General features: G+C 45.2%; 58 protein-coding genes and 1 other annotated feature (1 of these 59 only partly in view). Of the genes, 8 read left to right on the top strand and 50 right to left on the bottom strand.

What is annotated here, in order from left to right; all coding sequences use genetic code 11:
• The 9 genes from mprF to yfmF all read right to left on the bottom strand — a co-directional run.
• Positions 1–1301 carry the 5' portion of a bifunctional lysylphosphatidylglycerol flippase/synthetase MprF gene (gene mprF / locus A5868_RS00860; RefSeq protein ID WP_086305902.1) on the bottom strand. The gene continues 1261 nt to the left of window position 1, outside the view, so the window shows 1301 of its 2562 coding nt (coding positions 1–1301); its start codon is at positions 1299–1301; its stop codon lies off the left edge, out of view.
• 220 nt (positions 1302–1521) lie between these two features.
• Complete coding sequence (gene rny, locus A5868_RS00855; protein WP_010782097.1) at positions 1522–3078, bottom strand: ribonuclease Y; 1557 nt, start codon at positions 3076–3078, stop codon at positions 1522–1524.
• 256 nt (positions 3079–3334) lie between these two features.
• Entirely contained in the window at positions 3335–4381 is a 1047-nt protein-coding gene (gene recA, locus A5868_RS00850; RefSeq protein WP_086305903.1) for a recombinase RecA, read from the bottom strand.
• A 261-nt stretch (positions 4382–4642) separates the two neighbouring features.
• A complete protein-coding gene (locus A5868_RS00845; RefSeq protein ID WP_086305904.1) occupies positions 4643–5890 on the bottom strand; it encodes a competence/damage-inducible protein A in 1248 nt (415 codons plus the stop codon).
• Positions 5891–5986: 96 nt separating this feature from the next.
• A complete protein-coding gene (pgsA, locus tag A5868_RS00840) occupies positions 5987–6568 on the bottom strand; it encodes a CDP-diacylglycerol--glycerol-3-phosphate 3-phosphatidyltransferase (protein WP_010782100.1) in 582 nt (193 codons plus the stop codon).
• Positions 6569–6602: 34 nt separating this feature from the next.
• The gene (locus tag A5868_RS00835) at positions 6603–7469 is read right to left on the bottom strand and encodes a RodZ domain-containing protein (protein WP_010782101.1); all 867 of its coding nucleotides are present in this window, start codon (positions 7467–7469) and stop codon (positions 6603–6605) included.
• Between the two features lie 152 nt (positions 7470–7621).
• Positions 7622–8347 (bottom strand): elongation factor P 5-aminopentanone reductase, encoded by a 726-nt coding sequence (gene ymfI / locus A5868_RS00830; RefSeq protein ID WP_086305905.1) that lies wholly within the window; start codon positions 8345–8347, stop codon positions 7622–7624.
• A 1-nt stretch (position 8348) separates the two neighbouring features.
• Positions 8349–9641, bottom strand: a complete 1293-nt coding sequence (yfmH, locus tag A5868_RS00825; protein WP_086305906.1) for an EF-P 5-aminopentanol modification-associated protein YfmH — start codon at positions 9639–9641, stop codon at positions 8349–8351.
• Complete coding sequence (yfmF, locus tag A5868_RS00820) at positions 9634–10896, bottom strand: EF-P 5-aminopentanol modification-associated protein YfmF (RefSeq protein WP_086305907.1); 1263 nt, start codon at positions 10894–10896, stop codon at positions 9634–9636. Before yfmF ends, yfmH begins: the two co-directional genes overlap by 8 nt.
• A 445-nt stretch (positions 10897–11341) precedes the next feature.
• Between yfmF and mscL the strand changes: the two genes are divergently transcribed.
• Entirely contained in the window at positions 11342–11794 is a 453-nt protein-coding gene (mscL, locus tag A5868_RS00815) for a large conductance mechanosensitive channel protein MscL (RefSeq protein WP_086305908.1), read from the top strand.
• A gap of 28 nt (positions 11795–11822) precedes the next feature.
• Here mscL and A5868_RS00810 read toward each other — a convergent pair whose 3' ends face one another.
• From A5868_RS00810 to A5868_RS00740, 15 genes are all read right to left on the bottom strand, one after another.
• A complete protein-coding gene (locus tag A5868_RS00810; RefSeq protein WP_010782106.1) occupies positions 11823–12068 on the bottom strand; it encodes a Veg family protein in 246 nt (81 codons plus the stop codon).
• A 110-nt stretch (positions 12069–12178) separates the two neighbouring features.
• Complete coding sequence (locus tag A5868_RS00805) at positions 12179–12709, bottom strand: sigma-70 family RNA polymerase sigma factor (protein ID WP_086305909.1); 531 nt, start codon at positions 12707–12709, stop codon at positions 12179–12181.
• 71 nt (positions 12710–12780) lie between these two features.
• Entirely contained in the window at positions 12781–13308 is a 528-nt protein-coding gene (locus A5868_RS00800; RefSeq protein WP_010782108.1) for an NYN domain-containing protein, read from the bottom strand.
• Positions 13305–14141 carry a 23S rRNA (guanosine(2251)-2'-O)-methyltransferase RlmB gene (rlmB, locus tag A5868_RS00795; RefSeq protein WP_086305910.1) on the bottom strand — a complete coding sequence of 279 codons (837 nt, stop codon included), beginning with the start codon at positions 14139–14141 and terminating at the stop codon, positions 13305–13307. Before rlmB ends, A5868_RS00800 begins: the two co-directional genes overlap by 4 nt.
• Positions 14131–14529, bottom strand: a complete 399-nt coding sequence (locus A5868_RS00790) for a Mini-ribonuclease 3 (RefSeq protein ID WP_010782110.1) — start codon at positions 14527–14529, stop codon at positions 14131–14133. Before A5868_RS00790 ends, rlmB begins: the two co-directional genes overlap by 11 nt.
• Complete coding sequence (gene cysS, locus A5868_RS00785) at positions 14529–15938, bottom strand: cysteine--tRNA ligase (RefSeq protein WP_086305911.1); 1410 nt, start codon at positions 15936–15938, stop codon at positions 14529–14531. Before cysS ends, A5868_RS00790 begins: the two co-directional genes overlap by 1 nt.
• Positions 15931–16464, bottom strand: a complete 534-nt coding sequence (epsC, locus tag A5868_RS00780) for a serine O-acetyltransferase EpsC (protein WP_010782112.1) — start codon at positions 16462–16464, stop codon at positions 15931–15933. The genes cysS and epsC overlap by 8 nt, the downstream gene beginning before the upstream one ends.
• A 542-nt stretch (positions 16465–17006) precedes the next feature.
• Positions 17007–17205, bottom strand: a binding site (T-box leader).
• Positions 17202–18659: a glutamate--tRNA ligase gene (gene gltX / locus A5868_RS00775; protein ID WP_086305912.1), complete on the bottom strand. Its 1458-nt coding sequence runs from the start codon at positions 18657–18659 to the stop codon at positions 17202–17204. Its footprint overlaps the feature before it by 4 nt.
• A gap of 97 nt (positions 18660–18756) precedes the next feature.
• Entirely contained in the window at positions 18757–19911 is a 1155-nt protein-coding gene (locus A5868_RS00770; protein ID WP_010782114.1) for a PIN/TRAM domain-containing protein, read from the bottom strand.
• 85 nt (positions 19912–19996) lie between these two features.
• Positions 19997–21370, bottom strand: coding sequence for a DNA repair protein RadA (gene radA / locus A5868_RS00765; protein WP_010782115.1), 1374 nt, complete (start codon positions 21368–21370; stop codon positions 19997–19999).
• Between the two features lie 27 nt (positions 21371–21397).
• Entirely contained in the window at positions 21398–21904 is a 507-nt protein-coding gene (locus tag A5868_RS00760; protein WP_010782116.1) for a dUTP diphosphatase, read from the bottom strand.
• Positions 21905–22152: 248 nt separating this feature from the next.
• On the bottom strand, positions 22153–23952 hold the full coding sequence (locus tag A5868_RS00755; RefSeq protein ID WP_086305913.1) for a glycerophosphoryl diester phosphodiesterase membrane domain-containing protein: 1800 nt from the start codon (positions 23950–23952) through the stop codon (positions 22153–22155).
• An 81-nt stretch (positions 23953–24033) separates the two neighbouring features.
• Positions 24034–24990, bottom strand: coding sequence for a cation diffusion facilitator family transporter (locus A5868_RS00750; RefSeq protein ID WP_010782118.1), 957 nt, complete (start codon positions 24988–24990; stop codon positions 24034–24036).
• Positions 24991–25166: 176 nt separating this feature from the next.
• On the bottom strand, positions 25167–25913 hold the full coding sequence (locus tag A5868_RS00745; RefSeq protein ID WP_086305914.1) for a TIGR03915 family putative DNA repair protein: 747 nt from the start codon (positions 25911–25913) through the stop codon (positions 25167–25169).
• Positions 25914–25918: 5 nt separating this feature from the next.
• The gene (locus A5868_RS00740; RefSeq protein ID WP_086305915.1) at positions 25919–27214 is read right to left on the bottom strand and encodes a putative DNA modification/repair radical SAM protein; all 1296 of its coding nucleotides are present in this window, start codon (positions 27212–27214) and stop codon (positions 25919–25921) included.
• A gap of 293 nt (positions 27215–27507) precedes the next feature.
• On the opposite strand from A5868_RS00740, the gene A5868_RS00735 reads away from it, so the two are divergent.
• A complete protein-coding gene (locus A5868_RS00735; protein WP_010782121.1) occupies positions 27508–27723 on the top strand; it encodes a zinc ribbon domain-containing protein in 216 nt (71 codons plus the stop codon).
• A 44-nt stretch (positions 27724–27767) separates the two neighbouring features.
• On the opposite strand, the gene A5868_RS00730 is transcribed toward A5868_RS00735, so the two are convergent.
• The 3 genes from A5868_RS00730 to A5868_RS00720 form a co-directional block, all read right to left on the bottom strand.
• On the bottom strand, positions 27768–29093 hold the full coding sequence (locus A5868_RS00730; protein ID WP_086305916.1) for a C39 family peptidase: 1326 nt from the start codon (positions 29091–29093) through the stop codon (positions 27768–27770).
• A 187-nt stretch (positions 29094–29280) separates the two neighbouring features.
• Positions 29281–30588 carry a glycosyltransferase family 2 protein gene (locus A5868_RS00725; RefSeq protein ID WP_086305917.1) on the bottom strand — a complete coding sequence of 436 codons (1308 nt, stop codon included), beginning with the start codon at positions 30586–30588 and terminating at the stop codon, positions 29281–29283.
• A gap of 1 nt (position 30589) precedes the next feature.
• Complete coding sequence (locus tag A5868_RS00720) at positions 30590–31090, bottom strand: hypothetical protein (RefSeq protein WP_086305918.1); 501 nt, start codon at positions 31088–31090, stop codon at positions 30590–30592.
• Between the two features lie 182 nt (positions 31091–31272).
• On the opposite strand from A5868_RS00720, the gene A5868_RS00715 reads away from it, so the two are divergent.
• The 3 genes from A5868_RS00715 to A5868_RS00705 are packed head-to-tail and all read left to right on the top strand — an operon-like array spanning position 31273 to position 33120.
• Positions 31273–31740 carry a helix-turn-helix domain-containing protein gene (locus tag A5868_RS00715; protein WP_086305919.1) on the top strand — a complete coding sequence of 156 codons (468 nt, stop codon included), beginning with the start codon at positions 31273–31275 and terminating at the stop codon, positions 31738–31740.
• Entirely contained in the window at positions 31737–32486 is a 750-nt protein-coding gene (locus tag A5868_RS00710) for an ABC transporter ATP-binding protein (protein ID WP_441316147.1), read from the top strand. Before A5868_RS00715 ends, A5868_RS00710 begins: the two co-directional genes overlap by 4 nt.
• Positions 32476–33120, top strand: coding sequence for an ABC-2 transporter permease (locus tag A5868_RS00705; protein ID WP_086305921.1), 645 nt, complete (start codon positions 32476–32478; stop codon positions 33118–33120). Before A5868_RS00710 ends, A5868_RS00705 begins: the two co-directional genes overlap by 11 nt.
• Positions 33121–33159: 39 nt before the next feature.
• Here A5868_RS00705 and A5868_RS00700 read toward each other — a convergent pair whose 3' ends face one another.
• Both A5868_RS00700 and A5868_RS00695 read right to left on the bottom strand, forming a co-directional pair.
• The gene (locus A5868_RS00700; protein ID WP_010782128.1) at positions 33160–33471 is read right to left on the bottom strand and encodes a hypothetical protein; all 312 of its coding nucleotides are present in this window, start codon (positions 33469–33471) and stop codon (positions 33160–33162) included.
• A gap of 160 nt (positions 33472–33631) precedes the next feature.
• A complete protein-coding gene (locus A5868_RS00695) occupies positions 33632–34471 on the bottom strand; it encodes an aldo/keto reductase (RefSeq protein WP_086305922.1) in 840 nt (279 codons plus the stop codon).
• 194 nt (positions 34472–34665) lie between these two features.
• Here A5868_RS00695 and A5868_RS00690 point away from each other — a divergent pair, with 194 nt between their 5' ends.
• A complete protein-coding gene (locus A5868_RS00690; RefSeq protein ID WP_010782130.1) occupies positions 34666–34959 on the top strand; it encodes a hypothetical protein in 294 nt (97 codons plus the stop codon).
• A gap of 17 nt (positions 34960–34976) precedes the next feature.
• Here A5868_RS00690 and A5868_RS00685 read toward each other — a convergent pair whose 3' ends face one another.
• The 5 genes from A5868_RS00685 to A5868_RS00665 all read right to left on the bottom strand — a co-directional run bounded on the left by A5868_RS00685 (position 34977) and on the right by A5868_RS00665 (position 39329).
• Positions 34977–35360, bottom strand: a complete 384-nt coding sequence (locus A5868_RS00685) for an MmcQ/YjbR family DNA-binding protein (RefSeq protein ID WP_086305923.1) — start codon at positions 35358–35360, stop codon at positions 34977–34979.
• A gap of 261 nt (positions 35361–35621) precedes the next feature.
• Positions 35622–35744 carry a hypothetical protein gene (locus tag A5868_RS19270; RefSeq protein WP_254908388.1) on the bottom strand — a complete coding sequence of 41 codons (123 nt, stop codon included), beginning with the start codon at positions 35742–35744 and terminating at the stop codon, positions 35622–35624.
• Between the two features lie 435 nt (positions 35745–36179).
• Entirely contained in the window at positions 36180–37226 is a 1047-nt protein-coding gene (locus tag A5868_RS00675) for a hypothetical protein (protein ID WP_086305924.1), read from the bottom strand.
• A 226-nt stretch (positions 37227–37452) separates the two neighbouring features.
• On the bottom strand, positions 37453–38829 hold the full coding sequence (locus A5868_RS00670) for an MATE family efflux transporter (RefSeq protein ID WP_086305925.1): 1377 nt from the start codon (positions 38827–38829) through the stop codon (positions 37453–37455).
• Between the two features lie 80 nt (positions 38830–38909).
• Positions 38910–39329, bottom strand: coding sequence for a MarR family winged helix-turn-helix transcriptional regulator (locus A5868_RS00665; RefSeq protein ID WP_086305926.1), 420 nt, complete (start codon positions 39327–39329; stop codon positions 38910–38912).
• Positions 39330–39680: 351 nt separating this feature from the next.
• On the opposite strand from A5868_RS00665, the gene A5868_RS00660 reads away from it, so the two are divergent.
• Positions 39681–40325, top strand: coding sequence for a hypothetical protein (locus A5868_RS00660; RefSeq protein ID WP_086305927.1), 645 nt, complete (start codon positions 39681–39683; stop codon positions 40323–40325).
• A gap of 117 nt (positions 40326–40442) precedes the next feature.
• Here A5868_RS00660 and A5868_RS00655 read toward each other — a convergent pair whose 3' ends face one another.
• From A5868_RS00655 to A5868_RS00615, 9 genes are all read right to left on the bottom strand, one after another.
• Positions 40443–41774, bottom strand: a complete 1332-nt coding sequence (locus tag A5868_RS00655) for a DUF438 domain-containing protein (protein ID WP_086305928.1) — start codon at positions 41772–41774, stop codon at positions 40443–40445.
• Positions 41774–42004 (bottom strand): DUF1858 domain-containing protein, encoded by a 231-nt coding sequence (locus A5868_RS00650; protein WP_010782140.1) that lies wholly within the window; start codon positions 42002–42004, stop codon positions 41774–41776. Before A5868_RS00650 ends, A5868_RS00655 begins: the two co-directional genes overlap by 1 nt.
• 81 nt (positions 42005–42085) lie before the next feature.
• Complete coding sequence (locus tag A5868_RS00645) at positions 42086–42748, bottom strand: HI_0552 family protein (RefSeq protein WP_086305929.1); 663 nt, start codon at positions 42746–42748, stop codon at positions 42086–42088.
• A gap of 172 nt (positions 42749–42920) precedes the next feature.
• Complete coding sequence (locus A5868_RS00640; protein WP_086305930.1) at positions 42921–44477, bottom strand: WD40/YVTN/BNR-like repeat-containing protein; 1557 nt, start codon at positions 44475–44477, stop codon at positions 42921–42923.
• Positions 44478–44578: 101 nt separating this feature from the next.
• The gene (locus A5868_RS00635) at positions 44579–45469 is read right to left on the bottom strand and encodes a sulfite exporter TauE/SafE family protein (RefSeq protein ID WP_086305931.1); all 891 of its coding nucleotides are present in this window, start codon (positions 45467–45469) and stop codon (positions 44579–44581) included.
• A gap of 189 nt (positions 45470–45658) precedes the next feature.
• On the bottom strand, positions 45659–46024 hold the full coding sequence (locus tag A5868_RS00630) for a VOC family protein (protein WP_086305932.1): 366 nt from the start codon (positions 46022–46024) through the stop codon (positions 45659–45661).
• A complete protein-coding gene (locus A5868_RS00625; protein ID WP_086305933.1) occupies positions 46017–46367 on the bottom strand; it encodes an iron chaperone in 351 nt (116 codons plus the stop codon). Before A5868_RS00625 ends, A5868_RS00630 begins: the two co-directional genes overlap by 8 nt.
• Positions 46368–46433: 66 nt before the next feature.
• On the bottom strand, positions 46434–46742 hold the full coding sequence (locus A5868_RS00620) for a hypothetical protein (protein WP_086305934.1): 309 nt from the start codon (positions 46740–46742) through the stop codon (positions 46434–46436).
• Positions 46709–47695: a helix-turn-helix domain-containing protein gene (locus tag A5868_RS00615; protein ID WP_086305935.1), complete on the bottom strand. Its 987-nt coding sequence runs from the start codon at positions 47693–47695 to the stop codon at positions 46709–46711. The genes A5868_RS00620 and A5868_RS00615 overlap by 34 nt, the downstream gene beginning before the upstream one ends.
• 146 nt (positions 47696–47841) lie before the next feature.
• Between A5868_RS00615 and proC the strand changes: the two genes are divergently transcribed.
• Positions 47842–48654 carry a pyrroline-5-carboxylate reductase gene (proC, locus tag A5868_RS00610; protein ID WP_081633635.1) on the top strand — a complete coding sequence of 271 codons (813 nt, stop codon included), beginning with the start codon at positions 47842–47844 and terminating at the stop codon, positions 48652–48654.
• A 44-nt stretch (positions 48655–48698) separates the two neighbouring features.
• Here the strand turns inward: proC and lpdA are convergent, their stop codons facing one another.
• From lpdA to A5868_RS00575, 7 genes are all read right to left on the bottom strand, one after another.
• A complete protein-coding gene (gene lpdA / locus A5868_RS00605; RefSeq protein WP_086305936.1) occupies positions 48699–50090 on the bottom strand; it encodes a dihydrolipoyl dehydrogenase in 1392 nt (463 codons plus the stop codon).
• 13 nt (positions 50091–50103) lie between these two features.
• Entirely contained in the window at positions 50104–51321 is a 1218-nt protein-coding gene (locus tag A5868_RS00600; RefSeq protein WP_086305937.1) for a dihydrolipoamide acetyltransferase family protein, read from the bottom strand.
• Between the two features lie 14 nt (positions 51322–51335).
• The gene (locus A5868_RS00595) at positions 51336–52313 is read right to left on the bottom strand and encodes an alpha-ketoacid dehydrogenase subunit beta (protein WP_086305938.1); all 978 of its coding nucleotides are present in this window, start codon (positions 52311–52313) and stop codon (positions 51336–51338) included.
• Between the two features lie 126 nt (positions 52314–52439).
• Positions 52440–53444 (bottom strand): thiamine pyrophosphate-dependent dehydrogenase E1 component subunit alpha, encoded by a 1005-nt coding sequence (locus A5868_RS00590; protein ID WP_086305939.1) that lies wholly within the window; start codon positions 53442–53444, stop codon positions 52440–52442.
• Between the two features lie 15 nt (positions 53445–53459).
• On the bottom strand, positions 53460–54416 hold the full coding sequence (locus A5868_RS00585; protein WP_086305940.1) for a sugar-binding transcriptional regulator: 957 nt from the start codon (positions 54414–54416) through the stop codon (positions 53460–53462).
• Between the two features lie 266 nt (positions 54417–54682).
• A complete protein-coding gene (locus A5868_RS00580; protein ID WP_010782163.1) occupies positions 54683–56401 on the bottom strand; it encodes an ABC transporter permease/substrate binding protein in 1719 nt (572 codons plus the stop codon).
• Positions 56394–57593 (bottom strand): quaternary amine ABC transporter ATP-binding protein, encoded by a 1200-nt coding sequence (locus A5868_RS00575; RefSeq protein ID WP_086305941.1) that lies wholly within the window; start codon positions 57591–57593, stop codon positions 56394–56396. The genes A5868_RS00580 and A5868_RS00575 overlap by 8 nt, the downstream gene beginning before the upstream one ends.
• Positions 57594–57671: the final 78 nt, after the last annotated feature.

Raw genomic sequence — 57671 nt, 5'->3', positions numbered from 1 at the left:
TCTTTCCGCGACATCCATACAATCAGCAAAATCACTACGTAAACAACGATCAGCCGAATCGAGGCTGTTCGCGCCACCGTATTGACGATGCCAAAAATCAATAGCAAGATCGTCGGCCAGAAAGCACGCTTGACCTTTTGCGAGATGCCTCGCGCAAAGCCTAAGAGTAAAAAGCCGACCAGCAGATTCAACGTTTGATCTAGAAAATCGAATGAAAAAGGCAGCAACACCTGAAACAAGCGATTGATGTTGGAGAGATTGGTCAGTGTCGATAATAGAATCATCATTATTCCGGCAAAATACACCGCCGTCACCATGACAACATGCGCGATTTTTTGCGAAAGCACACGTGGCAGATTATCAAAATAGCGATTCATTTTAACACTTGTATTGGTCAAAAAGAGAACGATCCCTGTGAGAAACGGAACCAAATAATAAAAGATCCGGTAAAACAAGATCCACACGACCGCCGTGCTTTGATCCAGTCCCAAATGCCCCAGACCTAAGATCATCATCACGTCAAAGGTTCCTGCACCTCCCGGAACCATCGTCAGCATCCCTAAGCCAGTAGCAATCACAAACATCGGGTAAACTTCCCCGATCGCGATGCGTACCCCCATCAGATAGCCCACGAGTAAGAAGACTGCCAAAGCCCCCAGCCATTGTCCCAAAGACGCTAGATACAATTCAAAAATCTGTTTTACTCGAAATTCTTTAAAAATCGTTCGCCGACGTCCATAGACAAAGCCGAAAAGCAGCGGCGCAAACGCCCCGCCCGCAAGCAGCCAAAAGCGATAGCGAACAAAAGCATTCTCTGTTCTTAGGAAAATCAGATCCAGCGCGGTGATGAGGGCCATGATCGAAAGTCCTGCCAACATAAAGAGCGCGATCTTGGAGATCACCGCTAGGACCTTTTTCTTTTCCATCCCCTTGCCATAAAAGCTTGACCGCAGGCTCACTCCGACGACCCCGCCAAAGCCTGCCAAGTTATTGATCGTATTCGTGGTCCATGCAGACACGAACCACTCTTTGCGGTTCATTCGCGGCCGCCCCGTTGCTTCGAGAGTCGTGATAGCCACATGATCGTATAAGAGCATAGGCAGGACTCCGCACAGTCCAATACCTAACATGCTTAATAATGTTAGTTGATCTTGTTCTTTGATTGTTTGCCAAACCGTTTGCCAGCTCATTCCATGGGCAATATTTTTCAATTGATTTGCTACGAAAAATAAGACGATCCCAAAGAAGATGATTTTAAGTAACGTAGCATGTCGTTTGAACCAGCGACTGATAGTCGTCATCCTTCTACACCCATTCTTTCTTTTCTTGTACTCTATTTTAAATGAATTCTTGTTATGAAGCTATCCTTTTAGAAGAATGGGGACATTAAAAACATAATTTGTTATTTATTTTTTGAAATAAAACGCCCACTTTTTATGTGAAGGCGGCGTAAATGCCCACAAATAAAACAGTCAAACGAATTTTGACCATAAGAAAAAGCCTCAAAAATGAGGCTTTTTGCTATTTTGCATAATCGGTTGCTCGTGTCTCACGAATAACCACAACTTTGATATGTCCTGGGTAATCCAATTCGTCTTCGATTCTGCGGCGAATGTCGCGAACCAAACGAACAGAATCCAAATCAGAGATCTCTTCTGGTTTGACCATGACACGAACTTCACGTCCTGCTTGGACTGCGAAGCTTGATTCTACACCATCAAAACTGTTTGAAATATTTTCTAAGTTTTCTAAACGACGAATATAGTTTTCCAATGACTCGCTTCGTGCACCTGGTCGAGCAGCAGATACTGCATCGGCAGCGGCGACTAAAACAGAAATGACAGATGTCGCTTCTGTGTCTCCGTGGTGAGAGGCGATCGCATTGATCACTACTGGATTTTCACGATATTTCGCGGCAAGTTCCGCACCGATTTCCACGTGAGACCCTTCGATCTCGTGATCCAGTGCCTTCCCAATATCATGAAGCAATCCTGCGCGTTGCGCCAATTGAACATTTTCGCCAAGTTCTGCGGCTAATACACCGGTTAATTTGGCTACTTCAATTGAGTGATTCAACACGTTTTGACCATAGCTGGTACGGAAATGCAAACGGCCTAAAATCTTGATCAAATCTGGATGCAAGGTGTGGGCGCCCACTTCAAAGGCTGCCTGTTCCCCGTATTCACGAATACGTTCATCCATTTCCTTACGTGATTTTTCAACCATTTCTTCAATCCGAGCTGGATGAATCCGACCATCTTGAATCAATTTCTCTAACGTCATCCGGGCAATTTCCCGTCTGATTGGATCAAAACCAGACAACACGACTGCTTCAGGCGTATCATCGATAATCAAATCGATCCCCGTCAATGTTTCCAATGTCCGGATATTACGGCCTTCGCGTCCAATGATGCGACCTTTCATCTCATCATTCGGCAACGTAACGACCGAAACCGTCGTTTCAGAAACAGCGTCAGCGCCACAACGTTGAATCGCCATCGCTAAAAGATTTTTCGCTTTGCGATCGGCTTCTTCTTTCGCCCGTTGCTCAGATTCCTTGACCATTACTGTTAACTCGTGGTTCAATTCCTCTTCTGTCGTCTTCATAATAATTTCTTTTGCTTCATCTTTCGTTAAAGAAGCAACTTGTTCCAGTTTTGTTTGTTGTTCATTAATCAGTTGTTCTACATCTTTTTCTCGCTCGTCAATTAATTGCTGTCTAGCACTGATCTTTGTTTCTTTTTCTTCCAGTGAGTGCTCACGCTTCTCTAAAGAATCGTCTTTACGATCTAAAGTCTGTTCTCTTTGAAGCAAGCGATTTTCTTGCGATTTTAGTTCTTGTCTGCTTTCTTTCAACTCACTTTCAACTTGTGCGCGATACTGCTGGTTTTCTTCCTTGGCTTCCAACAAAGCTTCTTTCTTTAAGGTCTCCGCTTCTTTATTCGCATGCGTAATGATCCCTCTAGCTGTGTTTTGTGCCCCATCAATTTCTTTTTCATGACGTGCTTTCGCTGCCATGAAACCCAAACCAAGACCGACAATTAAACCGATGATAGCGAGGAGAATAGGAACTAACATTAAATCCACCTCCGTACTATCTTATTTACCTATCTGTAGTTTTTTGATAAACGAATGTCTAATATTATCAATATGCCTACTTGCATATGTGTGAGTGTCACACAACTTTATTCTAATGTTTGTCTGATAGCGTGTCAACTTTATTTCTCTTTTGTCAGACTCGATAATAAAGCGCTTTGATTTATGTGAAATCAATCGTAAAAAAAACACTAATGACCGTACAAAAAATGTCTGGTCATTAGTGTCATTTCGTTTTTTATTCTTCCAATGGCAATTCTTCTTGTCCAGCCTCGTCTTCGACCGATTCGCCTTCCTCACCGATCCCGTATGCTGCACGCACACGTGTCGCAACTTCAGCCATCATTTCTGGATGATCAGCCAAATATTTCTTGGCGTTTTCACGCCCTTGTCCGATACGGTCCTCTTTATAGCCGTACCAAGCACCGCTCTTGTCGATGATGTCCTGTTCAACAGCCATGTCTAGCAACTCACCTTCTTGTGAGATCCCCAAACCGTACATGATGTCGACTTCGGCAACTTTAAATGGCGGAGCCACTTTGTTTTTTACAACTTTGATTTTTGTGCGGTTCCCGACGATGTCCGTCCCGTTTTTCAATTGTTCCGCACGACGCACTTCTAAACGAACCGTCGCGTAGAATTTCAATGCCCGTCCACCAGGAGTCACTTCTGGATTCCCGAACATCACGCCCACTTTTTCACGGATTTGGTTGATGAATACGGCGATCGTTTTGGTTTTGTTGATTGAACCCGATAATTTACGCAACGCTTGCGACATCAAACGAGCTTGCAGCCCAACGTGTGCGTCACCCATTTCACCATCGATCTCAGCCCGAGGCACTAATGCTGCCACGGAGTCAATTACAATGATGTCGACAGCGCCACTTGAGACCAGCGCATCCGCAATTTCTAATCCTTGTTCCCCTGTATCTGGTTGTGAAAGCAGCAATTCATCGATATTCACGCCCAAACGCTGTGCGTATTGAGGATCTAATGCGTGTTCGGCATCAATAAAGGCAGCCGTTCCGCCGTGTTTTTGAACTTCTGCGATCGCGTGCAGTGCAACCGTTGTTTTACCAGAACTTTCTGGTCCGTATACTTCGATGATCCGGCCGCGAGGGTAACCACCCACACCTAACGCCACGTCCAATGCCAAAGAGCCGCTTGGAATCGTTGAGATTTTTTGGTCGACCTTCTCACCTAATTTCATGATCGAACCTTTTCCGTAATTCTTTTCAATCTTCTTCATTGCAGCATCTAAAGCTGCCTTGCGATCATTAGCCAATAGCTGATCCTCCTAATTCCTATTTTAATAGTTATTTTCAGAAAAATAATTTTGATGGTCCTGATGTACATCCATTCACTGCGCTGCTGGGGATTCGATTGGAGCAGTTCCCCTCCTTCTTAACACCCGTTTTTGTGCTTCTTACTCGGGAAGACAGCGCTCAACTAATCATACGTTCGACACATTTTGCTTTTTCAATATCCCTAGTTTATCGGTTTGAAATCAAAAAAGCAAGCAAAAAACGAACAAACATTCGCATTTTTAATTTTTGTTTAGAATTGCTCGTCGCAACATGTCTAAGCCCTTCATCACGGAACTGTGGCGGACATAGTCTCGATCTCGAGCAAAGTGATTTTCACTGACAAGCGTCTCGCCATTTCTTTGTGCCAATGCGATATAGACGGTTCCTTTAGGTTGTCCTTCTAGTTCATCTGGACCCGCAACACCTGTAAAGGATAAGGCAAAATCTGTATCTGCTAAGCGCCGTGCGGCTTCCGCCATCTCTCTGGCGCACGCTTCGCTAACGACCCCTACACGTTCTAATAACGCTGGATCAATGCCTAAGAAGCTGGCTTTTGTTTTTTCAGAATAGGTCACAAAGCCTCCCGGAAATACCTCAGAAACGCCTGGAATCGTCCCCAGAGTCGCTTGGAATTCTCCCGCAGTCAGACTTTCCGCCGCCGTAATACTTAACTTCTGCGCCTTAAGCAGATCCACAACGACTTCGACCAAACTATTCTCTTCCCCGTATCCGTAGAAGAAGGCGCCGACCTTAGCCATGACTTCTGCTTCTGCTTGGTCCAATAACGCATTGGCTGAGCGCTCATCCTCGGTCTTTGCAGTGATTCGCAAGGTGACCTCATTGGGTTTCGCATAAGGAGCGATCGTTGGATTCGACTGGTGTTCGATCATTTCTGCTAATTCCGTCACCAATTTTGATTCCCCGATCCCAAAGAACCGCAATACTCGAGAGGTCAGCTTTTCCGTCGTTGGAAATTCCTTTTCCAGTAATGGGCGCGCTTGCTCCAAGAACATCGGCTTCAATTCACTCGGTGGTCCAGGCAATAAAATGTAATTGTTCTTTTCACCTTTGTACAGACAGCCAATCGCCAACCCTGTACGATTCGGCAACGGAATCCCATCCTGCAATGTCTCGATCTGACGCAGGTTGTTAGGCGTCATTGTCCCTTGACGTTGCGCAAAGAAAGCATTCAAAGCATCTAATCCTGCTTGATTTTGAACCAACGGTACCCCAACATGATCGGCTAAGACATTCTTGGTCAAGTCATCATCGGTCGGTCCTAAGCCGCCGCACAAAAGAATCAGCTCGCTGCGAGTGTCTGCTAATTGAAGCAATTCTTCTAAACGTGTTGGATTGTCTCCAACGACTGTATGAAAATAGACTTCCACCCCCATATCCGCTAATTTTTCTGACAAGAACGTCGCATTCGTATTTACGACTTGTCCTAACAAAAGTTCTGTTCCTACCGCAATGATCTCTGCTCTCATTTCTTCCTCTTCTTTCTAAGATACGCCATTTTTTCTCAACTATAACAGAAAAAACGATCAGAACGATAGATTTTCATACCGTCCTGACCGTTTTTATTACATTGAGCCTTTAAATAGCGCCGTATTTTTTGCAAAGTAGTCGTATCCTGAATAAACGGTGAAGAATAAGCAGACATACAACATGATTTGATCCATCGGAATCCCGATGAAATTAAAGGGTACATTGTTTAAGTAAAGCAGTACGATCCCGACCATTTGAGTAGCGGTCTTGATTTTTCCGGGCATCGCTGCTGCCATGACACCGCCGCCTTGCTCTACGATCAAAAGGCGCAGCCCTGTGACTGCCAATTCCCGGCAAACGATGATGGCGATCACCCACGCTGGGGCTTTTCCTTGTTCAACCAAGATGATAAAAGCGGTCATAACCAGCATCTTGTCTGCCAACGGGTCAGCAAATTTTCCAAAGTTCGTCACCAGTCCTCGCGCTCGGGCGATCTTACCATCCAGATGATCCGTGTAGCTGGCTACTGCAAAGATGATGGCACCTACTAGCTGCGTGACTGCAAGACTTGTATTCCCTACTTGCAACGTTCCCCAATCCCATGGAGCCAAGACGATAATCATAAATATCGGGATCATGAAGATCCTGAGAACGGTCAATTTATTGGGTAAATTCATTGTTGATTCCTCCTAATTCTGATTAACGACCACACTAAGACGCATAGGCAATATTCAGTGTCACATTTTTTTGCAACAATGAATCTCCTGGTTGGAAATCAAGCGCCTGATCATTGACTTTGACTTCCGCATATTTTGCCATACCAACAGTGATGACAGCCTGCGCAGCATCCGCAGGCAATTCTGTCGTTTGCGATTCTCCCTTTTGCAACGTGTATTGATACGTCAAAGCACCATTGATCTGGACTCCGACCCACACACGCTCTGTACCAGTAAAGGTGATTTTTAGTGGTTTTTCAGCGTGGTCTACTTTCATCGTCGCGGCATTAGCCGTATTGTTTTCCATCGCAAACGCCATTTTTGGTTTTTCTGGCTTCTTCGATGATTCCGTCGTTGGTTTTGGCTGTGACGACGACACTTTTTCTGCGGACGAGGAGGAAACATCTGAACGTTCGACTTGAACGGAACTATTTTCTGGAATGATTGCCGTTTCTTGATGATCCAGCCAAGTCATATAACCGACCACAGAAATGATCGCCACCGCCACCAATCCCAAAATAAGCATTGGCAATGTTGCTCTGAAGCGGGCGCGCGTAGGACTTTCCGCATGTTTATTTTTTCTCAGCCCATCCACCGTCTCCAGTTCAGGATACGTCGGCAACGGTCGATCCTTGCCATCCAGCACATCGATCAAATGATTGCCGTCAAGTTTCACCTCATCAGCATATTGTCGAATAAACGTCCGCAAATAATAGTCACTAGGCAATTCTTGAAAGTCATTCTCTTCAATTGCCAGCAAATAACGCTTTTGGATCTTTGTGCGCTGCTGCAATTCATCTAAACTGATTTTTTTATCGATACGGGCTTTGCGTAGCGTTTCTCCAATATTAATACTAGCCACTTGATTCTCTACTCCTATTTCGTAATTATGGAATAATTTTAGAAAAACTATTTCCGATTCTTAACACGTTTATCCTTCTACTTAAACCCGGCTGAAGCCAAGAGTAGATTGGACATCCTATTGCCATTACAGAACAAGCATCGTTCCGCTTCTTATTCCATCCAGCCGCCAGCAACAGGTAACACAATGCCGGTGGTATAGCTGGCTTCTTTAGAAAACAAGTAGGTACAGGCGGCTGCGATTTCACTTGGGTCGGCGAGTCGTCCTAAAGGGATCTCAGACGTTAATTCTGCGATTTCCTGCAGGTCCCAATTTTCGTTCATCCTCGTTTGGACAGCCCCGGGAGCAACAACATTCACTGTGATGCCCAGCGTCGCAACTTCCTTCGCATAAGCTTTCGCGAAGGCCTCCTGCGCGCCTTTCACAGCACTATAAACGGTCTCCATACTACTGCCGCGATGGCCGTAAACCGACCCGATAAACACGACACGACCTCTTTTGCTCTTCGCTAATTTCTCCTGTAACCCTTGTAGTAAAAGCAGCGGTGTCTTCAAATGGACTTGCCATAAGGCCTCCATTTGATCTGCTTTTGTCTCTGGCAGCAACTCATAAAAAGTAAAACCAGAAGCAAAAACAATCCCGTCTACTTGGAATAATTGGTCTAGAAAGTTGGGGATTTCCGCTTCCCTCAACATGTCTAAGGATACCATAAAAAAATCTTGCTGAGGATAACGTTTCTGTAAGTCTGAAACGAAATTTAAGACTTTTTCTTTTTGCTGATTAAAGTGGCAATACAGGGACCAGCCTTGCCCCGCTAATTTTTCGCAGACGGCTTGACCAATATCCCCGCTGGCCCCCATCACTAAAGCGTAAGGCATTTTATGCCTCCTTCTCCATATAAAAGCGTGTGAAGGCCTCTTCCTTGATAAAGAATCTTCCGGCCTCAAGCACATCGGTCAATTCAATCTCTTGAATAATTTCCGGCATGTCGAATAACGTCCATTCGCCAAACAACGACTGTGTGAATTGGTTGGCTACATACTCCAATGAGTTTAACGATTGGAAATATTTACCCAGCATTTTTTTCTTCAGCAGCGTCAGGTTCTCTTCACTCACTTCCGGATCACTGTCGAAATGCAGCAAGATCTCTGTCAATCGATCGGCCAACGTTTCTGGCTCTTCACTATCGCCGCCGAAATCAGCAAAATAGAAACTGCGATCCAATGAAAATTCATAACCGAAGCTATCATCCAATAGCCCTTCATTGTACAGCCGCAAATAATTTTGCGAGGTCGCCCCGACCAGCATTTGAAACAGCAGTTCTGCTGAAACCTTGAAAATCAATCGCTCTTTATCGTCCTCCGGCAATTCGGAAAGACCTTTGACCCCGACGATCGCCTTTGGTATCATGATAGGCATTTTTTCTTCGCTGTGTTTGATGATCTCCTCTGGTTTTTCTTGTGGGAAACGACGTTGGATCGGTTCCGGTTTGTCGAACGTCTTCGCCGCTTGATTCTCCCGAATGACAGTCATCAACGCTTCCGGCTCCAAATTTCCGACAACGAACAATGTCATGTTGCTTGGATGATAAAAGGTATTGTAGCAAGTATACAAATCTTCCGCTGTGATCTCTGCGATCGAATCGATCGTACCTGCGATATCAATGTGCAGCGGGTGCTTTGGATACATATTCTTCAAAATAGCGAAAAACTGCTGCCAGCTAGGATCATCTTGATACATTTGGATTTCCTGTCCAATGATGCCTTGTTCTTTTTGCACAGACTCCTCCGTGAAATATGGTGCTTGAACAAAATCCAGCAACGTCCTTAAATTCAATTCCAATTGATCCGTTGTTGAAAACAGGTAGCTGGTACGCGTGAAGCTGGTAAACGCATTTGCGGATGCGCCCTGTTCGCCAAATTTTTGGAAAACGTCGCCGTCTTCTTTTTCAAACATTTTGTGCTCTAAAAAGTGCGCGATCCCGTCAGGAACCTTGACATAGTCTGTCCCGCCGCGGGGAATAAATTCATTGTCGATCGACCCATAATTGGTGCTGAATAAGCCGTACGTTTTGTGGTAGCCTGCTTTCGGCAACAAATAAACGGTCAACCCATTCGGCAACACTTCTTTATACAGTGTTTCATTGATTTTTTGATAGGTTAATTTATCCATTCTGCTGTCCTCCATCTAAAAAGAAGATGGCTTGCAGACGAATATTCTTCGCGACTTTTTGGACATCTTCCGGTGTCACCGCGGTCAAACGCCCTAACCATTCTTCGTCTGTTAGTTTACTTTTCGGCAGCCATTGCGCCAAGTAAGTTGTCTCGATCGTATGCTGCATACTGTCTAATCCTAATAAATAGTGATTTTTCAGCATGGCTTTTGTTTGTTGGAAGGCCAAATCTGTAAAGTTCCCCGCTTGCAATTCAAGCAGCTGCTCATTGATCAAACGCAACACCTTGTCACGGTCGTTGCTGTTGATTCCCGTTTGCACCTGTAAATAGCCGCGGAAGGTATCAAAGGAGCTTGAGGCATAGTACGCCAAGCTGGCCTTCTCCCGTACATTCATAAACAGCTTCGAATGAGGGAATCCGCCAAAAAGACCATTGAAGACTAGCAGCGCAAACCGATCCGTATCTTCGTAATAGACATCTGTTCCATACGCCAGATTTAATTTGCCTTGTGTGACCGTTTCTTGCATTTGCTGCTCGCGAATCACATTGTCGTTGTTCTGGTAGTAATAGATAGCCGGTGACGTTTCGTCCCGATCCGTAAATGGCAGTTGTTGGAACAATGCAGCCATCTCCGCCTCGTCCACATCGCCGATCACAAATAGATCCACTTGATCTTGGGTGATCATCTCATGGTAATAGGCAGCCAAACTGGCACTCGTCTCTTTTTGAAGGTCCGCTACCGTGCCAAAGCTTGGCAATTTTTGGGCCTCGTCAGTAAAATAGGTTTCTTTGATCTTCAAAGAAGCCATCGTTTGTTTATCTTCATGCAGACTCTCAATGTAGCTTTGCAGATTTTCTTTTTCTAATTGAAAGGTTTGCTCGTCAAATTTGCCTTCACGAATATTAGGATAGAATAGGACCTCACGCAGAAAATCCATGGCTTCTGGCAAGAGACTCGGATCGTCTACATAGTTGCCATTGACCGTACCTAAACCAACATCTAGCCAGTGCAGATTGCCCTTGCGTCCGACACTCAAGCCGAAACTCGCCCCATAAAGTGCCGCCAACTGCCCGCTTAATTTCGTTTGATCAGCATAACGTAAAGAATTGGTTTCCAATAAGTTTGCCAAAAGTGCGCGCTTCGTCATGATTTCTTTCGTTAACCGAGTAGTAAATCGTCCATACAGTTGGACCGTCTTATATTTTTTTGTTGAGAGAACATGCAAACGCACGCCTTTTTTAAGTTCAATCATTCTAAAGCTCCTTTTCCATCGTAATCAACGGGCGCTTCCAAGAACGCCGCGTTTTATTTTCAAGCTAAATAGACCTCGCCTGCCCGCTGAAATCAGCAGATCAAGCGTCAGAATAGATAGACTGATTTTGTCTTATCACTAAGGCTAATTATAGCACAGGCGTGGTCTAAGAACTGAAATCAGCATTGACGGATAGTTTCTTTTATTTCAAATTTTTTTCTTCTTTCGTTATACTAAATGAAGCATGAGAATACCCGCCAGCGTTTCATCAGTCTTCGGTGCTGCTCGTTGCTTTCACGTCTAGCCATAGGGTCAGACAAGCAGCCATTTTTTTAGATTTGTGCTACCGCATTCATTTTTTTGACGAGTGAAAGGATGAGTTGTTGTTGGAGGTATTCCCGTGAAAGGGATTCTTTTGGATCACTAAGAGGAGAGGAGTGACATCATGATTAAAGAATTTAAAGAGTTCTTGATGCGAGGAAATGTTTTAGATCTTGCGGTTGGTGTAGTTATTGGTACGGCGTTTACTGCTATCGTGACGAATGTCGTAAATGGGTTGATTACTCCGCTAGTCGGATTGATCGTTTCCTTATTTACTAACGGAAAAGATTTAAATGAGGCAATGTCTGTTTTAGACTGGAAACCTGTCAAAGGAGTAGTCTTTGCATTTGGCGATGTTGTCAGTGCATTGATTACCTTTGTGATCACTGGTTTCGTTTTGTTCTTAATTGTTAAAGCTGCCAATAAAGCCAAAGATACCGCAAGCAAAGAAGATGCGGAAGCGGTGGTACCGGAAGTACAGATTCCAACAGCGGAAGATTACTTAGCGGATATCCGTGATCTTTTAGTTGAACAAAACAAAGCCGCACAAAATACCGAAATCCCTAAAGATAAATAAAAACCATGGAGCAAAGGCTCCATGGTTTTTAAATTGCTTCTGTTAGAAATTCGATTTCTACTGTGCGAGTCAATACATCGGAATAGCTGTATGAAACACGTTCGAAAGAATTCTCTTCTGGGTCCAAATCAACGACGAATACGGAAGGGTATGTCTCAGTTAAGATCCCTTTACGCTGTGTTTGACGCTTGCGTCCTGTTTGAGCGACGAGCATGATTGGAGCACCAATACGATCTTCCAAGTTTTTCTTGATAGACGCTAAAGTTGTTGGCATACAGTTCACCTCAACATACATTATAGCACAAATTCAAAACTTTTCAATGTTATCATAAGATAAAAAAATTTGCAACTTTTCCTTCGATGAATCTCTTGGATGTCCCTTGCTCATTCCTCTTCTTCATACAGCTTCTCTTTTATTTTCTTTTTCGCACGACAGAGCGCATTGTTGATTTTCTTCACCGATCGATTCAGACGCTGCGCAATCACTTCCGGCTCTTCCCCTCTTAAATAGCAAAGCAAGACATGGTTTTCTAAAGGAGAGAACCAGATTTTCCCGGACAATAATACGTCACTGATGCAGACATTTTCCTCCATGCAATCATGGTACTTGAAATACGTGTTGTAACGCTCGCCGCTCACTTTTTCGATCGATACCGCCTGCTGATGGATCAAGCGCTTTTTCGCTTGCTGACGGCGTATAAGGGAACGAACACGGTTCTCAAAAATCATCTTATAGTAGAGTCCAAATGTCGTTCCGTAGCCTTTTTTGTAACTGCGCAGCGCATCATTTAGCGCGATCCGCCCTTCTTGCAGCCAATCATCAGAATCGAATCCCTTGATCAAATAACGTGACTGCATTTTATACACAATCGGCAAATATTGAATAAATGTTTCCTCAAAAGCCTGTACTTCCATTTTTCCCTCTCCTTTCTGATATGTAAGAGCATACACATTAAAAAGGGGAGATTGGAGAGTAAATGGGCAATTTATTTTTTATTGCTCAATTCGTCCAATTTGTGGGACAATTTTTGCAATTGTTCATTATTCCACGGAGAATTTCGGCGAAAATTTTTAAAATGCGTATCTTTTGTGTCCCCAGTAATCAGGTCCTCTGTCTGTTGGACCGTCTTGTACAGTTCACGCGCAGAGGTACGCAGCGCCCCTTGAGAAAAAATGGTCCATTGCTCGGCAAGGTCACTCGTCGCTACCGTCACTTGGGTCAGTCGATCGTTTAATTCCCCCGCGATACGTTCAATGTAGCTGTCGGCTGTCTCGTCCTCTTTTGTAAAGACGACCGTCAGTTGGTATTTCTTATAGCTTTGCGTAACCCCAGGAACAAATTGCGCATCAAACACCACGATTGTTTCTAATCCTTGGTATTTCGCGAAATTTGATAATCGAAAAAGCAAGGCTTCCCGTGCTTCTTCTAAACGGTCTTGATTTTTCAATGCGGTCAGCTCTGGCCAGGCACCGATCATGTTGTAGCCGTCAACGATCAACAATTGTTTTTTCATTGCGTACCACTTCGCTTCCGAAAGACTTCGTACATCAAAAGACCTGCCGCCACACCCGCATTCAAGCTTTGAACGTGACCGGTCATGGGAATCGTTAGCATCTCATCGACGTCTTTTTTCAATCCCGCGCTCATGCCTTTGCCTTCATTTCCGATGATCAGAGCGATAGGCCCCGTCACTTTCCATTGACGATAATCCGTGCCGTCCATATCCGTCCCGAAGACCCAATAGCCCGCTTCTTTTAACTGCTTGATACTCTGAGCTAAATTGGTCACCCGCGCGATCGGTACGTACTCTACGGCCCCGGTGGACGCCTTCGTTACAACAGGCGTGATCCCTACTGAGCGGTGCTTCGGAATGATCACTCCAGAAACCCCGCTGGCATCTGCTGTACGTAAAATCGATCCGAAATTATGCGGGTCTTCTAAACTGTCTAAAATCAGCAAGAAGGGCGCTTCTTCCGTCGCCGTCTTCACCATCAAATCCTCCAGCGTCAAGTATTCATAGGGCGTGATCCCTAGAACGATCCCTTGATGCACACCGCCGTCGCTTAATGTATCTAATTTTTGTTTTGGTACCCATTTGACGGGCACTGCTTGCTCTTTCGCGAGACTCTTTAATTGGTCGATCTTATCTCCATGAGCATCTTCTTGCATGAATAACTTGTTTCCTCGACCCGCTTGTAACGCTTCGACACTGGCATGATGCCCAAAAACAAAATTATTTTCTTCTACTTCGGCGAGTTCTGCCGGTTCTCTGCGCCGATCGTTTGGCCGGTCATTTTTTCGCTGATTGCGACGGTCATTTCCTCGTCGTTGTTTTTTATCCTTCATTTGCTTCGCCCGCTTTCTCTAAACACCACGCGATCAGTTCTTCCAATCGCTCGTTTCGTTCCAATAAATGCAGATAACCCATCAATGCTTCAAATCCAGTAGACATGCGGTACGTCATAATATCCGTATTCTTAGCGGAGGTATAACTTTTCGCATTGCGTCCACGGCGATAGATTCCCTGTTCTTCTTCTGTCAGCATACCATCATCCATCATTTTTTGGATCAGTGTTGCTTGAGCCTTAGCGGAAACATAGTGTGTAGCCATATGGTGCAGCTTATTCGGACGGGTCTGGCCGTTTCGTACCAGAAAGTCCCGTACATACGTTTCATAGATCGCATCGCCAACATAGGCAAGTGCTAGCGCGTTTAACTGTTTATAATCTGTCATTATGCTCGTCTCCAACGGACGCCTTGAGGGGTGTCTTCTAAAATAATTCCTTGTTCCTTCAACTGATCGCGGATCTCATCACTGCGGGCAAAGTTTTTGTCTTTGCGCGCTTGATTGCGTTCTTCGATCAATTGATCCACTTCTTCGTCCAGTAATCCGGCTGTTTGGAATTCGATCCCGAAGACCGCCAGCATTTCCGTGAATTCTTCCAGCGCATTCGTTAATACGGCTAGCGAGACCGTTTCCTGTTCGCTATAATTATTCAACCATTTTGCGGCTTCATAGACGACGGTGATCCCATTTGCGGCGTTGAAGTCATCATCCATCTCTTCAATAAAACGAGCTTTTAATGCAGCCAATTCAGCCAATTTTTCTGGATCATCCGCTAATGCTGCTTCCGCAGTTCCTTGGCGGAAAGTTGCGTTCTCAAAGGCTGTGCGTAATTTTTGTAGATTCGCCTGTGCATCCTTCATCGTTGCTTCGCTGTAGCGGATCGGACGACGGTACTGCGTCGTTGCCATGAAGAAACGCAAAACCTGCGGGTCGATCTCTTTGACTAAATCATGGACTGTTACGAAATTGCCGAGGGACTTGCTCATTTTCGCGTCGTCTTCTCCGATCGTCACATAGCCATTGTGCATCCAGTAATTGGCAAATCGCTGGCCTGTCTTCGCTTCGCTCTGTGCGATCTCGTTTTCATGATGCGGAAATTCCAAGTCTTGACCGCCGCCATGAATATCGATCGTGTTCCCTAAATGCTTCGTAGCCATGACCGAGCATTCAATGTGCCAGCCCGGACGTCCTTCGCCCCATGGCGATTCCCATGAAATCTCCTCCGGCTTCGCACTTTTCCATAGTGCAAAATCCAATGGGTCTTCCTTGATTGCTTGTTCTGCTCCTGTTCGCTGACTCGCTCCGACTTCTAGCTCATCAATCGATTGGTCGCTTAATTCACCATAATGTTCAAATTTGCGTGTACGGTAATAGACATCGCCTTTCGCCTCATAAGCGTATCCTTTTTCCACCAACGCCTCGATGAACGTGATGATATCAGGAATATGATTGATCACTCGCGGATGCAAGGTCGCAGGCTTCACATTCAATGCCGCCGTATCCTCTTCAAACGCCGCGATAAATCGATCCGCAACTTCTGGCGCAGTGATCGCTAATTCTTTCGCTGCTTTGATGATTTTGTCATCGACATCCGTAAAATTCGATACATAATTCACTTCATAGCCGCGGTACTCAAAATAACGTCGGATCACGTCAAATGCAATCGTACTGCGGGCATTGCCGATATGGATATAGTTATATACGGTAGGTCCGCAGACATACATACGGACTTTATTTTCTTCGATTGGTTTAAAAATCTCTTTTTCTCGTGTCATTGTGTTGTGTATTTTAATCATGTTTTACCTTCTCCCCTTTTATTCTAACTACTTTTGCCGGTACCCCTACCGCAGTCGCATCTGCTGGTATGTTATTCAAAACGACAGCACCAGCGCCAATTTTTACCCGTTCACCAATTTCAATCGGTCCCAATATTTGTGCATTCGCCGAGATAAAAGCGCCGCGACGTACCGTCGGATGGCGTTTCCCCGTGTCTTTTCCCGTTCCGCCTAAGGTCACCCCATGAAATAAAACAACGTCCCGCTCAATTTCCGCTGTTTCACCGATCACGACACCCATTCCGTGATCAATAAAAACCCCGGGCGCGATCTTGGCACCTGGATGAATCTCGATCCCTGTCAAAAACCGCCAAAATTGAGAATGCATTCGTGCCAACAAAAACCACTGGTGCCGATAAAGAAAATGTGAGAGCTTATGAAAAAATAACGCATGCACTCCCGGATATGTAAGTACCACTTCTGCACCTGTTCGAACTGCCGGGTCATTTCTTTTTGCTGCCTCGATTGCTTCTTGCCACCATCCCATGTACTTCAACCCCTTTTTTTATTTTTAGTTTCCCAACTCCTAAAACCTTCAACAAAGTTACAATTTGCTACTCACGCTAAAGCGTGAAGAAAAACTGACAGCTAATTCAATCTAATGATCTAACTTTTTCAAAAAACGAAAAAGTTTGTTTCATCTTCATCACGCCTATCATTCTGCTAAACAGCTTGTTCCTCATTTTGATAAGTATCTATAAATTTCCATCAAACCTTATACACTGCAAAAAGCATAACTGACAGCTAATTCTGTTTGAGGCAATCTTTTTTCAAAGAGCGAAAAATGACCTTCCTCTTCATTGCGCATACCATTTTTCTACTCACGCTAAAGCGTGAAGAAAAACTGGCAGCTAATTCAATCTAATGATCCAACTTTTTCAAAAAACGAAAAAGTTTGTTTGATTTTCATCACGCCTATCATTATGCTAAACAGCTTGTTCCTCATTTTGATAAGTATCTATAGATTCCCATCAAACCTTATATACTGCAAAAAGCATAACTGACAAAAAAAGCGTCTTTTGAGTTTCCTCAAAAGACGCTTTTACGTGGTCCCACTTTTGTTTGCAATTTCTGCCTTGAAACAGGTAACGTCTGTGAACCGTCCTTGACTACGTGTCGCCAAGGCCACTCGGAGATGCATTTCGTAAGCGTTGATATGATTGCTTCCACCACCCGCAATCTCTCTGGAACATCTCCGCTTGCTACTTCTTCTCTTCTATGTGTTTACATAACTTGATCTAAATGTGATAAGGCTTTTTCTTTGCCTAATAATTCAACCGTTTCTGGCAATTCTGGTCCATGTGTCACACCGCTGACTGCTACACGGATCGGCATCCAAAGGTTCTTTCCTTTGATGCTTGTTTCTTTTTGTACTGCTTTGATCGCTGCTAAGACGCTGGCAGCATCGACTGTATCCATCGCTTCTAATTGCGCCTTGAATGCCGCTAATACTGTCGGAACACCTTCACCGGCTAAGACTTCTTTTGCGGCTTCATCCAACTCTAGATGGTCTTGGAAGAAAAGACTGGATACTTCCGTAATTTCTGCAGCGTAGCTCATTTGTGGTTGGTATAGGCTAACAACGCGTTTTACCCATTCTTTGTGTTCAGGTGTTGGATTTTCTTCGACTTTACCAGCCTTGATCAAATAAGGCAAGCATAGTTCAGCGAAGGTATCCAAATCCATCGCTTTAATATAATGGTTATTGACCCATTCGAGTTTCTTCGGATCAAATGCTGCTGGTGATTTGCTCAAACGATCGGTATCAAAAATCTTGATCAGTTCTTCTTGCGAGAAGATTTCGTCTTCGCCTACCGGTGACCAGCCCAATAATGTAATAAAGTTGAACATCGCTTCTGGCAAGTAGCCCAATTCGCGGTATTGTTCGATAAACTGCAAAATGCTTTCATCGCGTTTGCTTAATTTTTTACCTGTTTCACTATTGATGATCAGAGTCATATGACCAAACGTTGGACGCGGCCATCCGAAAGCATCATAGATCATCAATTGTTTTGGTGTATTAGCGATATGGTCATCCCCACGTAAAACATGAGTGATCTTCATCAAATGATCGTCCACTGCTACCGCAAAATTATACGTTGGCATGCCGTCACGTTTTTGAATGATGAAGTCGCCGCCGACGTTATCAGACTCAAAACTGATCTCGCCTTTGACCATGTCATCAAATGCAAAGCTCGTGTTGCGAGGAACACGGAAACGAATCACAGGTTCTAACCCTTGTGCTTCCTTCTCCGCTTGTTCTTCAGGAGTCAGATTGGCACATTTGCCTGAGTAATGAGGCATCTCGCCACGGGCACGCTGCGCTTCACGCTCTTCCTCCAGCTCTTCTGATGTACAGTAGCATTTATACGCTAAATTGCTGGCAAGTAATTGGTCGATCAAGGGTTGATAAATTTCACGACGCTCAGATTGACGGTAAGGACCATATTCTCCAGGATTCGCTGGTGATTCGTCCCAGTTGATCCCTAACCAAGCCAAATTCTCTAACTGACTTTTCTCGCCATCCTCGATGTTTCTTTTTAAATCAGTATCCTCGATCCGAATGATGAACTCTCCATCGTTATGACGGGCAAACAGATAGTTGAACAATGCTGTTCGCGCATTTCCAATGTGTAGGTGTCCTGTTGGACTTGGTGCATAGCGCACACGAATTTTTGACATATATTAGTTCCTCTTTCCGCTTATTTAGCAAATTGAAAAGCATTTGCTACTCACTCCAAATTGTACAATCAATCCACTGTTTAGTAAAGCTGGACTGTTATTTCCCTGCCTTGTCATTGGTATAATCCAACTTTTCCTTCGGTGAATCGTCTTTGATGTTGCGGCTGGAATGCGCCGGTTTTGCAAAAATCATTCGACCAGCGGCTGTCTGTAACGCACTCGTTACGACCACTTCGATGTGTTCGTTCATATAATGCTGACCGTCTTCGACAACGACCATCGTTCCATCATCCAAATACGCCACCCCTTGTTGGCGCTCCGTTCCAGCTTTTACCACTAAAACGTTCATGTTCTCGCCTGGGATCACGACTGGCTTGACGGCATTTGCTAAGGCATTGATATTCAAGACCGCCACATTTTGGAACTCAGAAACTTTGTTTAAATTGTAGTCATTTGTAACGATCACGCCATCTAACAGCTTCGCCAATTTGATCAGCTTGCTATCCACTTCGCTGATATCTTCAAAGTCGCCATCGTACATCTCAACTGAGATGCCTTCTTCTTTTTGCAGCGAATTCAAAATATCCAGTCCGCGACGCCCACGCACTCGTTTCAAACTATCTCCAGAATCAGCAATGTATTGCAATTCATACAGCACGAAATTCGGAATCATCAAAACGCCTTCCAAAAATCCTGTCTTCGCGATGTCATAGATCCGCCCGTCAATGATCACGCTCGTATCTAAGATCTTATATTTATGGAAATGATCGTCGGCCTTGCGTTCAAGCACTTCGCCTTCATTCGACTCTGCTTTTTTGCTTCTGCCGCCGAAAAATTTCTTCAACTCATCGATCCGCGTCGTTCCCATTCGGAACCCTAGGTATCCTAATAGAAGCATGATCAAGATCGGTAAGGCGCTGTTGATAAACGGAATCGGGATTTGATACAGGGGTGTTGTCCCGATCAATCCCAGCGTCAGTCCTAAGATCGCACCGACCACTCCGAATAAGATATACGTCAAACTCAATTCATTTAATTGTTTCTCGATTTTTTTTACACCAACTGTGATTGGTTCTACGATCGCCAAAGAAATAATATAAAAAATAATTGCACCGATTAGGCCATTCGTAAATGAATTATTCAACCACATGTTGTCTTGATAACCGATCGCCAGCCATGCCACAGGTAAAAATGTGATCCCTAAGCTGATCCCGATCAACGCGATGATTATTGTTAACACACGTTTTTGCATGCCATCCCTCCTAAATTCTATTCCTTGTATTTGTAAAACTTTTAGTTAAAGGGCGTGCCGGAATGGTTGCCGGCACTGCCGCTTATTAACGGAATACTTTTCTTAATGTTTCTCCTAGCGTCGCCACTGGAATCAATTCGATCCCTTTCGGCGGCTTCCAATCGCCCATATTATTTTTAGGCAGATAGATTTTTTTGAATCCTAATTTGCCGGCTTCTTTTACTCGCTGCTCGATGCTGTTGACCCGACGAATCTCACCAGTCAGACCAATTTCACCGATAAAGCACTCTGTCGCTTCCGTTCCATTTTCTTTGTAGCTGGAAGCAATGGCGATCGCTACCGCCAAATCGATCGCGGGCTCATTTAGTTTTACGCCGCCGGCTGCCTTCAAATAGGCATCCTGATTTTGCAGCAGCAGTCCGGCACGTTTTTCTAAGACAGCCATGATCAACGACACGCGGTTGAAATCCAGCCCCGTCGTCGTTCGCTTGGCATTGCCGAAAACCGTGGGTGTGACTAAGGCCTGCACTTCGACCAAAATGGGCCGGCTGCCTTCCATCGCAACAACGATCGCTGATCCAGTCGCCCCCTCCAAGCGCTCCTCTAAGAACACTTGAGAAGGATTCGCGACTTCTACCAGGCCGCGCTCCCGCATTTCAAAGATCCCGATCTCGTTGGTCGAGCCAAAACGGTTCTTGACTGCTCGCAGGATACGGAAGCTGTGGTGCTTCTCCCCCTCGAAATACAGCACTGTATCTACCATATGCTCCAACATACGCGGACCGGCGATATTTCCTTCTTTTGTAACGTGACCAACGATAAAAATGGCGATCCCGTTCGTTTTCGCCAGCTTCAATAATTCGGCTGTCGTTTCACGAACCTGACTGACCGAGCCTGCCACACTCGTAATGTCCGGTTGGGTCATGGTTTGGATCGAGTCGATGATTACATAGTCAGGCTTCAAATTCTCGATCGTTCGACTGATTTCTCCCATGTCTGTCTCTGCATACAGGTAGAAATCCGTGTCGCTTGACCCTAGACGTTCTGCCCGCAGCTTGATCTGCTGCGCGCTTTCTTCCCCCGAGACGTATAGCACATTGCCCCCCGTCGCCGCTAATTGATGCGAAACTTGCAGCAGCAAGGTCGACTTTCCGATCCCAGGATCTCCGCCGATCAAAACCAAAGACCCCGGAACGACGCCGCCGCCTAAAACCCGATTCAATTCTGCTAATTCTGTTTGAATCCGCGTTTCTTTTTTAAAGACGACATCTTTTAACTTGGTCGGAGTCGCACGTTCTCCCGTTAGACTGACACGATTTCTTCGGTCTTCAGGGTGATTGGGTTCCACTTCCTCCACCATCGTATTCCAATTGCCGCAACTCGGGCACCGACCTAAATATTTAGGCGAAACATACCCACATTCCTGACAGATAAACTGTGTCTTGGATTTTTTTGCCAAAACATTCGCCTCACTCGTTTAATTTATTTATTGTTTTCCTGACGAACCAAATCCGCCTTTACGTTCTGTATCTGCATCATCATTGTCTGCTTTAAGAAACGGCAAGAAAATTCCTTGCCCGATTCGTTCACCTTTTTTGATCGTGATATCCGTCAAGCCGAAGTTTGAAAATTGGAACATGATATGGCCTTCGTTGTCTGGATTATTGTAGTAATCGCTGTCGATCACGCCGATCCCGTTACTTAATGTAATGAATCGTTTCAACGGATTGCTTGAACGATTGGCAAGCTGCAAGTATTCATCTTCTCCCATATATGCCTTGATTCCTGTTGGGACAAGGACGGGTTTCACGATTTTTTCTGATGCTTCTGCACCTTTGGTAAAGTGTGCGATCACTTGCTTCCAAATCGCTGGGATCACGACATCTTCTCCAGCTTCAAAATCATAGCCTGCGGCGTTCTTTGTTGCTCGTTTTGGCAAATGGATCGCCTTATCTTGATACGCTTTAATTACTTCAAAACCACGTTTGCTCATCGTAAACCCCTTTTTTTACTTCCTATTTAAAGAATTTTTCAACTTGGAGATCCGCCGACTCCTGCGTGTCCTCTTGCATCTGCCACTGTCGAAACCGTTCTGGGACAGACAAATTCTTCGATAATACCCGCATGACAGGTCGAATTTCCTTTGTGAAATATATTGCTATTCTACCATAGAGCAGGCGGCTGTTAGAAAATCTTTTGCGAAAACTCTATGGAAATTTAATGATTTTTTCTTGTACTAGATTAATTTTCACTGATCCGCTGATCCAGCGCCGGCAATCGATTGATGTACATCTCGATTCGTTTGGCATACGAGGGATTTTCCTCATAGGTCTTAATTTGCTCCTGCAGCGTCTTGAGGTCATCGGTCACGATCCCGTTGACGTTCAGCGAGACCATTCGATCCATGGCATCAGCGTTATTGACTGTCCACGCATACACTTCCTTATCCTCTTGATGGGCTCGTTGAACAAAATCGCTGGTCAACGTCGTTTCCTCCATCGTATAGGCATTTGCCGGTGTCTGCGGGAAGACTAAATTATAAGGCAAGATATAACTGACATACAACTTTGGTGCCTTGTCCTTCAACGCTTTTACCACATTGTAATCCAAAGAATGGATACGGTGATGATTGGCCAAAATAGTCTGCTGATACTTCTCGATGAAGTGATCCACCATGTCTTCGGAATCATCAGCGTTCGTTTTGATCTCGATCAGCAGCTTTTGATGGTGCTCATTCGCAAAAGCCAAATAATCATCAAAACTTGCCACAGGCGCCACATGACCGTTCTCCACCGCTTGCAGATCTTGCAGCTCGATCAAGGACATTTCATGAGTCGTCCGGTCTCTTCCCGTGAGATTTTTCAGATTTTTATCATGGAACACGACAAATTGACGGTCCTTGGTTTCTTGAATATCCATCTCGATGTAGTCCGGCTTTTCTTTGATCGTAGCCGCCATCGCGGGGATCGTGTTCTGCACGCCATTGCCATTATCGACCCCTCGATGGGAAATGGTAAACGGCGTGGAATCCTCCAGCCCCGTCAAATACATGACATTGCTAAACAGGATCGACCCGCCAAAAAATACACATAGCGCTGCCGCAGCGATTCGCGTCCATAAGCTGGGACGGATCATACGCAATGGACGTTCCCCGCTGATCACCAGCGGAAAGAATTTTTGGACTAGAACACTGAAATACAGTACCGTCGCCCAAGCCAGCATCAATTGACTGAAAAATTGGATGCTCGTTAATGTGACCATTGCCCCGATCGCAGGAATCGGACGCGGAAATAGATCCAGCAGCACTTGCAACACGTAACTTGCCCCGTACCCTACAAAAGAAACAATGGATAAAAAGGTGGTCAAAAGAAAGATACGCCATGCATAGTGCCAAAACCGATGATGCGTCAACTCTAAACTTTTGCGCACGGCCTCTTTAGGAGCGGCGTCCGAGAAGATCATCAGGGGAAGGACAAACAATAACCGAATCCCAATATAGGACACGAGCAACGAAAGAACCATTAATAATAGAAGGAAGGTCAGATGCTCATTCAAATACTCTATTATAAAAACCGGGATCGTTACTTTGCTCAACAACGGAGTACGGAAAATGGCATTGGCAAAGGGAAGGATCAATACAAAATAAAATAGGAAGAAAAAGAATGTTGCCGGACGCAAATGCCGCATATGGTAAAGTGATTGCTTAAAAATCTCCCATAACGAGCGGTCCTCTTTTGTCTGGATGCTTTTGATCCCAAACAACTGGAACGTAAACTGCAAGAAAATCACCGTCAATATGACTGCCAGCAACAATAGCAGAGCAATCAAAACAGCGGGATGCTGGGTGATTATCGTGACAATATTCGTGTTAGAAACATACGGGATCTCTCCCTGTTTCAAAATGAATGCCGTTAGAAACTGAAAAAGCGGGATCGCCAACATCTCTAAAACAATATTCGTCCCAACAATCAAAAGGATATAGCTCCCCCAATGACGCAGAAACTCTCGTGAATAGGTGAAGAAAAAACGCAATGAAGACATCTTATTGACCCTCCCTTAAATAAAGTTATCGTTGTATGCCTATAAGCAGGAAGTAGAACTGGCAAAAAATCGGGCACAGGGTTATGTGTCCGATTGGTTTTGACGTTTGCGATCGTAATCTGGATCGAATTCGTCGGTTTCGATGTAAATATACGCCTTCTTATCCGGCAAGGCTCGGCGAATCACTCGTTCGATTTGATTGACGATATCATAGCTCACGCCTTCGTAGGAATCGGCGATGTCGATCTTGGCGGCGATCATGACTTCTGTTGGACCTAAATGGACCGTTTTGATGTCGATCACTTTTTTTACTTCGTCGCGTTTAAAGGCATCTTGGATTTTCAGCAAGTCATTTTTAGAGACACTTTCTCCTATAATCAAGCTGTAAAACTCCCGAGCTAAAAAGATCGAAGCAAATAGCAGCATCATCCCGATCAGCAGACCGCTCAATGCATCAAACATCGGATTCCCAGTGACCATCGTCAACAGCGTCCCGATTATCGCGATCACCAACCCGATCACGGCACAAAAATCCTCCGTAAAAATAATCAAGATCTCGCTGTGACGGCTTTCATGTAAAAACTTAAATAATGGCAATTTTTCTGTATTTAATTCGTGGATTTCTTTCACCGCCACACGCAGCGAACTGCCTTCGACGAGAATACCGAAAACCAAAATACCTAACACGATCAATGGATTGGCGACTTCGTGACTGGGATGAAACAGCTTCTCCACTGCTTCCCAGATCCCTAATGCACCCCCACCAAAAAATAACATCGTGGCAACGATCGTACTGAAAAAGTATTTGGCACGCCCCTCACCAAACTGGTGCAGCTCACTTTGCCCGCGAGCGGCCCGTCGATCACCAAACAACAGTAAGATTTGATTGCTGCAATCTACCACACTATGAATGCTTTCATTCATCATTGCTGCACTGCCGCTGAGCATGTAGCCGATAAACTTGCTGACCGCCACCAGCACGTTGGCAAATAGCGCCGCCAGGACCGCCATTGATCCTTGCGTTTTTTTCTCTTCCATGTGATTCACTCGCTTCCTAATAGTTCCCATTATAAAGCAGAATCAAAAAATCATGAACGCAAAGCTCTTAGGAACCTTACTTATTGTTTCAGTAGCTGTCGAAAACTTATCCAAGGAGAAAAACTGGCCCGTTTGACCTCTGCAACTGTTCAAAAAAATCTATCCATAACTAGCAGCTACGTTTTAAATTCTGTCATATTCCCGCGGAACCGCAACGGCAAATGATTCAGCTGGGCTCTATAATTTGCCCGCTCCTCAATCGTGACCGCCTGTAAGAATGTCTTCCATTGGTGTTGAATGGCCTGTTCGTCGCCTGCTTCAGAAAATTCTGGACAGGTGGTATTTTCCATGAGGTGGATACTGCCATGATCGATGATCCCTAAAACTTCATGGGTCTCGTCGTAGATCATGATCTTTTCCTGCGGATAACGCTCCGCAAAGTGGGGGCAAAGGTACGGCATCACATAGTGCTTCGGGGCGATTTTACTGAATAGCACCTCACCGACGTATTCAAAGCGAACAAAGCCGGTCAAGGCGTGGTTTTCTCCCAGCAGTGTTCGAATGCTTTTCCGCAACGCCAAGACGGATGGATGCCCCAAATGATTTTCCAATAGGTCTTTGGTTTGCAACGCAATTTCGATGGCATCCAATAAATAACGTTCTTTGCCTTCAAGCGTGGCATAAAACCCATTTTGAATGAACAAAAAATTTTCCGGTCTCACTCGCTGCCGCAAACGACGGTAAATTTTCTCGCCGCGAATCGGATCTGTTTCCACCCATTCCGTTAAAAATAAACTTTCCACCGTAGTTTCCGGCGATAAAATCACTGCCGGAAACTGCTTCTCACGAAAACTACGATCCACGATCGTCATAAATCCAAGGAAGCTGCCATCATATTCCCAATTTTCTGCTGACTCGCGCATGGACGTCACCTACTTTTCGCATGTTCAAACCGCTCCACATCAAAGAGCGACAGTTGTTCACTCGTGGATTGTGTGTTTTGTTTTTTCAGTACATTGTATTGCTTTGAAGAAATCAACGAAGCGATGATCCACTCAGGGTCCTTGATCAAACCGGCAGGTGTCTCATGGTTGCAGGCGATAAAATACTGTGCCCGTTTGATCACGATGCCTAGTTTTTTTAAATCCGTCAGATGCAGCCGATAATACTTTCGTGCTTTGACGATATTTTGCGCACTTTTCGGTCCGATCCCGGGGACCCTCAGTAAATCATCATAGGTGGCGGTCTGGACATCTACGGGGAAGCGCTGATAGTTTTGGACCGCCCAATTGGCTTTCGGATCAAGGTAAAGATTAAAGTTTGGCTTGTCTTCTGACAGAATCTCATCCGCTGTGAATTTGTAGTAGCGAAGCAGCCAATCTGCCTGATACAAGCGATGCTCCCGCAGCAATGGCGGCTCTGTCGTCACAGCAGGCAATAAATTGTCCTGATTGACTGGGATATACGCCGAATAATAGACCCGTTTCAATTGATACTTCTGATACAAATTCTCTGAGATTTTCACGATCGAACGGTCACTCTCAGGGCTGGCCCCGATGATCATCTGCGTAGACTGACCGGCGGGGACAAAGCTTGGACCGCGTCGAACCGCTGGCAAAAATTCCTGTTCTTTTTTTACCGTCGTGATTTGCTTCATTGGTTTATATAAGTCAAACGGGTCTTTGTCCGGCGCCAGTAACTTCAAGCTCTCGCGGGAAGGCAGTTCAACATTGACGCTCATCCGATCCGCCAGAAAGCCCAGTTGCTCGATCAATTTTTCATCCGCGCCAGGTATCGCCTTGACATGGATGTAGCCGCGAAAGCCTTTTTCTTCACGCAAAATTTTCAAGGTCTTGATCAAAAGCTCGCACGTATAGTCCGCATTCTTTATGATCGCTGAACTTAAAAACAAGCCCTCGATATAATTGCGCATATAAAAATCCATCGTTAGATCCGCCACTTCCTGCGAGGTGAACGTCGCCCGCGGAATCGCATTGGATTTACGATTGATGCAGTAGTGACAGTCAAAAATACACGCGTTCGTAAATAATAATTTTAATAACGAGACGCATCGGCCGTCGGGGGTAAAGGAATGGCAGATCCCGGATACCGCCGTACTGCCGACTGTTCCTGATCGGGTATTGTTCTCCACGCCGCTGCTGGAACAAGAAACATCATATTTCGCAGACTCCGCTAAAATTTCTATTTTTCTTTCCAGTTCCATCGAAAATCACTCCTTATTCGTAGTCGCGGAATCGCTCCGCAAGATACGAACGTATGTTCTTATTTAACCAGATAACTGATGTTTTGTCAAAAAAGAATTTGATAGATACTGCTAAAGACGGATGAATCGGGCCCAAGACTTCCCTATAATTTAAAGCAATAGAAGGAATGCGCATCGAACCTTTCACAGGCGATAAAAAATACGGACTACGAAAAATGGCCTGATTCATACACGGTGTTCGGTCGTATACTGCTTGAACATACAGGCGCCAACCTAAAAGGAGTGTGATAAAAATGGAAAGAAAACAATATGTTTGTGAGAAGTGTGGGGGGCAGCATTATTTGTCCGATCAGTTCCAAGCAACGGGTGGGAATTTTGCGAAGATTTTTGATGTCCAAAATAAAAAGTTTATTACGATCAGTTGTAAAACATGTGGATTTACAGAGCTTTATCGTGGGGAAACGTCAGATGGCTGGAACATCCTCGATTTCTTGATGGGTGGAGGCTAAACAACAAAAAAAGCGGCGCGCGCCGCTTTTTTGTTTGTCCAGGATTATCGAACCACTACTGCGTATTTTCTTGCATTGTAGATATTTTCAAAGGTCGTGCGGTTCACCCAGTAAGAGCCGCTGATCGGATCGGACACATGGACTTGGTTGCCCGACTTGTTGTAGCCGTCTAGCGTAACTGCATGGTTGTTGTTGGCAGCGACACCGAAGTTCCAATTCCCCCAACGGATCGGTTGGAAGTTGATCGTCACCCACGCCACTACGGGATTGCCATTTTTGACTTCGTTGATCAATGTATTCATTGAACTGCCTGAAATGTTTTGGACGTTCCCATATTTTTGTCCCCAGCTCGTTAACGGTGCTGGATAGATCGCTGAATACGTATAGGAATTTTCAACAAACGGAGATCCTACAAAACCGTTGTTTGGATTCCCATTCGGTGATTTCGGGATCGTGTTCAAAAACGAACGCAGGCTCCAGCCGCCTAGCTTGCCTTTGTATTGCAAAGCTTGAAGCAAGGACGCGCCTTCACAGCCGCTAGGTGCTCCTAGAGCATATTGATTGTAATTTTTCACACCCAATAAACGATAGTCTTCATGACTTTGTTCACCGCCGCTGACCGCGTACCAAGCAATTCCTTCGTCACGCCAACCCGCTCGTTTTAGATTGTCCCGCTCTGAAGTGATGGGGGTATAATGATGCGCTCCTGATCGCGCATTTGGATTGTACAGCCGATACAATGGAATCCCTGAACTTGGTGAATACCAAGAGATCCCCTCGTCACGCCAACCTACTTTTTTCAAATGATCTCGTTCGCTGGCGAGCAAGGTGTAGTGATGGTCTCCAGCGTTTGGATTGTAGAGTCGATACACGGGGTTTCCGCCAGTCGGCGCTTGCCAGCCGATCCCTTCATACCGCCAGCCCACAGAACGCAAATGGTCCCGTTCACTGGTTGTCTTCGTGTAAAAATGCTCCCCGCTGTTTGGATTGTACAGACGGTACATGGGAACCGATGCCACAGCGGCGCGGAAAGACCGGGCATTGCCTTCTCGCAGCTCCTCCTTCGGTGCTTGCGTCGCATTCGCTTCATCTTGTCCGTCTTTATGCGGCGGCTCCACTTCCACGACTTCCCCGTTGACCACGGCGGTCTGAGTTTCCGAAGCTGTCTCTGGCTCTTGAGACGCTGGTGCGCTTTGCACAGTGCTCTCCCCTTCAGCCGGTTGGATAGCGCTTTCGGAAGTGTCACTCTCACTTGGTGCAGAAGGTATTTCCGATACGCTCGTTTGCGCAGCATCCTCAGCTTGGATGACCGCTGGTGCGGCAAAGGCTGATAATGTAACCAAACAAACCAGTAATACACGCTTTTTCATTTGAACATCCCTTTCTTATTTATAATGAATTTATCTTTGGTAATTATTTATTGTTACGAAAAACAGCCGTTTTTTTGGCAGTTTGTTTATTTATTCTACGTTCTTTTCTTAATTACGTCTTCTATTTAGCTTATTATTCCATATAAAAAAACACTTCGCGACTATGCACGAAGCGTTGATGGGTCCGTTATTCCTTACTGATCGAAACACGGGTCGGGCTGACCCACGTCCCTGTGCCGAATCCTAAAATTGTTTTGATAGCCGGGATAAATGTCGTCGCGATCGTCAGCACATTCATCATCCAATAGATCAACATATAGAATGGCGCAAAAATCAGGTATTTCAATTTTCGCCCACTGTCATCAATGATCAGTGCTGCGGCCACTTGCATGAACCCTGCCAGCATCTCAAAATTCACAAAGATAAAGGACAGCGCCAGCATATGGAAGATTCGATCGTAGTCTCCCAGGACAAACGCATGGAGCATCGTTCCTAGAAAGGCGGCTAAAAATACCCAGTAATACAAACTCCAAAAAATACTGAAGGTTTGGTCAATGAACAGTAAAAACTGCTCAAAATATTTGATGGGATGCAGCGGCACTTTCTTCATGTTTGTCAACCACACTTCTGTACCGCCTTTTGCCCAACGTTTCCGTTGCCGATAGAGCATCTTCAAGGTGTTGGGCACCCCCATAAAAAACATGATATCTGGTGCAAAGGTCGGAATCCAACCGTTTAATTGTTGATCCCACGCAATACTGATATCCTCTGTTGCCCGGTCTTGGCGAAACAGGCCGACATCGATCAACGCATCTTTCCGGTACATCGTATTCGCACCGCTATAGGCATACATCGTTCCTAAAGTACCGAGCTGCCCGCGTTTGATTACTCCGACGATGCTGGAAAATTCAACTGTCTGCGCCTTTTCAATGATCTTCGAGCGATTTTGAACATCCATATTGCCTGTTACAGCCGCCACGTTTTGATCTGCTTCGGTCATGAAATAATTCATGTATTTCCAAAGTGCATCTGCCTCTGGGATCGTGTCAGCATCGTTGCTTAATATGTATTCGCCCTTCGCAAAACCTACTCCGATGTTGAAGGCATGGGCCTTGCCTTTGTTTTTCTCGATTCGCAGAACCCGCAATCGAGAATAGTTTTTTTGCAGACGCGCCAATATCTCAGGTGTCTGATCGGTCGATCCGTCGTCTGTCACGAGCACTTCATAATTGTGGTAGTTCAGTTCATTCAATAAATACGTTAGCGTCTCCTCGATCACCACTTCTTCATTGTGCGCAGGCACCATGATCGTAACAAAGGGTTCCTCTGAGACGGGAATCTCTTCGAACGTCGTCTTTTTATGACGAAAGAGCACTCGGTAAAAAATGACTTCGATCAGCCAAACAAAAGCGCCGAGAACAGGGTAACTGACTAAAATAAACAACAGGACATTCAACACTGCACTTAAAACGGGGTACCCTGTATCAATCGCCATCTTACTCTGCCTCCTTGTAACGTTCACGTATCGTGTCATCTGCTAGATTTTTATCCTCTGGGACAGAATAATAGCGCACCTCGTGACGAAGCGCCTCCGAACCAAAGCGTTCTGTATAGAAGGCATTCAACGCCGCCTTTCGAGCCTGCAAGCCTTCCTCATCATACAATTTTTCTACTTTTTCATGGTGCGTGATTCGATGATTGTTTCGCACTGTCAGAAAAAATACGCCCAGAATGATAATGCCTAATGAAACAAGAAATTGAAACCCGGTATGATAATAGATGGCTTCTCCAGCACGATCATTCCACACATGGTAAAATGCCGAATCATTTTTTAAAAGTGTGGATGAGACGGTCCAATAGATAGGGATCGATACAGCAATCCAACCAACGATCGTCAGTAGACCAATATAGAATTTGTTCCACCAATGTCCTTTTTCAAAAAAGTGATCACTTACAAAACGCTTCTCTGCCTCATGGCGATTCTCTTGATTTTTCATGCCTGTCCCTTCTTTCTCCACCATTATGACTTCGTTTTCTGAAAACACAACATTTTTGCTTTCATAATTTAAGGCGGCTTAATTTTTATTCACTGCAACGAAACCGAACCAATTTTGTTACAAATGGTTTATTTCTTTTTCCTGACCTCTACGCTAAAGTGGAAACAAGGAGGATGAAAAAAATGAAAAATCAGAAAAATCCGATCGCGCACAACTTGCGGTCCTTACGAAATCGAAACAAGTGGTCATTGGAATATGTGGCCGAACGCTTGGAGGTCTCGCGTCAAGCCGTTGCGAAATGGGAGAATGGGGATTCTTTACCAGATATTTTGAAATGCGATGCGCTTGCCAGTCTCTACGACGTTACTTTGACCGATCTGATCCGGCATAACCAGGAGGAAGAAGGTCTGCCCATCGGTCCGGCAGGCAAGCACATCTTCGGGATCGTTCCCGTCGGTGCCCGCGGTCAGCTCGTTTTGCCTAAAAAAGCCCGAGACCTGTTCAATATCCAGACTGGCGACACGCTGGTCGTTCTTGGGGACACGAACCCTGCCTCCAAGGGCATCGCTTTGATCGACAGCACGACCTTCATGCAAATGACTGGGAATATGATGGAAACGATCTTTGAACCAAAGGAGGAGGATGCTTGATGAATCTGTTGGAAGTTTCGGAGCTCTCAAAAAAGTATCCTACGTTTTCATTGAACAATGTCAGCTTCCATATCCCAAAAGGGGCGATCGTTGGGTTGATCGGTGTCAACGGTGCGGGGAAAACCACGATTTTAAAGTCCTTGCTGAATTTGATCCCTGTAGATCACGGGAAAGTAACGATGTTCGAGCAGCTCTTTTTAGAAAATGAACGTGCCTGCAAACAGAAAATCGGGGTCGTTCTAGGCGGCATTGATTTTTATAAAGAAAAGAAAATCAGCGATATCACTGCTGTTACAAAAAGATTTTATACTGATTGGGACGAAGCCGCTTATCAAAAATTCTTGACGCTCTTTTCTTTGGAGCCAACGAAAAAAATCAAGGAGCTTTCCGCCGGGATGCGGGTAAAGTACTTAATTGCCCTGGCGCTCTCCCATCAAGCGACGCTCTTTATTTTTGACGAACCTACCAGCGGACTCGATCCTGTATCCCGCGAAGAGCTGCTAGCGATTTTTCAGCAGATCGTCAAAGACGGGGAAAAAAGCATTTTATTCTCTACCCACATTACCTCAGATCTAGAAAAATGCGCCGATACGATCATTTATATTAAAGAAGGGACATTGATCAAAGCCGCGCCGAAAAAAGAGTTTATTGCGTCTTTTCAAACGCTAAAACGCCCAGAGGATGTCGGAGACCTTACGTTGGAAGCGATTATGGTTCGGATGGAGGAAAAACACTATGATTTCTAACTTACTATATAAAGAGATTCGGTTAGCTGCACATCCCAATTTGTTTATCTTTTCACTGATGGGGCCGCTGGTATTGGTTCCCGCATACCCGTATACGATGGTCTTTCTCTTTAGTCTGATCGGAAACTTCGTAAATTTGATGTATACCCGAGAAACCAACGACATCTACTACTCTGCACTGCTTCCGTTAAAGCGCTCAGAAGTCGTTTTGGGAAAATGGCTGGTCCTGCTGGTCTCCCAACTGTTGACGATCGTGCTCTCTATCCCCTTTGCCTTTTTGCGATTGCAGCTCTTGTCCAAACCCAATCCAGTAGGCATCGAAGCAAATACGGCTTTTTATGGATTCGGACTGATCCTTTTTGCCTGCTTCAATTTTCTCTTTTTAACAAGCTATTTCAAGACTGCTTATAAAGTAGGGATCTCTTTCCTAAAGGGCCTGATCCCAGCAACGATCCTCGCCATGATCGTAGAGGCGCTGGTCCATTTTCCAACGCTTGCGTGGCTAGAGGACGTTACCCTTAAAGGACAACTCAGACAGTTGCCTATTTTAGCTGCTGGAATACTGATTTACGTCGTAATGATGTGGGGGACCTATCGCGTCTCTATCCGCCGCTTCCGTCAGGTAAATCTTTAACAGAAAAAAACCGTTTCGATCCTTCCGATCAAAACGGTTTTACTTTTCGAAATATCCTGACCAAGAGCGGCCATCTTCGTTTAAGCTTGCGCCTACAAAGACCTTTTGCGTTGATTTTCTTACACGTTCCCCCTCGCCCGTCAAGTCCTCCATCAACTCTTTGTGATGCGAATAGGTCACTTGATCCAGCTCGTTCAAGTCACGATTCGTACAGGTTGCCTCACTGCGCTCGGTTTGCTGCGAAGTCGCTGCCTTTGGAACAGCCGTTTCTTCTACTTCGCCCTTTTGCGTGACCTGAAAAATCAAAAACGCCGCCACCACTACTCCAACTAGTAACACGATTTTCTTCATTGCGTCCCCCTTGCAGCATACTCTTCCTTTTTAGTATGCCACAATTGAAAACGTTTTTGAATAAAAATATGAATGACTCGTATAATCAGATTTTTTTTCGAACAAAAATTTTATAACTGATTATTTTTTAGTTAACTATGGATTTTCCACTGCCTCTATACTACTCAAACTCTTCGTATTCATTTGGGTCTTGGTCATCGATTCGTCCATCTGCTTTTTCCAGTAAATTGATCCGACCCACTTCTTCTTGCGTCAATTCAAAATCGAAAATAGCCAGATTTTCCCGTTGATGGATCAGGTTGCGGGATTTTGGAATAGGAAGGATGCCCCGTTCTGCGTGCCAGCGCAAAATAATTTGGGCCGGTGTCTTTCCATGTTTTTCAGCAAGCTCCGCAATGACGTTTTCCTTCAGCGCGTCATTGCCGCGGCCAAGCGGACTCCACGCCTCCGTTAAAATGCCCCGCTCCTTGTTTGCCTTCAGCATGCGCTCCTGCACCCAATAAGGATGAATCTCGATTTGGTTGACAGCAGGGGTTACGCCGGTTTCTTCGATGATTGTATCTAAATGCTCCGGTTCAAAGTTCGAAACGCCGATAGAACGGATCAAGCCTAGCTTTTGAGCACGCACCAAGGCCTGCCAAGCCTCCACATACAGCCCGCGTTTTGGCAAAGGCCAGTGAATCAAGTACAGATCAAAATAGTCTAACCCCATCCGAAAAAGCGATTCTTGAATCATCATTAACGCATCTTCGTAAGCATGGTACTTTCCTGGAAGTTTGGTCGTCACAAAAAATTCCGAACGAGGAAGCCCCGAACGGCGAATCGCTTCTCCTACGACGCCTTCACTATCATAGTTTGTAGAGGTGTCCAACAAGCGATACCCATCCTGGATAGCCGTCAATACTTGATCGACCCCTACGCCTCCGCGAATCTGAAATGTTCCTAAGCCAACTGCTGGTATCTGATGGCCGTCATTCATAGTAATCAATGGTGCTTTCATCGATAAATTCCTCCTTGTGTTACAAATATTCTCATTCATTCCGTTCACTGATTGTACCTATCTACCTTACCACCTCCCTCTCCTTGCTGTTAAATCCTCTGCTCATTCCAAAAGAATTTCTTTCAAAATCACGAGAAAAAAAAGCCGGAAAGAGGTATACTACAGATTGAACACGTAAAAAGGAGAAGATTCCGATGGATTCAATTATATGTATCATCTTGGGTATGCTGTTTGCGAACGGAGTCCCTCATTTTGTTAAAGGGATTACCGGTGAAAAATGGGATGTCCCATGGAAAAAATCCGCCTCTGCCTCCACAAATGTGTTATGGAGTATCCTGAACTGGCTGATCGTCGTGGTCCTCTATGCGCTCTTCAAACCCGCTTTGAACAGTTTCGATGCCGCCTGTTTCTTGATTGGTATGGGTATCACAGGCTATTACCTTGCCTTGCATTGGTCCGAAAAAAAGAATGAAAATGACGCTGCTTAATTAAGCAGCGTCATTTTTTACGCGTCAATCTCCGCTTTTTCCTTCTTCGTCAGCTTCTGATACACCAAACGGTACGACGTCTCGATAAGCTGCTTGATCGTGTCATCGTTTAGTTCTTCGTTGGCTAACTTGATCGAGTTCCAATGATTTTTGTTGGTATAATAACCCGGAATCACAACACCCGGATACATCTCCCGTAGCTCTTCGTTTTTTTCAGGCAGATTTTTCAAGGTAATGATCGTATCCTCCGTCGCTTGCTCGGTCATCAACCCAAACATCTTGCCTCTCAAATCAAAATAAAGCACGCCCCAATCCTCCCGAAAATACACCGTCGCACCTTTCAATGCAGCACCAAAAGCTTTAAACGTTTCCATTCGTTGTTGAATAGCTGACTTTTCCATGATGGCCTCCTAAGTGATTTTTTTGACCCATTCCTTGTGTAGTCTTGTGGTTATTCCTTGTATCGTTCTAGGTTTCTCATTTCTTTTCAATTGAAAAATGCGTTCATACCGATCAGATTCATCAGGTTCATTCTCCCATAACCGATTTAATACAAGATGCCACCGGTAAAAATCTGACCACAAAATAGCCTTTTTATAATAATTGGCGGGTATTTCAAACGTAAAAAACGCGTAACGACTGACATCAAGCGCCTCTTTCTCCTACAGATAGTAATAAATATCTGACCAAAGCCAAATCAACTCACGATCCAACGGAGAATCTATCCGACGACAAAATTGCTCGTCCATCCATTTTAATGTCCATAAAATATTGTAGCCCTTCAAGCGTATACTCCTTTTTGGGCTGTCTTAAGCAGTAGTAATTTTATGGCATTGCCTAAGTTGGGAACTTTTTTGAATAAAACCACTTTTAGTTAAGTAAGAAAAAGCTGGTGTTCCATTGTTTTTAGATTTAGGCTCGTCGGCTGCTTGGCCGTAGGACGCGATTTAAAATTATTTACTTTCTACTAGTTTAAAATTCCTGCCCTATCTTAAATTATACCTTCTACCGCATTGTCTTAATAGCTCTTTCTGCCAACCTCAGATTTAGAATGGCGTCTTCGGTGGACACAGCTGCTTCAACTCGAAGGGATCTTTTTTATTTCAATAGTTTTGGTTCATTGTCGTAACGACACAGTTTTGAGTTTTTACGGCTGACAAATAGGGGCAAAATACGACTTTCCACCCTTTTACAAGATTCAATCTATCTCATCCTTCACCTCACCGTTTTTTCTTTTTCCTTGAATGGCTCTTTCCCTTTTTCGTCTGTTTATAGAGTTCGTCTTTCCGTTCACGATTTTTTTGCTTTTCACTTTTTGGTTTTCGGAAGTCGATATAGGGTTTCTTTTCCGCAGAAAGTGCCAATGACTGCTCCGGTGCAGGCGTGTTCGTTGTTTTTTCTTTTCGTTCTTCGCGGGCTTTAGAGCGATCCTCGTCATTGGCTGGCGGACATTCTTCCGCTGCGGTAGGCGTCGGAATCTCTGGCTGCGGATTTTCGCGGTCGTCTCCACGCATATCTGTTAAAAACATACCTTCTGGCAACAGCTGTTTCACGAGTTCTAGTTTTTCATCCCCACTCAGGTTCATCAGATCGACCGCCGAGACAGTCGGTTCAACAGGAATCTGCACCTCTGATTCCTCCACGATCTCCCCTTTTTTGATCTTGAGATAGCGTGTGCAATTGTCGATCTCCGAATTTTCCAGTTTAACAAAACGGCGAATCCCGTCTTTTTCAAAAATCGTCAATGTAGACAACAGCTCTAAAACGGCATCGATCTTCAAGGCGGAAGAATGCGGATCTGCATCCCGCAGGCTCCAAGAATGGCTCTTTCCCACAGCATCCTCAAATGTGGAGACTAGTTTGTATTGCTGCCCTCCCATTTCTTCAGGAGACGTGGTCTTTCCGAACAAATATTTTTTGCTGTCGCTTAATCGATTGTTGTAGCGGTGGTATTCTTTGGTGTTTTTATACAATCGGCGAGTGGCCTGCTCCCACTCTTTTCCACTTTTAAAGGCCTCACGAAACAACGGGAAAAATTTTCGCAGAACATCCGTCGGTTCCTCAGATAAAAAGATATCCCTTACCAATTCGCTGCAGATTCCCGAAAAGTCGCTTATACACAAACAATGACGAATCAGCACAGCAACAATATACTGAATCGCAGCATCTGAGTCAGATAGCTCCGCATACGTTTTCAAAATTCGTTTTTCCAGATTGTCTCTTCCCATCGTAAATAGTGTGATTTGCGTCAATGGTTTGGTTGGCATAAGTATTCTCTCCTTTTTAAGTGGAACATCCCGTTTATTTTTTACTTCTTGAATTTTCTCTCATTCATCATACCTCAAAATATGGTCAATTTCCGTAAAAAAATAACTCTTTATTTTTCGTTTTATGGATAAAAATGAGTATTTATTATTTAAAATCGCTTGTAATCTATATAAAAAAAGTGATCTTGATTTTTCAAGACCACTTTAAATAACACTTATTCAGATATTATTGTTCGTTCATCGCTGGCAATTCATTTCTATTTAATTTGTTTACATAGGGAATCACCATGATCACGCCAGCGACGAACGCGATCCCTTCTGTAATCGTCATAGACCAGATGAGGCCGTCTAATCCGTAGAAATGATGCAGCAGTAAGACGACTGGAATAAAGAAGGTCCCTTGGATCGTTGACATGATCCCTGTCTGAGCACCCAATCCAGAGGCTTGAAAAATCCCTGTAAACAGACCAGAAAAGCCATTAAAAACAGAGGAGACCAGTTGGGCTGTCAAGACGACCAATCCAACATGGATCACTCGAGGATCATTGGTGAACAGATGCAAGACGGGGACGCGAAACAAGTAAACTGCCAATGCAAAAACAATTGAAATGCCGCCGATCCATAAGGAAACTTCCTTCAACGCTTCCTTCAGCCGCTTCGTATTATGAGCCGAGAAGCTGTAAGCGAACAAGGGCATCGCCCCTAAAAATAGCCCCATCGTCAGAAACTCAGGCAATTGTGTGATTCGTACAGCAATTCCAAAGCTGGCAACAACATTGTCGCCATATGCAACAGAAAAGTTATTTAATAACAAGGTCGTGACGATCATAAACGCGGATTTGAACAATTCCGAAACACCAATCTTATAGATTTCTATTTGATCCTGAACAGAAATTCTCACATGCTTCAAGAATCCTTTTAACGATTCACTTTTGTTTTCCAGAAACCAAACATAATAGCTCGTTGCTGCGAGGTTCGCCACTACCGTGGAGATTCCCGCTCCGATCACGTGTAGGTTAAAGACTAAAATCAATAGCGAGTCTAAGGCAATACTGACCGCGACACTGATAAACATGCCATACATGGATTCTTTAGAAGCCCCCTCCGAACGAACTAGCTGTTCCAAAGCGAAGTTCAGAATAAAAGCAAAGCCACCGGCAAAAAGGATCGTTGAATATTGTTTCGTATAAAGCAACGTTTGCCCGTCTGCCCCCAGTAGATGGACTAAGGGATTCATAAAAAGAATCGCGGCGATTCCCAGAATCACACCTAGAGCAATGCTCATATAAAAGGAGTACCCCGCTACCTTTTTGCCTTTTTGAGTCTCCCCGCTTCCGAGTAATCGTGTAATAAAGCTGCCTCCGCCAACACCAAACATATTCCCAACAGCCATCAACACGATCGTGATCGGCATCGCCAAAGTAATCGCAGACATCATATTGGTATCGTGGATCAACCCGATAAAGTACGCATTGATCAGGTTGTAGATCGTCGTCGCTGAGATACCCACCATCATCGGGATCGATAAATGAGCGATCGCCTTACGAATTGGGCTTTCTTTTAAATAGTAAATCGTTGAATCGTTTTCTTCAAATTCTTCCATGGGAATACCTTCTTCTATTAGAGATGTAATTATTAGAATTCTAACTATCAAGCCGCAAGCAGGCCATTCCTGCTTGTGTATTAAAGGCTGCGGTCTATCTTTGTGAGCAGCGCAGTTAATTGTTGGATTTCTGCTTCACTCAAGGCGTGAAGCAATTCTTTTTCTGCCGCATAGAAAGCTTCATTGGTCTCCGTCACCAAAGCCTTGCCTTTTGGTAAGGCGTAGATATTTTTCTGACGTTCATTATCTGCCGGGATTCGCCGTTCGATATAGCCTTTTTTCTCCAAGCCTTGCAACATACTGGTGATACTTGCTCCGCGGCGCTGAAAGACTTCTGCTAAATCTTTTTGGATCAATCCCTTGTCTTCATTTTGCGCAATATAGGCGATCATTCGCCCCTGTTGTGGACTGACCCCCATATCCTTCACGCGATGATCCATAGATTCTCTAGATTTGTTCATGATGGAACGCAACAAATTAGAAACTACTAGTTTATCCAAACAAATACCCTCCTCGCTAAAAATTAGATATCTAACTGTTCGAACAGAATATACACGCTCTTAAACCGAATGTCAATCAAAATATTTCGTTTCCTAATAATTAGGTATCTAACTATTCTACACCTTCACCAAAACACCTAAAAAATTCTATTAAATAATGTACTTTTGAAAATCAAATTAACTTATTCTCTGGCACTTCAAATTATGCAGCGTCTATTTAATTTACCTTAAAATTACTTTATAATATATTATGAAATATTTTTACTTTTAAAAATGTTTTATTTCAACACTATTAAAGAAATGAGCGCAAACTCTCGTATAAAAATCAATTAAGCATTGGAGGAAGAGTACATGAAAAAGTTTATGAAGTTGGGGATCATTTTATCGTTGGGATTAGTATTGGTTGGCTGCGGCAGCAATAACAATGAAGATACGATCACTGAACAATCGCAAACAATCGAGTCGTTGGAAAAGTCTACTAAAGAACTAAATAAGACAATTTCTTCGCTAGAAAAAACGGTCGAATCCTTCGAAATGAAACAAAAAGAGGAAGAATCAAAGACAGAATCATCTGAAAAATCACAAAAAGCAGCCCAAGCAGAACAGCTACGCAAAGAGCAAGAAGCGAAAGAAGCAGAAGCGAAACGAGCAGCCGAACAGGCGGAAGCCGCTCGAAAGGCCGAAGAAAAACGGCTTGCAGACGAGGCAGAGGCCGCCCGAAAAGCAGAAGAACAACGAGTCGCTCAAGAAGCAGAGGCAAAAAGACAGGCAGAAGCACAACAGGCTGCAGCGGCTCAAGCGCAGGCAGAGGCCCAAGCACAGCAACAGGCGCAGCAACAAGCACAAGCAGCCGAACCTGCACAGGGACAAACGGTTTACGTTACGCCGACCGGCAGCAAATACCACACCCACAAATGTGGAAACGGTACGTATTCACTGGCTACGTTAGAGGAGGCATTGGGGCGCGGATTGTCCCCTTGTTCAAAATGTTATTAAGAAAAAGGGTGCCTCTTGGCATCCTTTTTTCTCTATCTTCTTTTACTGATGTCGGAGGTGCTTTAAACGTAGAAAAAAGAGTTGCCGCATACACGAAAACTCTTTTTTCTACGTTAATTAGTTTGTTTTACCTTCTAGCAATCGATTTTGTCCTTCGATAGCCTGAATGTCTGTAATGTCTTGTGTGACTTCTAAGCAGCCTAGATAGTCATTCGATTCATTTTTTAAAGCAAAGTAACGGATATAGATTTTTTTCCCACGCATGTCGATCCAAAAATCAGCTTCTGTACGGACACCCGAGCGAAAATCATCTAAGATCTGCTGCACGATATGCATACTTTTTGGCGGATGGCAGTTGACGACTTCTCGTCCAATAACTGATTTTGTACGGGGGAAGACTCGGCTCTTTCCTTCTGAGAAAAAGCGCACCCGATCTTCTTTGTCTACAAAAGTCAGATCCACAGGCAAGACTTGGAACAAGGCGATCATTTCTTCCAGCTTCATTGTTCCCGTTGGCAAAACGATTGTTTCAGTCGACGTTTCATTTTCCCAATCATAATGCTCTTCGTCAGAAACATCTGAGGTTTCTGACGCAAGACCAGCTGCAATACTTTCCGTTGTTTCCTTGGCTTGTTGGATGGCGAGCTGCCGAGCCGGTTCTCGTTCCTGCTCTTGTTCTAGTGAGGCTTGGCTCGCTTTCCACGGCAAAGGTTCTGGAATAAAAGAAAAGCCGATATCAAAACTATCTTCTGCGATTTTTTCCCAATCCTTTAGGCTGAAAACATCCAAGGTCATAGGTGCCATGATTTCTTCCTCTTTAAAAATCATTTCTTCCAGCTCGCTTTTTGCTGCTTCCCATTTTTCAGCGATAGGGTTATAGGCTGTCTTGTCTGCTTTTGCCAATTGGATCAGTGCCTTGATCTGCTCACGAATCTCATCATCGACACCCCACATAACTTTTGGCGGCGCGGTGATGCCGTACTTTTCCATATAAGAAAAAATCAACGTTTCCTTCCGAGCATAGTGCTTATCAATCTGCAGCAGATCTTCCAGCGCATGAATCAGGCGCGGCTTTTGAGACCAATCCCCCGCTTTTATTTTAACCAGAAGACCATCGATTTCATCCGTCAGCAACGACTGCAGCACTTGATTTTCCAATTTCATCGTTTGGATCGGATGGCCTGGCTGTTCGTGTTCGAGGTTCGAACGGTGGATCTCGTTGATTGCCCCTTTAAATACAGAGGCATGGATGTTGCACAATTTCTGGATTTCCTGCGGATTCAACCCACTTTGTATCAGTGCCTTTTCTGCAGCCGTGATCTCCGTCACGTCGACCCCTTCAAATTCTTGATTAAACAATGTTTTGGCTTCTTCAAAAGAGCCCCCTTGATGCAGCAGCGACAAGATTTCGACAATCCTTTCCTGACGCTGCTTCCTTGTTCGTTCCATTAAAATTCTCCTTCCACTTCAAAGCCATTTGCTTCGAATGTTTGAATGATTTGATCCATTGGAATATGTTTCATTTTTGCGCCTTTAGGAATCGTGACGTACCGTCCAGCCGTCTGTAGCATTCCCGGTTTTGCGATGGCATCAAAACCTAATTTATACATTAAATCCTTGATTTCAGGATAAAGGGTGACTAATTCATACAAAGATTTGGACAAATCGAGTTTCTTCATTGTCAAACGCTGCTCCTTTCTTATTTGATAGGTCTCATTATACGTGCATCCTCCGCTTTTTACACGGGTTCTTTTAACCGATTACCTGTCTGTACGATTCAATGCAGTATATAGCGGTGCCAGCTCCTCCATCGCGTGGATGGTTTCCTCAACAACATTAGAAAGAGCATCTGTTTGAAAGAATAACTTTCCTAATTGAAAGCTTCGTCCCTTCATCGAATCTGTCCATTTATCCGACTGTGACTTTCCCTCCAAGAACGCTGTCAGCGGAAGGTGATCGTCCAATTCATGTTCTGTTTGCGGCCAGACAAAATAGTTTTTACTCTCCACCTGTAAATACCATTCAGCCAATGTCGCCAGCAGGTCATTGTACGTTGCCAAACTTCCTGAACGTTCCTCACTTTTATAATGCTGAAACATTAGATACACTTGAAATTGCTTTTTATTCAGCAGAACTGCTAAACAGGCATTTTGATTGTGATGTGCAGGATCACGATACGCACACCAAAAATGATTGCGCAAATTCCAGCCATTCGTCCAGCTTTCAATTTTCGGCTTTTCCATGTGAAATTCTTTCGGCAATCCATCCGCGACCGCCATCTGTATAGCTTTCCACTTTTGCCAATGTTCTTTATACTCTTTTTTGATTTTCTCAAGCTCTTTCTCTGAATGCTGCGCCTTCAGTTGTTTGAAAGTAAAATACTCCCGATCAAATAATTGAAAATCCGCGCGCACGATCTCCATAGTCCTCACCTCTCCATTCAGTCGTCCCTATTGTAAACAGCCCATAGGATTTATTCAAACGAAATCCTATGCAAAAAGGCACTTCCTCGTATTGAGAAAGTGCCTTGAATTCGTCCTGATTCAGTAATTTCTTCGATAGCTGTTGGTTCATTTATTCCTATGCTCCACTCCGTTATTCATTTGGCATCACTTGCGACAATTGCTCGGCGAATTGCCAGGTCTCGCCATTATCCGAAGAACGGTACAAGCAAGCGAACATCTTCCCTTGATCGATCCCTTTCATTTTCAACAAATAGAATTTCGCTTCTAGCTGATTCGTGCTGACTTGAGTCACCTCATTTGGTGATTGAAAAAGATCCAGTCCCCCTGTTTGGTATTCTTCGGGGATCGTCACCACCGCCTCTTTGAAGGAACTGCCGCTGTTGTTGGTATAATACAACTTCTCCCTCGTCGAAACAAACCCTAACGTTGGGTTCACGAAGCTGACATTTTGGACAGGTTGACCGATCGTGGTACTGTTCATTTGTGACCAACTTTGCCCATGATCGTTGGTTTGAAAAAGGATTAAGCCTTCCGAAGAAACTTCCGGTGAGGCGCTGGAGTAGGCCAATATGCCGCTTCCATCAGCAAAGAATTGTGCTTTGCGGTAACGCATGCGCTGTGCGTTCTCAGATACGAGGGCTTTTTGCCACGTTTTTCCGTTGTCTTTTGAAGCTAGAAAAAACAAGTCCTTCTCGTTTTTAGAGTAAATAAACCAAGAGAAATCCTTTGAGACAGCGTAGGTTTTATCCATCCAATAGCCCATTGGAATCTCACCAGTCGTCAATAAATAACTGCCTGCCCGCAACCACTCCGGCTTCAACGGGACAAATGTCCAAGCCGCTCCGCTATCTGTCGTCATGTACAGTTCATGAGTCTCATTATTCAACTCCAATTGATTGGCTTGATTTACCTGGTTGTTCGGTGCCTTTCCTTGCTGCGTCAGTAATCCAGCGCTCGACCGCGGCGCCTCGCTAGACGCTGTTGAATACGTACTAGGTCTCTCGCTCTCGCCATAAAGCATGCGATGTCGCGTCAGGCTCTCATAACCAAATACTCCCGCCGCCCCTAGAAAGACCAAACTAATCAGCAAGAGCGGCCATTTCGAATTCATCCTGTGCGCTTGAGGAAACGCGACTGGGAGCAGCGGCGGTTCGCTTGTTAATACAAATAATTGCATCGAGGAAAACCCAAAAAATTCTTGGCGATCCCCTAAACAAACCGAAGCACCGTCAAAGGTCGTGGTCAATTCGAGACAGTCGTCCTTCAATAAACGAATCATCGGCTTTTTGGGCTCTTCCGCTAAATAATACGCTTCACGGTCTTGATAAATAATCGGATATTTGGCTGCCCGTCTTACCAGCCGTTCCAAAAATTGCTGGAAAGATCGGCGTACCCATACCCCTTGAATCTCATTCACGATGAAAAATACCGCGACCGCAGCAACACTGAGAATACCTAATACTAGTGAAAAGTGGTAAAATCCCCGCAGCCAATAGCGAGTATCCATCGCGTGCGCGAACCCATCCATCCGTTGATAGACAATACTCCCGATCCCAAAAAACAGACCACTCGATACTATTAAAAACAGAAACGCCGTGATTCTATTTTTTTCTCGCTGCCTCTTTGCACGTTTATAGATCGGCTCCCCAGAAGAGAGCAGCTCGATAATCAATAATTCCTGATCCATACGTCCTCCCGTTCAACTTTTTTTCTCCTCTATTATCCGCCTAAAAAGATTGGATATCTAGCAAATAAACGAGGTTTAAAAAAAGCCCTAGAGATCACTCTCTAGAACTTTTTCAACCGTCCCACTTGTTCCGGCAGACCTTTGCGAATATAGGTGAAGCCTGAGTAAAGAACGACTGCGATCACGATCCAAGTCAGTACAGTCATATCTAAGCCTGTCACGAAACGGGTCGCAACAATCACACCAAAGATACCACCGATTGTAATTGCCAAACTGACTTTTCGTGAGTAATCTCCTGATTTAATAAAGTTTGTTCCTGCAACTGGCATCAAGCCCGCACACGAAGCCATCATGATAGGAAACGCCACTAAAGGGCTTAGCCCAAGCATATAGACAAGCGCCATACAAGGCGCGTACAAACCAACACCGATCGTCATCAGCGCCCCTAAGATAAAATTCCCAACGATCCCGATGATCAATTTAATCCCCGTCAAGCCTGTCAGGTGATTGCCCGTACCTAATAAATCCAATAAACCCAACTGCTTCATCGCCATCAAGGCAGCCGTGACGATCAAGGCGATACCCATATAAAACTGCACTTTCTTCTCCGGCAGCTTGCTGACTGTTTTTGAGCCAATGTAAGATCCGGCGATCGCTGCGATCACCAAAGAGAACAACGTCAACGGTGCCACCTTCACCACAGTGATAAAGATGAAGGCCTCGATAATTACCGGAACGGTATGAGAGACGTTCAGGGTGCCTGGTAATTGACGGTCATTGTCTAATTGTTTCGTCATTTCTACCAACATCGTCGTCGGTGCAAAGCTTCCGATTCCCAACGTATCCATCGCGTCTGTAACAAACCCGATCACACCAGACACCAGAAAGTTTCCGCCGCCCCAATTTCCACGTTCTGCGATAAGATCGCGAATAAAATAAAACAAATAGTAAACCAATAAGACTGCCAGCAGTCCCAACAAAATTTGTACCATCATTTTCTCCTCTGAATAAAATAATCAATGAAAGCTCTTTTTCCTTCTAAGATAATACAACAATTCACAAGGATTTTGACTGAAATCCACTAATAGTTTGATGATAGCCGTCCAAGAAACCTTGAAGGATTCTATGAGCGAGTACTCGACGAATCTTTCCAAAAAAAAGAACCTTCAATCGCTTGAAGGTCACTCACTCAACACAAAATAATTATTTTCAAGATCCGCGAAATTAAACAGCCGCCGATCCCCTTGTTCCATGATCGGATTCACATTCGGGCTTACGGTTTTTAGACGTTCATGATAGGTCGCTAAATCGGAAACCCTCATTACTAACGAAGGGAAATTGTCCACCACTTCAGGTGAGACTTCCTCAATGAACTTTCGGTCGAACAAAACAAGCTGGACGCCCTCCAGTAGTTGGACTGTTGCCTGCAGGCTTTCCTTCGTTACTGGCTGCTGTGAGACGAGCGTCCCATCGAAGCCTTGCTGCCAAAAGGCGACGGCACTTGCGACATCATTGACATACAGCATGATCTCGATTCCTTTAAGCATGTTTCTCCGCCACCTCCTTCAAACGAAAACGCACCATCTCCGTGATGAGAGCCGTTGGCAATTCTTGATCATACGGGAATTGCACCGCGCCTTTGGAGGTTTTATAGTCCGTTAGCTCCTCGCTGAAGGCCTCTATCGCACTAGGCGCCGGGTAAAACCCTAAATGATTTTTCAACCCGCCAAAGTGAACGAGATTTTCCTTTAAATAAAAGGTCGGCATCCCATAAGAGATTTTTTCAGTCGTTTCTACTGGCACTATTTCTTTGATAAGCTGATAGATTTCATTGAGCTTCGGCTGCTGCTCTTGGTTCGCCTCGTGGATGTATTTTTCGATTGAGGACATTTGATCACTCCTTTTTATCTTTTACCCAGTCTAGCTGAAAGAATTGAAAAGGGATACAAAGTTGCTCTATTCGTCCTTCAACAGGTCTCCTAATGAAAAGCCGTCGAAGGTCTCGCCATCATAATATTTCAACAATTGATCTGCCGTTAATAAAGAAGACGTCATTTCTTCCTCTTTATCCTCCACTTGATTCAATGCGGCATACTCTTGATATTGTGCCGCTAATTGCTGGTACATCGCTTTTTTCGAGGGGCCTTCCCCTGTGATGAAGGGCAATTCCTTGAGATGTCCGCGATAAAGCGGCAGGTCCTCTACCCATTCGATCGGTTGTTCTACTACGGTCAATTGCACTTCGGCAAAAAGGTCTTCGTACATTCGTTTTCTTCCTCTCGCATTTTCCGATACTGACGTGGTGTGCGCCCTTCGATTTGCTTGAAGCGTTTATAAAAGAAGGCCTTATCTTTATACCCCAATCGCTCCACGATCGTCTGCACCGTCAGGTCTGTCTGTTCTAAATATTTTTTGCAGCGTTCAATTCTTCTCAATAAGACGATCTCCGTAAAGGAATGACCCGTCTTCTCCTTCAATAAGCTCGATAGATAATTCGGATGGAAATGAAATTTTTCCGCTACCTCTTCCAATGTCACCTGCTCCAATCGCGCATCGATATACGCCAGCAGCTCTTCAGTCAATTGACCATTCGACACGACACTGTCCTTTGCGATCAAGCCCTCAGGAGGTGCTTGGCTGATCTCAACAATCAGCAGCACAAAGGCGGCCTTCGTCACTTTGTTATTGAAATAGGCCATTTTGACGACCTGCTTCAATAAAAGCAAGGCATAAAAATGAACGTCGGTCTCTCCTGCAAAATCATAAACCAGAAAGCGTGAAATGCCAACAAATTCCTCACTTAAAGCTTCGATAAAAAAACGATACAATAGAGGTTCCTCGAAAATTTGCCCCAGCAAAGATTCGGTGAAGTAGCTCGCTTTAAAATAAAACGTCAGCACTTGCGTCTCTAAGCTCCCTGTATAAGAGAGCTGCGCAGCGCCATTCACCAGCAGCAGCCCACCTGCTGTCAGGCATCTCTCCGTATTATCTAGCTGAATCGTCGCCGTCCCCTTCATCACATAGAGGATGCGAAGGAAGCCGTCTGGCACTTCGATTCGATCTGTCGAATCCTTCGTCACAAAAGCCGCGATCTCTCGCTGCGGATTCTCGGCAAACCGCTGAACCTCCCCCAGCATCTGTCCGTCATCTCCTAAGTAGCAATCCAGCGTCTTCAAAAATTGATAAAAACGCGTATCCTGCGTCGTTGTTGCATCCATCTTACCACCACCTTATAATCGAACACTTTCTTCTTTTCCTACACTATTTAAAACAACCATGAAACGGCATATACTTTCTTTATTGATTGTACCACTATTGAAGTGTTCGTACATTTGATTCAAACACTCTTGAGGAGGAATTTATGATGAAAATTGGTTTTATTGGAGCCGGCAATATGGCCTCCGCGATCGTGGAAGGCATCGTTCAAAACGGCTTTAGCCAACCAGAAGATATTTATTTATACGATATTTCCAAAGAAAAGGTCCAAGCATTTGCGGAAAAAGTCGGAGCCCATGCATTAAACGATCCGCAGGAAGTCATTCAAACGGTCGATACACTGATCTTGGCTGTGAAGCCGAATGTCATTAAAGGCGTGCTATTGGAAGCCAAAGAAGCAATTCTGCAAAAGGACCCGCTAATTGTCTCGATCGCAGCAGGAACCAGTACAGAAGCGATCTATGACGTGTTTGAAACCGACCAACCGATTCGAATCGTACGGGTAATGCCCAATATGAACGCGATGGTCGGTGAAGGCGCAGCAGCTGTTTGCGGAAACCCAAGTGCCACAAAAGAAGATGTCGCAACGATCATTGATCTATTCAATGCCGTCGGTAAGGCTTGGCCCTTAGAAGAGAAATATTTCTCCATCTTCACCGCGATCGCTGGAAGTTCGCCAGCGTACACCTTCCTATTCATCGATTCGATTGCTCGCGCAGCGGTGAAGAATGGGTTGCCGAAAGACATCGCCTTGGAAATGGCGACGCAAGCCATTTTAGGCAGTGCGCAGACCTTGGCTCACAGCGATGAAAATCCTTGGACGCTGATCGATCGCGTAAGCTCCCCTGGCGGAACGACTGTTGCAGGGATCGTTGAACTAGAAGACAATGCCTTCATTTCAACAGTGATCAAAGGCATCGATGCTACGATCCGTAAAGATGAGGAGTTAGGGAAGAAATAGCACAAAAAAAGTTATGCCGAATCAACGGCATAACTTTTTCTTTTTTACATATGAATCGGCAGTCCCAGACCAATCTCACTGGCATCCATCACCATCTCAGACAATGTCGGGTGTCCGTGGATCGTCAAAGAAATGTCTTCCAATGTTAAATAGGATTCGATGGCTAGTGTGAGCTCCGCCACTAGATCACTGGCATTGACCCCAACGATCTGCGCTCCTAAAATCAATTCGGTCTCTGCTTCAAAAACCAATCGGACAAAGCCATCTGTTGCATTCAATGACAACGCTCGACCATTGGCCTGCATCGGAAAATTCGCTGTCTTAGCCTTGATTCCGGCGGCTTTTGCTTCTGCTTGCGTATAGCCGACCGTCGCCACTTCTGGATCAGTGAAGCAGATGGCCGGAATCGCCCGATAATCCTTCGCGACATTTTTCCCGCTGATGACTTCTGCGGCGACTTTTGCTTCGTAGCTGGCCTTATGCGCCAGTGCCAACCCTTCGACAATGTCTCCGATGGCAAAAATCGTTTTCTGGGACGTTCGGTATTGTTCATCCACTTTGATCAGGTTTCTATCCGTCAGCGTAACTCCGGCTTTTTCCAAACCTAAGTTTTCCGTATTCGGTCGGCGCCCAACCGTGACCATCACATAATCTGCTTCGATCGTTTGCGTCTTGCCTTTGATTTCAACTTCTACCGCCACACCGTTTTTCGTTTCGACGGCTTTTTTCGCCTTCGCATTCGTGAAAATTTTTACGCCATTTTGTTTAAAGCGTTTCGCAACGATTTCGGAAATATCCTTTTCAAAATTTGGAACAATAGTCGGACTACCTTCGATGATCGTGACTTCTGAGCCGAGATTGCGATACGCGCCGCCTAGCTCTGAACCGACGATCCCGCCGCCAATAATGATCAGCTTCTTCGGGATTTCCTTCAAATTCAAGCCGCCAGTGGAATCCAATACACGCCCTTCAAACTTGAAGCCTGGAATCTCGATCGGGCGGCTGCCGGTTGCAACGATCGCCTGTTTGAATTCCAGTTTCTCTTCGCCATTTTTGGTGGTAATCGTCATACTTTGCGGACCGGTAAATTGCCCCCGACCCATGATCACGTCTACACCATTCTTCTTTAGGAGCATCCCTACGCCAGAGGTCAACGTCTTCACGACTTGTTGGTCTTTCCATTGCTGCGTCTTCGCAAAATCCAGCTGTGCATCCTTCACACTTAATCCTAGAAAATCAGAATGCTGCGCTTCTTGATAACGATGCCCCGCGGTAATCAGCGCCTTGGACGGAATGCACCCCACATTCAAACAAACGCCGCCGATATGCTCTGCTTCTATTACCGTCACCTTTTGTCCCAATTGTGCCGCACGAATGGCCGCCACATATCCGCCAGGTCCAGCGCCGATCACGACTGTTTCTGTTTTTTTCGTCATATTCGCAATCCCCCTACAGTAACAAACTCATTGGATTTTCCAACAGCTCAACGATCATACTCAAGAATGCCGCGGCGGGTGCGCCGTCAGCGACCCGATGATCGAAGGATAGGCAAAGATTCAAGGCTGTGATCGTTGCGGCCTGCGGTCCTTCCGGCGTGTTCTCCACTACCAATTTTTCGTAGCTTCCGCCAACGCCTAAGATTGCCACTTCTGGTAAATTGATGATGGGATTAAAGGTTTGCACTTTGCTGCGGCCCAATGAACTTATGGTAAAGGTCCCGCCGCTCATTTCTGCCGGCAGCAGTTGCCCATTGCGCGCCTTTTTCGTGGCCGCTTTTACGGCTGCAGTCAACGCACTTAATCCCTTTTGATCCGCTTTTTCTACGACCGGCACAACTAAACCTGCCTCCACAGCAACCGCGACGCCAAGATTGACGTGGTCAAAACGCTGAATCCCGTCTTCGTAGGCATTCGCATTAAACTCTGGATAGGCTTTTAGCGCGACCATCGCCGCTTTTGCGATGATTTCTAAGAAGGACAAGCGTTCGTCGGTCCGTTCTTCCACCATCGGCACTAATTGTTTTCGTAATTCGATGACGTTTGTCAGATCGACTTCGGCATTCATAGTGACATGTGGAATCGTCTGCTTACTTTCTGACATCTTGTCTGCGATCGCTTTGCGCATCCCGCTCCACGGAATCAGTTCACCTTCCGCGGCTTTCGGCATTGGCGCCGCAGCTGCAGGTGCTTGGTATTCCTTCACATCTAACGCTTGAATCCGGCCTTTTGGTCCGGAGCCTTGGATCGTCTGTAGATCAATGCCCTTTTCACGGGCGATTCGGCGGGCGGCGGGTGTTGCGCGAACATTTGTTGTCGCCACTGTCGTTTCTTCGACTGGTGCACCTGTTTCCGCTGCTTCCTCAGCTTTGGCTTCTTCCGCCGCTTCTGGTTCAGCTTCCGCGCCTGGCATCTCCGCCGGAACGTCTTCTCCTGCTTCACCGATGTAGGCGATCACGGAGTTTACTGGCGCACTATCCCCATCGCCGATATATTTTTTGAGTAAGATTCCTTCATCATAAGCTTCCACTTCGATCGCGATTTTATCCGTCATGACTTCAAAAATTGCCTCGCCGACTTCCACGGAATCGCCTTCATTTTTCAGCCATGTCGTGATCGTTCCAACATCCATCGTGGAACTCAACTTTGGCATCAATACTTCATTCGCCATTTTTTCCGCCCCCCCTATGCCATCAGTCCGCGACAAGCGTCGACAATATCTTCAACCTGAGGAACTGCTTTTTTCTCAAGCTCTGGATGGTACGGCATCGGAATTTCTTGGCCAGCTAAACGGATGATCGGCGCATCTAAGAAATCAAAGCATTCTTCCTCTGCGATCACACTAGCTAATTCGGCACTGAATCCGCTGCGCTTGACTGCTTCCGTCACAACGACCGCTCTCCCTGTCTTAACAACCGAATCAATAATCGTTTGCTTGTCCAACGGGACCAACGTGCGTGGATCGACCACTTCGATTTGGATGCCTTCTTCTGCCAAAATATCGGCTGCTTCCAGTGCTTTATGCACCATGATCCCTGTGGCTACGACAGAAATATCCGTTCCTTCTCGTTTGATATCTGCCACACCGATCGGGATCGTGTATTTTCCTTCCGGCACGTCCGAAGTCGTCCGATAGCAGAGCTTGTGCTCATAAAACATGACTGGGTTGTTGTCTTCGATGGCTGCGTGCAGCAGACCCTTCGCATCATAAGCCGTTGCCGGTTGAATGACTTTTAGACCAGGAACATGAGCTGTCCAGTTTTCCAAACTTTGCGAGTGCTGCGCTGCCGCGCCTGTCCCTGAGCCGCCGGGAGTCCGCATCACCAATGGAATCTTGGCTTTTCCGCCATACATGTAGCGAATCTTCGCCGCTTGGTTTACGATTTGATCCAGAGCGATCGTAATGAAATCCGAAAACTGAATCTCAAAAATCGGCCGCATCCCCGTCATCGCCGAACCCACGGCAGCGCCCGCGATCACCGATTCAGAGATCGGCGTGGAACGAACCCGCTCTTCCCCGAATTCCTCTACCATCCCGCGACTCACACCAAACGCGCCGCCATAAACGCCGATGTCTTCGCCTAACATGAAAATATCTTCATCTTCTCGCATCGCTTCAGACATCGCTTCTCTGACTGCTTCCGCGTAAGTGATTTCTCTCATTATTTTGCTCCTCCTATTTCGTACTAAAGTATTTATTTTTCTAAAGGAAAAATAAGTTTGATCGTCATCGCGCATCCCATTTTACTAACTTGTTAAAGCAAGAAGTAAAACTGGCAAACCGGTATCCTAATCCGAATAAACGTCTTCAAACATCGTCTCGATCGCCGGCATCGGGCTTTCTTCTGCAAAGGTCACCGCGTCTTCGATCGCTTGTTTGGCTGCTAAACGAATCTCTTCTGCTTCCTCTTCCGTGAAGATCCCTGCGGCCACAAACTTCTCACGAGCCAATTTGATTGGGTCATGATTCTTGCGCCAATCTTCTTCCTCTTCCTTCGTGCGGTATTTCTTCGCATCGGATTTTGAGTGGCCTTTCCAACGATAGGTCATGGCCTCGATCAGGGTTGGACCTTCCCCGCGACGGGCTTTTTCGACCGCATCATAGGTGGTGTTGATGACCTCGATCACGTCATTTCCTTCGATCGTGATCCCTTCGATCCCGTAGGCTTTCGCCCGCTCTGACAACCGCTCCACATTCATCATGGTTTTGAAGGGACCGCTCATTCCGTATTGATTGTTTTCAATAAAGAAGACCACAGGCAATGCCCAGATCGACGCCAAGTTCAAGGATTCATGGAAGCTCCCCTCATTGGTCGAACCGTCGCCTGCGTAGGCCAGCGCCACCTTGTCATCCCCTTTGATCTTTGAAGTCAACGCAGCGCCCGTTGCGATCGGGAATCCGCCGCCGACGATGCCGTTTGCGCCAAGATTTCCTGTATCTAGATCGGCGATATGCATGGAGCCGCCTTTCCCATTGTTGGTTCCAGTCGTCCGACCGAAGAGCTCCGCCATCATTTCATTGATATTCGTCCCTTTGGCGATGGTTTGTCCATGCCCGCGGTGCGTGGCGGTGATCCAGTCCGTTTTTCTCAAAACAGCGCCACTGCCCGCCGCGGTGGATTCTTGTCCGACTGCCAAGTGAGTCGTTCCGTGGATCAAGCCTTTCGCAAATAATTGATCGACCTTCTCATCAAAGAATCGGATTTCCCACATTCTGCGGTAAAGCGTTATGAACGCTTCATCCGTCAATCCTGCTCGATTCGGAATCGAGATGTTTTCCGTTGCTGTCATCATTTATGCGCCTCCATTTTATTTATCTTCTTCTACTAACGTTTTCGCTGTCTCTTCATCGGTGATCAGCACATTGACCAAATTCCCTCTCAGTGCCGCCCGTATCCCGCTGACTTTTTCCTTGCCGCCAGATATGCCGATCCGCTTTGGTATCTTCTTCAATTCTGTCAAACTGATCGCTAACACGCGGTCGTTCCACGTACACTCTGCAAGTTCGCCCTCCTCATCAATAAAGTTGTAGCAAATATCTCCCGACACATTGCCAGCAGATAATTCCTTTCTCAGGGGTACTTCTTCATTTGGTAAATATGCTTTGGTCATCGTGGAATAGGCAGGCAGGCCGCCGATCCCGACTAACGCGATATCCGCTTTTTTCCCTTTATCAAACACGTTCTTGATAAACGATTGTGCCATAAATACTTGTTTGGCTTCCGCTGAATCCACTGTGATCGGCGCATGCAGCTCCAACACCGAGCCGCCGCTCTTTCTGGCAAAAATCTCGCAGACCACGTTGGCTTGTAAAGCGGTGTGCTCTTGTCCTAATCCGCCAACCAGCGGAATAAAACGAACATTCTCCATTTGATTCTTCGGCAAAAAATTTTGCGCCGCTTCATGGACCACCATTCCGGCTGAGACCCCGACCGTTTCATTTCCTGTCAGGATGCGAGACAGGTATTTACCCGCTGCGATGCCTATGCGTTTGTTCAGCATTTCTGCCGCTGCCGGTGCGATGCAGATCACTTCTTCCAACTCAAACTTCTCTACCAGTTTTTCTTCTAATAGACGATACGGATGAACCAGATCGTCATGAATAATAATTTCTACCAATCCTAAAGAACGCGCCTTCGCCAAATATTTAGAAACCAGTGAGCGGCTGATGTTGAATTTTTTCGCCACTTCCGATTGCTTGGCTCCTTCTTCGTAATACATTGAAGCAATCTCCGTCAATAATCGGGCATCGTCGGAATAACTCATCTTTATTCCCTCCTATAACGATTCTCTTCTATTTGCGACCAGATATTATCATATGTTCCTATATTTAACATATGTCACACTGTCATCATAAGAGTCGACGTCGCAAGTGTCAACGCTTTCACCAAATGATTTCGTTCACAAGCGCATCTTTATCCAATGTTCCAACGACGCGGTTTTCGGAACAAATGTCACGGCATTTCACAAACAAATAATAAAAACGCTGGTTTATCGAGGAACCTCGATAAACCAGCGTTTTTTTATTTATGCTATTTCTTCCATTCGTCGACTTCTTTTTGGTGTTCTTTGATCCAGTCTTGTGCTGCTTGAGAAGGGTCTTTGCCTTCATTGATCGCTAACATGACACTTTCCATGTCCTTTTGCGTCCAATTGAAGTTGTCCAATACCTTGTACGCTTCTGGCTGATCTTTCTCCAGCCCTTTGCGTGCCATTGTATGGATCGCTTCTTCGGTTCCCATAGCGCCTTTTGGATCTTCTAAATATTTCAACCCATATTTTGCGAACATCCAATGTGGCGACCAGCCTGTGATCACGATTGGTTGTTTTTTCTTGATCGCTTGACCAAGAGCAACGGTCATCGCACCAGATGAAGACGTAGAAACGTTCCAATCCGCTAGATTTGGATAAGCCTTCACGGTATTTTCAGCCGCATTCACAACACCTGCGCCAGGCTCGATCCCAGTGATGGTCTTGTTGGCTTGATCTGTCAGGTCCGCGATGGAATTCACATCCATGTAGTCAGGAACAACGATCCCGACTTTCGCCCCTTTCAGATTCACGCCAAGATCATCGACTTGATCTTTGTATTGTGCAAATTGAGATTTGTGCGTGTTTGGCAGCCAAGCGGATACCATCGCGTCCGATTCCCCTTTTGCGACAGATTCCCACATGATCGCATTGTCTAACGGTGTCATGTTGACGTTGTAGCCCATTTCCTTCAATACTTCTCCGACGACGTGTGTGGAAGCAACTTCCGTGTCCCATTCCACGTAAGTCAAATTGATCGTTCCTTTGTTTTCTTTTGAGGCTCCGCCTAATCCAAAGGAAGCCAGTAAGACGATCGCTGCAACGACACCTGCTGCGATACCGATCTTTTTCTTCTTCGGCATTTTTTGAGCAGATTGTTGTTTTGGTTTGTTGATGTTTTGTGTAAAACGGTCAATGATGATCGCTAAGATAACCAAAGCCAAACCGTTTACGAAACCATTCCCGACTTGTGCACGCTGCAAGGCGGACAAGACGCCGCGACCTAGACCGGGTGCACCGATCATAGAGGCGATCACGACCATAGATAAAGCCAACATCGTTGTTTGGTTGATACCGGCTAAAATCGTGCTTTTCGCTAATGGCAATTCTAACTTGAATAATTTTTGTTTCGCTGTTCCACCGAATGAATCAGAGGCTTCCACCAATTCTTTCGGAATTTGACGAATCCCTAAGTTGGTAAAACGAACCGTTGGCGGCAACGCGAAGATCACTGAGGCGAATACCCCTGGGACCATTCCGATACCGAAGAACGCGACCGCAGGAATCAAATAAACGAAACCTGGCATCGTCTGCATAAAGTCCAAGATCGGCGTGATGATTTTCTTTGCTGTCTCATTTTTCGCCATCAAGATCCCCAATGGTACCCCGATGATGATCGATAGCACACTCGATAAAAGAACCAATGTGACCGTGCTCATCAAGTCTGTCCATAACCCTTGATTATAAATGAAGAGCAAGCCGATCAACGTGAAGCTCGTCAATCCCCATTTCTTATTTGAAATGAAAAAGGCGGCAACTGTTAATGCTAAAATAAACAATAATGGCGGGATCATCGTTAATAGACTGGTCATCCCATCCATTAAAAATTGACCAATGTGCTGTAAGGCTGAGAACAATCCGGAGAATGTTCCTGTCAACCAATCTGTAAAGCTCTCTACCCAATTTGCGACGGGCAAGGCTTGTTGTAAAATATTAAACATCCATCTTCACCTCTTCTGTCTCTGTATCTGCCAATGCCTCTAACACACTTCCCCGAATAACGACGCCGACTAAGCGATCGCCTTCTACTACGGCCAAGGGTGCTGGCGAATCAAAAATCAGATTAAAAATATCAGTGACCAACATATCTTTTGGTATCCGACGGACATTTTTATCGATGACGTCTTTAATTTCTAAATTATTCTTCCGTGCTTCACGGGCTTTGTCTGCTGTCAGACTGCCCTTCAGCTTACGCTTGCGGTCTACCGCTAAAAGCATGCTGACTTCTTCTTTCCGCATCCGATTCAAGGCAACATTTGGACCGTCGACTTCGATATTGGTCGTCAATGCCGGTACCATGATGTTTTGTGCCGTCAGAACCTTCGAACGATCGACATCCTCTACGAAATCACGAACATATTGGTTCGCTGGATGTGTCAGAATTTCTTCCCCCGTTCCGATCTGCATGATTTGTCCGTCCTTCATCAAAGCGATGCGATCGCCGATGCGTAACGCTTCATTCAAATCATGGGTGATGAAAATAATTGTTTTTTGCACGTTGGCCTGCAAATCCAACAATTCATCCTGCATCTCGCGGCGGATCAATGGGTCCAACGCTGAGAACGCTTCGTCCATCAACAGGATCTCTGGATCGTTGGCTAACGCCCGCGCCAATCCAACCCGCTGCTGCATCCCACCGGATAGTTGATTTGGGTATTGATCTTTAAAGGTCAATAACCCTGAGTTGTCTAATGCTTGTTCTGCCTTGGCTTGGCGATCTTCTTTCGGCACGCCTCGCACTTCAAGACCATATTCTGTATTTTCTAAAATCGTACGATGAGGAAACAGTCCGAAATTTTGGAAAACCATATTGATTTTATGGCGGCGTACTTCTCGCAACGCTTCTTTATCCATTTTGGCAATGTCTTCACCATCGATATAGATCTCTCCAGAGGTTGGATCGATCAACCGATTCAATAAACGAATCATTGTGGATTTTCCGCTGCCGGAAAGTCCCATGATAACAAAAATTTCCCCTTCATTGACTTCAAAGCTTGCATCATATACACCAACAGTCGCACCTGTTTTTTCTACAATTTCGTTTTTACTGCGATTCTCTTGAATCATCGCAAGGGCTTGTTGCTGTTTTTTCCCAAATATTTTAGTCAGATGTTCTACCTTAACTTTACTCAAATTTATATCCTCCTTTAACAAAAGTGACCATACAACACTAACATCATGTGGTCACTTTGTCAAAGAAGATGCTGAAAA

Origin of the sequence: Enterococcus sp. 12F9_DIV0723, from assembly GCF_002174375.1 — a bacterium.
In the GTDB taxonomy this organism is placed as follows: domain Bacteria; phylum Bacillota; class Bacilli; order Lactobacillales; family Enterococcaceae; genus Enterococcus_A; species Enterococcus_A gilvus.
Note: the sequence above shows the minus strand (reverse complement) of the source record. Positions and strands in the feature narration are given on the sequence as shown.

What these genes read in the sequence shown, in the direction of transcription:
- rny (WP_010782097.1), bottom strand. Translation starts at nt 3,078, where the DNA reads ATGTTAGTTCCTATTCTCCTCGCTATCATCGGTTTAATTGTCGGTCTT.
- A5868_RS00845 (WP_086305904.1), bottom strand. Translation starts at nt 5,890, where the DNA reads ATGAGAGCAGAGATCATTGCGGTAGGAACAGAACTTTTGTTAGGACAA.
- pgsA (WP_010782100.1), bottom strand. Translation starts at nt 6,568, where the DNA reads ATGAATTTACCCAATAAATTGACCGTTCTCAGGATCTTCATGATCCCG.
- ymfI (WP_086305905.1), bottom strand. Translation starts at nt 8,347, where the DNA reads ATGCCTTACGCTTTAGTGATGGGGGCCAGCGGGGATATTGGTCAAGCC.
- yfmH (WP_086305906.1), bottom strand. Translation starts at nt 9,641, where the DNA reads ATGGATAAATTAACCTATCAAAAAATCAATGAAACACTGTATAAAGAA.
- yfmF (WP_086305907.1), bottom strand. Translation starts at nt 10,896, where the DNA reads ATGATTGAACTTAAAAAAGGCGTGCGTTTGCATGTTCTCTCAACAAAA.
- mscL (WP_086305908.1), top strand. Translation starts at nt 11,342, where the DNA reads ATGATTAAAGAATTTAAAGAGTTCTTGATGCGAGGAAATGTTTTAGAT.
- A5868_RS00810 (WP_010782106.1), bottom strand. Translation starts at nt 12,068, where the DNA reads ATGCCAACAACTTTAGCGTCTATCAAGAAAAACTTGGAAGATCGTATT.
- A5868_RS00805 (WP_086305909.1), bottom strand. Translation starts at nt 12,709, where the DNA reads ATGGAAGTACAGGCTTTTGAGGAAACATTTATTCAATATTTGCCGATT.
- A5868_RS00800 (WP_010782108.1), bottom strand. Translation starts at nt 13,308, where the DNA reads ATGAAAAAACAATTGTTGATCGTTGACGGCTACAACATGATCGGTGCC.
- rlmB (WP_086305910.1), bottom strand. Translation starts at nt 14,141, where the DNA reads ATGAAGGATAAAAAACAACGACGAGGAAATGACCGTCGCAATCAGCGA.
- A5868_RS00790 (WP_010782110.1), bottom strand. Translation starts at nt 14,529, where the DNA reads ATGACAGATTATAAACAGTTAAACGCGCTAGCACTTGCCTATGTTGGC.
- cysS (WP_086305911.1), bottom strand. Translation starts at nt 15,938, where the DNA reads ATGATTAAAATACACAACACAATGACACGAGAAAAAGAGATTTTTAAA.
- epsC (WP_010782112.1), bottom strand. Translation starts at nt 16,464, where the DNA reads ATGGGATGGTGGCAAGAAGCAATCGAGGCAGCAAAAAGAAATGACCCG.
- gltX (WP_086305912.1), bottom strand. Translation starts at nt 18,659, where the DNA reads ATGTCAAAAATTCGTGTGCGCTATGCACCAAGTCCAACAGGACACCTA.
- A5868_RS00770 (WP_010782114.1), bottom strand. Translation starts at nt 19,911, where the DNA reads ATGCAAAAACGTGTGTTAACAATAATCATCGCGTTGATCGGGATCAGC.
- A5868_RS00760 (WP_010782116.1), bottom strand. Translation starts at nt 21,904, where the DNA reads ATGAGCAAACGTGGTTTTGAAGTAATTAAAGCGTATCAAGATAAGGCG.
- A5868_RS00755 (WP_086305913.1), bottom strand. Translation starts at nt 23,952, where the DNA reads ATGTCTTCATTGCGTTTTTTCTTCACCTATTCACGAGAGTTTCTGCGT.
- A5868_RS00750 (WP_010782118.1), bottom strand. Translation starts at nt 24,990, where the DNA reads ATGGAAGAGAAAAAAACGCAAGGATCAATGGCGGTCCTGGCGGCGCTA.
- A5868_RS00745 (WP_086305914.1), bottom strand. Translation starts at nt 25,913, where the DNA reads ATGCGCGAGTCAGCAGAAAATTGGGAATATGATGGCAGCTTCCTTGGA.
- A5868_RS00740 (WP_086305915.1), bottom strand. Translation starts at nt 27,214, where the DNA reads ATGGAACTGGAAAGAAAAATAGAAATTTTAGCGGAGTCTGCGAAATAT.
- A5868_RS00735 (WP_010782121.1), top strand. Translation starts at nt 27,508, where the DNA reads ATGGAAAGAAAACAATATGTTTGTGAGAAGTGTGGGGGGCAGCATTAT.
- A5868_RS00730 (WP_086305916.1), bottom strand. Translation starts at nt 29,093, where the DNA reads ATGAAAAAGCGTGTATTACTGGTTTGTTTGGTTACATTATCAGCCTTT.
- A5868_RS00725 (WP_086305917.1), bottom strand. Translation starts at nt 30,588, where the DNA reads ATGGCGATTGATACAGGGTACCCCGTTTTAAGTGCAGTGTTGAATGTC.
- A5868_RS00720 (WP_086305918.1), bottom strand. Translation starts at nt 31,090, where the DNA reads ATGAAAAATCAAGAGAATCGCCATGAGGCAGAGAAGCGTTTTGTAAGT.
- A5868_RS00715 (WP_086305919.1), top strand. Translation starts at nt 31,273, where the DNA reads ATGAAAAATCAGAAAAATCCGATCGCGCACAACTTGCGGTCCTTACGA.
- A5868_RS00705 (WP_086305921.1), top strand. Translation starts at nt 32,476, where the DNA reads ATGATTTCTAACTTACTATATAAAGAGATTCGGTTAGCTGCACATCCC.
- A5868_RS00700 (WP_010782128.1), bottom strand. Translation starts at nt 33,471, where the DNA reads ATGAAGAAAATCGTGTTACTAGTTGGAGTAGTGGTGGCGGCGTTTTTG.
- A5868_RS00695 (WP_086305922.1), bottom strand. Translation starts at nt 34,471, where the DNA reads ATGAAAGCACCATTGATTACTATGAATGACGGCCATCAGATACCAGCA.
- A5868_RS00690 (WP_010782130.1), top strand. Translation starts at nt 34,666, where the DNA reads ATGGATTCAATTATATGTATCATCTTGGGTATGCTGTTTGCGAACGGA.
- A5868_RS00685 (WP_086305923.1), bottom strand. Translation starts at nt 35,360, where the DNA reads ATGGAAAAGTCAGCTATTCAACAACGAATGGAAACGTTTAAAGCTTTT.
- A5868_RS00675 (WP_086305924.1), bottom strand. Translation starts at nt 37,226, where the DNA reads ATGCCAACCAAACCATTGACGCAAATCACACTATTTACGATGGGAAGA.
- A5868_RS00670 (WP_086305925.1), bottom strand. Translation starts at nt 38,829, where the DNA reads ATGGAAGAATTTGAAGAAAACGATTCAACGATTTACTATTTAAAAGAA.
- A5868_RS00660 (WP_086305927.1), top strand. Translation starts at nt 39,681, where the DNA reads ATGAAAAAGTTTATGAAGTTGGGGATCATTTTATCGTTGGGATTAGTA.
- A5868_RS00655 (WP_086305928.1), bottom strand. Translation starts at nt 41,774, where the DNA reads ATGGAACGAACAAGGAAGCAGCGTCAGGAAAGGATTGTCGAAATCTTG.
- A5868_RS00650 (WP_010782140.1), bottom strand. Translation starts at nt 42,004, where the DNA reads ATGAAGAAACTCGATTTGTCCAAATCTTTGTATGAATTAGTCACCCTT.
- A5868_RS00645 (WP_086305929.1), bottom strand. Translation starts at nt 42,748, where the DNA reads ATGGAGATCGTGCGCGCGGATTTTCAATTATTTGATCGGGAGTATTTT.
- A5868_RS00640 (WP_086305930.1), bottom strand. Translation starts at nt 44,477, where the DNA reads ATGGATCAGGAATTATTGATTATCGAGCTGCTCTCTTCTGGGGAGCCG.
- A5868_RS00635 (WP_086305931.1), bottom strand. Translation starts at nt 45,469, where the DNA reads ATGGTACAAATTTTGTTGGGACTGCTGGCAGTCTTATTGGTTTACTAT.
- A5868_RS00630 (WP_086305932.1), bottom strand. Translation starts at nt 46,024, where the DNA reads ATGCTTAAAGGAATCGAGATCATGCTGTATGTCAATGATGTCGCAAGT.
- A5868_RS00625 (WP_086305933.1), bottom strand. Translation starts at nt 46,367, where the DNA reads ATGTCCTCAATCGAAAAATACATCCACGAGGCGAACCAAGAGCAGCAG.
- A5868_RS00620 (WP_086305934.1), bottom strand. Translation starts at nt 46,742, where the DNA reads ATGTACGAAGACCTTTTTGCCGAAGTGCAATTGACCGTAGTAGAACAA.
- A5868_RS00615 (WP_086305935.1), bottom strand. Translation starts at nt 47,695, where the DNA reads ATGGATGCAACAACGACGCAGGATACGCGTTTTTATCAATTTTTGAAG.
- proC (WP_081633635.1), top strand. Translation starts at nt 47,842, where the DNA reads ATGAAAATTGGTTTTATTGGAGCCGGCAATATGGCCTCCGCGATCGTG.
- lpdA (WP_086305936.1), bottom strand. Translation starts at nt 50,090, where the DNA reads ATGACGAAAAAAACAGAAACAGTCGTGATCGGCGCTGGACCTGGCGGA.
- A5868_RS00600 (WP_086305937.1), bottom strand. Translation starts at nt 51,321, where the DNA reads ATGGCGAATGAAGTATTGATGCCAAAGTTGAGTTCCACGATGGATGTT.
- A5868_RS00595 (WP_086305938.1), bottom strand. Translation starts at nt 52,313, where the DNA reads ATGAGAGAAATCACTTACGCGGAAGCAGTCAGAGAAGCGATGTCTGAA.
- A5868_RS00590 (WP_086305939.1), bottom strand. Translation starts at nt 53,444, where the DNA reads ATGATGACAGCAACGGAAAACATCTCGATTCCGAATCGAGCAGGATTG.
- A5868_RS00585 (WP_086305940.1), bottom strand. Translation starts at nt 54,416, where the DNA reads ATGAGTTATTCCGACGATGCCCGATTATTGACGGAGATTGCTTCAATG.
- A5868_RS00580 (WP_010782163.1), bottom strand. Translation starts at nt 56,401, where the DNA reads ATGTTTAATATTTTACAACAAGCCTTGCCCGTCGCAAATTGGGTAGAG.